The sequence below is a fragment of the Spirosoma gilvum genome (genome assembly GCF_054776815.1).
Genome location: NZ_BAAHBH010000003.1, coordinates 346,029 through 403,699, shown reverse-complemented (window position 1 = coordinate 403,699; position 57,671 = coordinate 346,029). Strand labels below are relative to the sequence as shown.

General features: G+C 47.9%; 50 protein-coding genes (2 of these 50 cut by a window edge). 25 read left to right on the top strand and 25 right to left on the bottom strand.

What is annotated here, in order from left to right; translation table 11 throughout:
- Together ACYVFD_RS09950 and ACYVFD_RS09945 are read right to left on the bottom strand one after the other, a co-directional pair.
- Positions 1 to 412 carry the 5' portion of a GNAT family N-acetyltransferase gene (locus ACYVFD_RS09950; protein ID WP_461089792.1) on the bottom strand. It extends 155 nt beyond the left edge of the window, so 412 of the gene's 567 nt are visible here — the first part of the coding sequence; its start codon is at positions 410 to 412; its stop codon lies beyond the left edge, outside the window.
- Positions 413 to 447: 35 nt separating this feature from the next.
- The gene (locus tag ACYVFD_RS09945; RefSeq protein ID WP_461089791.1) at positions 448 to 978 is read right to left on the bottom strand and encodes a hypothetical protein; all 531 of its coding nucleotides are present in this window, start codon (positions 976 to 978) and stop codon (positions 448 to 450) included.
- Between the two features lie 200 nt (positions 979 to 1,178).
- Between ACYVFD_RS09945 and uvrB the strand changes: the two genes are divergently transcribed.
- Positions 1,179 to 3,200 carry an excinuclease ABC subunit UvrB gene (uvrB, locus tag ACYVFD_RS09940; protein WP_461089790.1) on the top strand — a complete coding sequence of 674 codons (2,022 nt, stop codon included), beginning with the start codon at positions 1,179 to 1,181 and terminating at the stop codon, positions 3,198 to 3,200.
- 183 nt (positions 3,201 to 3,383) lie between these two features.
- Positions 3,384 to 3,914: a DUF2911 domain-containing protein gene (locus ACYVFD_RS09935; RefSeq protein ID WP_461089789.1), complete on the top strand. Its 531-nt coding sequence runs from the start codon at positions 3,384 to 3,386 to the stop codon at positions 3,912 to 3,914.
- Between the two features lie 118 nt (positions 3,915 to 4,032).
- Here ACYVFD_RS09935 and ACYVFD_RS09930 read toward each other — a convergent pair whose 3' ends face one another.
- Positions 4,033 to 4,980 (bottom strand): alpha/beta hydrolase, encoded by a 948-nt coding sequence (locus tag ACYVFD_RS09930; RefSeq protein WP_461089787.1) that lies wholly within the window; start codon positions 4,978 to 4,980, stop codon positions 4,033 to 4,035.
- Between the two features lie 140 nt (positions 4,981 to 5,120).
- On the opposite strand from ACYVFD_RS09930, the gene lacZ reads away from it, so the two are divergent.
- Together lacZ and ACYVFD_RS09920 are read left to right on the top strand one after the other, a co-directional pair.
- Entirely contained in the window at positions 5,121 to 8,393 is a 3,273-nt protein-coding gene (gene lacZ, locus ACYVFD_RS09925; protein ID WP_461089786.1) for a beta-galactosidase, LacZ type, read from the top strand.
- A gap of 149 nt (positions 8,394 to 8,542) precedes the next feature.
- Positions 8,543 to 9,694 (top strand): sigma-54-dependent transcriptional regulator, encoded by a 1,152-nt coding sequence (locus tag ACYVFD_RS09920; protein ID WP_461089784.1) that lies wholly within the window; start codon positions 8,543 to 8,545, stop codon positions 9,692 to 9,694.
- Positions 9,695 to 9,773: 79 nt separating this feature from the next.
- On the opposite strand, the gene ACYVFD_RS09915 is transcribed toward ACYVFD_RS09920, so the two are convergent.
- A complete protein-coding gene (locus tag ACYVFD_RS09915; RefSeq protein WP_461089783.1) occupies positions 9,774 to 10,895 on the bottom strand; it encodes a LuxE/PaaK family acyltransferase in 1,122 nt (373 codons plus the stop codon).
- A 38-nt stretch (positions 10,896 to 10,933) separates the two neighbouring features.
- On the opposite strand from ACYVFD_RS09915, the gene ACYVFD_RS09910 reads away from it, so the two are divergent.
- Positions 10,934 to 11,479 carry a hypothetical protein gene (locus ACYVFD_RS09910; RefSeq protein ID WP_461089782.1) on the top strand — a complete coding sequence of 182 codons (546 nt, stop codon included), beginning with the start codon at positions 10,934 to 10,936 and terminating at the stop codon, positions 11,477 to 11,479.
- 59 nt (positions 11,480 to 11,538) lie between these two features.
- Here ACYVFD_RS09910 and ACYVFD_RS09905 read toward each other — a convergent pair whose 3' ends face one another.
- A complete protein-coding gene (locus tag ACYVFD_RS09905; RefSeq protein WP_461089781.1) occupies positions 11,539 to 12,747 on the bottom strand; it encodes a sensor histidine kinase in 1,209 nt (402 codons plus the stop codon).
- 240 nt (positions 12,748 to 12,987) lie between these two features.
- Here ACYVFD_RS09905 and hemA point away from each other — a divergent pair, with 240 nt between their 5' ends.
- Complete coding sequence (hemA, locus tag ACYVFD_RS09900) at positions 12,988 to 14,274, top strand: glutamyl-tRNA reductase (RefSeq protein WP_461089780.1); 1,287 nt, start codon at positions 12,988 to 12,990, stop codon at positions 14,272 to 14,274.
- Between the two features lie 84 nt (positions 14,275 to 14,358).
- A complete protein-coding gene (locus ACYVFD_RS09895; RefSeq protein ID WP_461089779.1) occupies positions 14,359 to 14,952 on the top strand; it encodes a DUF4230 domain-containing protein in 594 nt (197 codons plus the stop codon).
- A 102-nt stretch (positions 14,953 to 15,054) separates the two neighbouring features.
- Here ACYVFD_RS09895 and ACYVFD_RS09890 read toward each other — a convergent pair whose 3' ends face one another.
- Together ACYVFD_RS09890 and ACYVFD_RS09885 are read right to left on the bottom strand one after the other, a co-directional pair.
- A complete protein-coding gene (locus ACYVFD_RS09890; RefSeq protein ID WP_461089778.1) occupies positions 15,055 to 15,471 on the bottom strand; it encodes a hypothetical protein in 417 nt (138 codons plus the stop codon).
- On the bottom strand, positions 15,472 to 16,710 hold the full coding sequence (locus ACYVFD_RS09885) for a sulfite oxidase (RefSeq protein ID WP_461090148.1): 1,239 nt from the start codon (positions 16,708 to 16,710) through the stop codon (positions 15,472 to 15,474).
- Between the two features lie 273 nt (positions 16,711 to 16,983).
- Here ACYVFD_RS09885 and ACYVFD_RS09880 point away from each other — a divergent pair, with 273 nt between their 5' ends.
- From ACYVFD_RS09880 to ACYVFD_RS09845, 8 genes are all read left to right on the top strand, one after another.
- Positions 16,984 to 17,544 (top strand): YqgE/AlgH family protein, encoded by a 561-nt coding sequence (locus tag ACYVFD_RS09880; protein WP_461089777.1) that lies wholly within the window; start codon positions 16,984 to 16,986, stop codon positions 17,542 to 17,544.
- A gap of 128 nt (positions 17,545 to 17,672) precedes the next feature.
- Positions 17,673 to 18,284, top strand: a complete 612-nt coding sequence (locus tag ACYVFD_RS09875; RefSeq protein ID WP_461089776.1) for a porin family protein — start codon at positions 17,673 to 17,675, stop codon at positions 18,282 to 18,284.
- Between the two features lie 114 nt (positions 18,285 to 18,398).
- Entirely contained in the window at positions 18,399 to 18,863 is a 465-nt protein-coding gene (locus tag ACYVFD_RS09870; protein WP_461089774.1) for an NADH-quinone oxidoreductase subunit A, read from the top strand.
- Between the two features lie 47 nt (positions 18,864 to 18,910).
- Positions 18,911 to 19,429, top strand: a complete 519-nt coding sequence (locus ACYVFD_RS09865) for a hypothetical protein (protein ID WP_461089773.1) — start codon at positions 18,911 to 18,913, stop codon at positions 19,427 to 19,429.
- A 46-nt stretch (positions 19,430 to 19,475) separates the two neighbouring features.
- Positions 19,476 to 19,952: a hypothetical protein gene (locus ACYVFD_RS09860; protein ID WP_461089772.1), complete on the top strand. Its 477-nt coding sequence runs from the start codon at positions 19,476 to 19,478 to the stop codon at positions 19,950 to 19,952.
- Positions 19,953 to 20,078: 126 nt separating this feature from the next.
- Entirely contained in the window at positions 20,079 to 20,735 is a 657-nt protein-coding gene (locus tag ACYVFD_RS09855; RefSeq protein WP_461089771.1) for a hypothetical protein, read from the top strand.
- Between the two features lie 2 nt (positions 20,736 to 20,737).
- Complete coding sequence (locus tag ACYVFD_RS09850; RefSeq protein WP_461089770.1) at positions 20,738 to 21,232, top strand: NADH-quinone oxidoreductase subunit B; 495 nt, start codon at positions 20,738 to 20,740, stop codon at positions 21,230 to 21,232.
- Between the two features lie 264 nt (positions 21,233 to 21,496).
- Positions 21,497 to 22,441: a hypothetical protein gene (locus ACYVFD_RS09845; RefSeq protein WP_461089769.1), complete on the top strand. Its 945-nt coding sequence runs from the start codon at positions 21,497 to 21,499 to the stop codon at positions 22,439 to 22,441.
- Between the two features lie 10 nt (positions 22,442 to 22,451).
- Here ACYVFD_RS09845 and ACYVFD_RS09840 read toward each other — a convergent pair whose 3' ends face one another.
- Positions 22,452 to 23,699, bottom strand: coding sequence for a hypothetical protein (locus ACYVFD_RS09840; protein WP_461089768.1), 1,248 nt, complete (start codon positions 23,697 to 23,699; stop codon positions 22,452 to 22,454).
- Between the two features lie 386 nt (positions 23,700 to 24,085).
- On the opposite strand from ACYVFD_RS09840, the gene ACYVFD_RS09835 reads away from it, so the two are divergent.
- The 7 genes from ACYVFD_RS09835 to ACYVFD_RS09805 all read left to right on the top strand — a co-directional run bounded on the left by ACYVFD_RS09835 (position 24,086) and on the right by ACYVFD_RS09805 (position 32,967).
- Entirely contained in the window at positions 24,086 to 24,874 is a 789-nt protein-coding gene (locus tag ACYVFD_RS09835; protein ID WP_461089766.1) for a sialate O-acetylesterase, read from the top strand.
- 71 nt (positions 24,875 to 24,945) lie between these two features.
- Positions 24,946 to 26,214, top strand: a complete 1,269-nt coding sequence (locus tag ACYVFD_RS09830) for an MFS transporter (protein ID WP_461089765.1) — start codon at positions 24,946 to 24,948, stop codon at positions 26,212 to 26,214.
- Between the two features lie 98 nt (positions 26,215 to 26,312).
- Positions 26,313 to 27,560, top strand: a complete 1,248-nt coding sequence (locus ACYVFD_RS09825; protein WP_461089764.1) for an MFS transporter — start codon at positions 26,313 to 26,315, stop codon at positions 27,558 to 27,560.
- A 114-nt stretch (positions 27,561 to 27,674) separates the two neighbouring features.
- A complete protein-coding gene (locus tag ACYVFD_RS09820; RefSeq protein ID WP_461089763.1) occupies positions 27,675 to 28,085 on the top strand; it encodes a hypothetical protein in 411 nt (136 codons plus the stop codon).
- Positions 28,086 to 28,428: 343 nt separating this feature from the next.
- Positions 28,429 to 30,435 (top strand): hypothetical protein, encoded by a 2,007-nt coding sequence (locus ACYVFD_RS09815; RefSeq protein WP_461089762.1) that lies wholly within the window; start codon positions 28,429 to 28,431, stop codon positions 30,433 to 30,435.
- Positions 30,436 to 30,613: 178 nt separating this feature from the next.
- Positions 30,614 to 31,729, top strand: a complete 1,116-nt coding sequence (locus ACYVFD_RS09810; protein WP_461089761.1) for a family 20 glycosylhydrolase — start codon at positions 30,614 to 30,616, stop codon at positions 31,727 to 31,729.
- 11 nt (positions 31,730 to 31,740) lie between these two features.
- Complete coding sequence (locus ACYVFD_RS09805; RefSeq protein ID WP_461089759.1) at positions 31,741 to 32,967, top strand: DUF5009 domain-containing protein; 1,227 nt, start codon at positions 31,741 to 31,743, stop codon at positions 32,965 to 32,967.
- A gap of 78 nt (positions 32,968 to 33,045) precedes the next feature.
- On the opposite strand, the gene ACYVFD_RS09800 is transcribed toward ACYVFD_RS09805, so the two are convergent.
- From ACYVFD_RS09800 to ACYVFD_RS09785, 4 genes are all read right to left on the bottom strand, one after another.
- Complete coding sequence (locus ACYVFD_RS09800) at positions 33,046 to 33,390, bottom strand: YciI family protein (protein WP_461089758.1); 345 nt, start codon at positions 33,388 to 33,390, stop codon at positions 33,046 to 33,048.
- A gap of 3 nt (positions 33,391 to 33,393) precedes the next feature.
- On the bottom strand, positions 33,394 to 33,807 hold the full coding sequence (locus ACYVFD_RS09795) for an ester cyclase (RefSeq protein ID WP_461089757.1): 414 nt from the start codon (positions 33,805 to 33,807) through the stop codon (positions 33,394 to 33,396).
- A 69-nt stretch (positions 33,808 to 33,876) separates the two neighbouring features.
- Positions 33,877 to 34,770, bottom strand: coding sequence for a helix-turn-helix domain-containing protein (locus tag ACYVFD_RS09790; protein ID WP_461089755.1), 894 nt, complete (start codon positions 34,768 to 34,770; stop codon positions 33,877 to 33,879).
- Between the two features lie 223 nt (positions 34,771 to 34,993).
- Positions 34,994 to 35,932, bottom strand: coding sequence for a serine hydrolase (locus tag ACYVFD_RS09785; RefSeq protein ID WP_461089754.1), 939 nt, complete (start codon positions 35,930 to 35,932; stop codon positions 34,994 to 34,996).
- A 219-nt stretch (positions 35,933 to 36,151) separates the two neighbouring features.
- Here ACYVFD_RS09785 and ACYVFD_RS09780 point away from each other — a divergent pair, with 219 nt between their 5' ends.
- Positions 36,152 to 37,333 carry a cystathionine gamma-synthase family protein gene (locus tag ACYVFD_RS09780; protein WP_461089753.1) on the top strand — a complete coding sequence of 394 codons (1,182 nt, stop codon included), beginning with the start codon at positions 36,152 to 36,154 and terminating at the stop codon, positions 37,331 to 37,333.
- Positions 37,334 to 37,370: 37 nt separating this feature from the next.
- Positions 37,371 to 38,426: a class A beta-lactamase gene (bla, locus tag ACYVFD_RS09775; RefSeq protein WP_461089752.1), complete on the top strand. Its 1,056-nt coding sequence runs from the start codon at positions 37,371 to 37,373 to the stop codon at positions 38,424 to 38,426.
- 115 nt (positions 38,427 to 38,541) lie between these two features.
- On the opposite strand, the gene ACYVFD_RS09770 is transcribed toward bla, so the two are convergent.
- On the bottom strand, positions 38,542 to 39,192 hold the full coding sequence (locus ACYVFD_RS09770) for a GDSL-type esterase/lipase family protein (RefSeq protein WP_461089751.1): 651 nt from the start codon (positions 39,190 to 39,192) through the stop codon (positions 38,542 to 38,544).
- A gap of 3 nt (positions 39,193 to 39,195) precedes the next feature.
- Positions 39,196 to 39,801, bottom strand: a complete 606-nt coding sequence (locus ACYVFD_RS09765; protein WP_461089750.1) for a hypothetical protein — start codon at positions 39,799 to 39,801, stop codon at positions 39,196 to 39,198.
- 924 nt (positions 39,802 to 40,725) lie between these two features.
- On the opposite strand from ACYVFD_RS09765, the gene ACYVFD_RS09760 reads away from it, so the two are divergent.
- Positions 40,726 to 41,514, top strand: coding sequence for a LytR/AlgR family response regulator transcription factor (locus tag ACYVFD_RS09760; RefSeq protein ID WP_461089749.1), 789 nt, complete (start codon positions 40,726 to 40,728; stop codon positions 41,512 to 41,514).
- Positions 41,515 to 41,561: 47 nt separating this feature from the next.
- Here ACYVFD_RS09760 and ACYVFD_RS09755 read toward each other — a convergent pair whose 3' ends face one another.
- The 11 genes from ACYVFD_RS09755 to ACYVFD_RS09705 form a co-directional block, all read right to left on the bottom strand.
- Positions 41,562 to 41,903 (bottom strand): hypothetical protein, encoded by a 342-nt coding sequence (locus tag ACYVFD_RS09755; protein ID WP_461089748.1) that lies wholly within the window; start codon positions 41,901 to 41,903, stop codon positions 41,562 to 41,564.
- Positions 41,904 to 42,074: 171 nt separating this feature from the next.
- Entirely contained in the window at positions 42,075 to 42,836 is a 762-nt protein-coding gene (locus tag ACYVFD_RS09750; protein WP_461089747.1) for an IS630 family transposase, read from the bottom strand.
- Entirely contained in the window at positions 42,743 to 43,204 is a 462-nt protein-coding gene (locus ACYVFD_RS09745; RefSeq protein ID WP_461089746.1) for a helix-turn-helix domain-containing protein, read from the bottom strand. The genes ACYVFD_RS09750 and ACYVFD_RS09745 overlap by 94 nt, the downstream gene beginning before the upstream one ends.
- Before the next feature lie 90 nt (positions 43,205 to 43,294).
- Positions 43,295 to 45,382: a tetratricopeptide repeat-containing sensor histidine kinase gene (locus tag ACYVFD_RS09740; RefSeq protein WP_461089745.1), complete on the bottom strand. Its 2,088-nt coding sequence runs from the start codon at positions 45,380 to 45,382 to the stop codon at positions 43,295 to 43,297.
- Between the two features lie 24 nt (positions 45,383 to 45,406).
- Entirely contained in the window at positions 45,407 to 46,420 is a 1,014-nt protein-coding gene (locus ACYVFD_RS09735) for a bestrophin family protein (protein ID WP_461089744.1), read from the bottom strand.
- 89 nt (positions 46,421 to 46,509) lie between these two features.
- Entirely contained in the window at positions 46,510 to 47,685 is a 1,176-nt protein-coding gene (locus ACYVFD_RS09730) for a PP2C family protein-serine/threonine phosphatase (RefSeq protein WP_461089743.1), read from the bottom strand.
- 30 nt (positions 47,686 to 47,715) lie between these two features.
- Positions 47,716 to 48,582: a sensor histidine kinase gene (locus ACYVFD_RS09725; protein WP_461089742.1), complete on the bottom strand. Its 867-nt coding sequence runs from the start codon at positions 48,580 to 48,582 to the stop codon at positions 47,716 to 47,718.
- 60 nt (positions 48,583 to 48,642) lie between these two features.
- Positions 48,643 to 52,386 carry a sensor histidine kinase gene (locus ACYVFD_RS09720; RefSeq protein ID WP_461089741.1) on the bottom strand — a complete coding sequence of 1,248 codons (3,744 nt, stop codon included), beginning with the start codon at positions 52,384 to 52,386 and terminating at the stop codon, positions 48,643 to 48,645.
- 44 nt (positions 52,387 to 52,430) lie between these two features.
- Entirely contained in the window at positions 52,431 to 54,977 is a 2,547-nt protein-coding gene (locus ACYVFD_RS09715; RefSeq protein ID WP_461089739.1) for a HEAT repeat domain-containing protein, read from the bottom strand.
- A gap of 37 nt (positions 54,978 to 55,014) precedes the next feature.
- Positions 55,015 to 55,587 carry a GNAT family N-acetyltransferase gene (locus tag ACYVFD_RS09710; protein WP_461089738.1) on the bottom strand — a complete coding sequence of 191 codons (573 nt, stop codon included), beginning with the start codon at positions 55,585 to 55,587 and terminating at the stop codon, positions 55,015 to 55,017.
- A 161-nt stretch (positions 55,588 to 55,748) separates the two neighbouring features.
- Positions 55,749 to 57,671, bottom strand: the 3' portion of a protein-coding gene (locus tag ACYVFD_RS09705) for a TonB-dependent receptor plug domain-containing protein (RefSeq protein ID WP_461089736.1). 714 nt of this gene lie beyond the right edge of the window; only the last 1,923 of its 2,637 coding nucleotides appear in the window; its start codon lies beyond the right edge, outside the window; the stop codon is at positions 55,749 to 55,751.

Genomic DNA, 57,671 nt, shown 5'->3' with positions numbered 1-57,671 from the left:
TTGCCAGGGCCTTTTTCATCAGATGATTCCCCAAGCCCCGGCTCTGGTACGCATCGGCAATGGAGGGCGCTATCGAATAATCCGTTTCAGCACTAATTGGCATTCCTAATGTCTGAAAACGAGCAGCATCCGACGGTGTTGCTCCCGACAACAGCAGCACATAGGCAATAATGGTCTGGTGATCGTCGGCCGAGGTCGCAACGAACCGGACAATTTCGGCCGGATTCAGATTCATACAGATGTGTTGTACCGTTTCTGCAACGAATGAATGGGGCGCAAAATAGCTTTGGGTCTGGTCCGATAAGCCTTTAAAATAGGCGGTTAGTTTAGGAGCATCGCTTGAATCCAACAGTCGAATAATTACTGCTTCGTCAGATGAAAGGTGAATGGTTTCGGGAGAAAGCGCTTCCATAAATACAGTTATCGTGTTCTTATAAGCTTCCAGAGTTACAATTGATCTCCCATCAAAAGACCAGTAATGGCTAATGACATGATTATTCCTCCCAGGATCAGAATTATAAATTCACCAGGACCCAATGCAGGCCGATGGTCATTCGGATAGGCCTTTTCATAGATATAATTCAGTTGTTTTACGGTCGGGATCAAAAAAAGGAAAGGCGGAATACATAACGCTGTCAGCGCCAGCGCATCAGGCAAAACTCTGTCCACGAATCGTTGTACGATAGCCAGCACGACAAAACCACTTGCATACCCATTGCTGCTAATACCTGGATGCCCCTTTTCAACAGCCAGATCATTGATGTGCTCTAATAAACTATGAACGAAGAAAATACTGAATATAGCCCGCCAGAACGGATAAATATCCCACTCGTATACATCCCTGAAAAAGGCCCAGTTTTTATAAAACCAATAAATAGTATAGATGCCAAACGAAAAGAAGGATAATAGGCAGAATACCCAAACTGGCTGACTTCTTATATATGGTATCGATTCGGCATCATCGTAATTGCTTCCCATCAATTAATCGTACTAAGTTTGGTGGCAATATAGCTCTTCAATGAACAATTGACCAAGCCGAAAATTTTTAACAACTAATTACCCCGGCTTGGGTTGACTGTAGACTGACGTATCAGCCTTCCAAAACCGAGTTTGTTTTCAAACTCTCCTTGGAAAAAGAACCAGATCTTCGTAAATTAGCCAGATTCTAAACGACGCTGATGAGCTTTAAATTAACCTCAGAATTTCAGCCTACCGGCGATCAGCCAAAGGCGATTCATCAACTTATCAAGGGCATCAACGAGGGTGAACCCTCTCAGGTATTGCTTGGGGTCACGGGGTCAGGTAAGACTTTTAGTATCGCCAATGTCATTGCCCAAACCAATCGCCCAACCCTCGTCCTAAGCCATAATAAGACGCTGGCGGCTCAGCTTTACGGCGAATTCAAGCAGTTTTTCCCTGAAAATGCGGTCGAATACTTTATCTCCTATTACGACTATTATCAGCCCGAAGCGTACATAGCCACGACCAACACATACATCGAGAAAGACTTAGCCATCAATGAGGAGATCGATAAGCTTCGCCTGGCGGCTACGTCGGCCCTGATGAGCGGTCGGCGCGATGTGATTGTGGTGGCATCGGTATCCTGCATTTACGGCATGGGAAACCCCGAGGAATTCAAAAACAACGTAGTTCGGATTGGGGTTGGTGAGCGGATGAGTCGCAATCAATTTTTACATCAGTTGGTTAGTATTCTGTACAGCCGAACTGAAGCCGAATTTCAACGGGGTAATTTCCGCGTCAAAGGTGACACGGTCGACCTCTATGTAGCCTACGCCGACTTTGCCTATCGGGTTATTTTCTTCGGTGATGAGATCGAAACAATTCAGCGAATTGATCCATCGACGGGAAAAAAACTTTCTTCGGAAAGCATGGTGACCATTTTTCCGGCAAATCTGTTTGTAACCAGTGGCGATACGCTGAAAGGGGCTATTCATGAAATACAGGACGATCTGGTTGCACAGATTCGCTATTTTGAATCGGAGTTTCGCGAGCAGGAAGCCACCCGAATTCGGGAACGAACCGAATTCGATCTGGAAATGATGCGCGAACTCGGTTACTGCTCCGGTATTGAAAACTACTCGCGCTACTTCGACCACCGCAAGCCTGGCCAGCGCCCGTTCTGTCTGCTCGATTATTTCCCGGACGATTATCTGCTCGTGATCGACGAAAGCCACGTGACCATTCCACAAATTCGGGCCATGTGGGGGGGCGACCGTTCCCGCAAAACTGCCTTGGTCGATTACGGTTTCCGGCTTCCGTCGGCCATGGATAACCGTCCGTTGACGTTTCAGGAGTTCGAGGACCTATCGGGGCAAACCATTTTCGTATCCGCCACGCCATCCGACTACGAACTTCGTCGGAGCGAAGGCGTAGTGGTCGAACAACTTATCCGCCCAACCGGCCTGCTCGATCCCGAAATTGAAGTTCGCCCAAGTCTGAATCAGATCGACGATCTGCTCGAATCCATCGACAGCCGAATCAAACAAGGCGAGCGTGTTCTGGTAACGACCCTCACGAAACGGATGGCCGAAGAACTGACAAAGTATCTGGACCGCGTCGGTATTAAAACCCGCTATATCCACTCCGAAGTAAAGACCCTGGACAGGGTTGAAATCCTACGCGATTTACGACTGGGCAACTTCGATGTGCTGGTTGGGGTTAACCTCCTCCGCGAAGGGCTCGACTTACCCGAAGTGTCGCTGGTAGCTATTATGGATGCCGATAAAGAAGGGTTCCTGCGCGACATCCGATCCCTTATCCAAACTATTGGCCGTGCTGCCCGGAATGCGAATGGAAAGGTAATTATGTATGCCGATACCATTACCGGCTCCATGCAGAAAGCTATCGACGAAACTAATCGTCGGCGAGCTATTCAGATGGAGTACAATACCGATAATAACATTACCCCAACCACGGTGTTGAAATCTCGAGAAGCAATTATGGGTCAAACTAAAGTAGCTGACTCAAAAGTGAAGCATTTCTACGTAGAGCCGGAAGAAATTCGGATTGCTGCCGACCCAATTGTGCAGTACATGGGCAAGGGCGATCTGGAGAAAATGATTATCGAAACGCAATCGAAAATGGAGCGTGCCGCCAAAGACCTCGACTTCCTCGAAGCCGCCCGACTACGCGACGAACTGTTTCAATTACGCGATAAACTAAAGCAGCAAACTGCCTAACAGAGCCGCCAAAAGCTTCTACTTTTGTAGTAATTTACGGCAATAGTGAAAGCTTTCAATTATCTTTGTAGCGGTTGGGGAGAGATCCTCGGCCATTCCTTGAGGTAATGCGACCGGCCGGATAGCATTACCTCATTGTATTTTACGGCTAATGGTTCCATCAAAAATTACCTAAAACTCCTCATGAAGCGTATCCTGATCATTCTCGGCATTATCGCAGCTGTAGTCCTTATTGGCCTTTTCTCGTTACGAAGCTGGACAAAATCGGCTAGTCCTGAAGCCATTGCAGAGGTTAACCAGGGCGGTTTGAAAATCAAGGTAGATTATTGCCAGCCATATAAAAAAGGCCGCAAAATCTTCGGAGGGCTAGTACCTTATGGAAAAGTCTGGCGCACCGGGGCTAATGAAGCGACCAAAATTGAGTTCGACCAGAACGTCATTGTAGCCGGACAACCCCTCGACAAAGGCGAATACTCGCTCTGGACAATCCCGTCATCAGATGGCTGGATTGCGATCTTCAATAGTGAAACTGGCCAGTGGGGTACGAATTACGACCAGACCAAAGACATTCTACGCGTACCAATTATTTCTCGGAAACACAGCCCAGCCGCCGAACAATTCTACATCAGCTTTTCGCCATCAGCCAATGGCACCGACATGATTCTGGCGTGGGACCAAACTGAAGCCGTTGTCCCGATTCAGAAGAGACAATAACTGTCAGAACCGGGATTTTTGTGATTTGATTGATTGACTTTGATTGTACTATTGATTCGCTTTTAAAGAAAGGCATAATCAAAGTCAGTCAATCAAATCATAAAAATCCCGGTTCTGACTACCTATGAAAGCTCAATCCGATAAATTTCAGGGCATCGGGTAAGCCGGTGCGCCAGTACGACCAGGTGTGTGCTCCATCACGGGCGCGGTATTCGTGCGGAATTTTTCGTTCAAGCAAGGCCAGGTGCAGCATGGCATTCCCAACGGTAAGGGCATCGTCATCACCACAATCGATATACCAGCGCACCTTGTTAAGATCAGTTTCCGGAGCTGAACGGGCCAGTGTAATGGGGCTGTTTCGTTTCCAGGTTAGGGTCAGTCGCTCCTCCCCTTTTACAGGCCCACTGAATACAGGAGCAAAAACGGTATTATATCGTTCGTCGGGAATACTGGCAAACGCTTCATCGGTGCGCACACCTGCGCTTAAGGCAGCACAGGCAACAAAAAGCTCAGGATGATGCATTGCCAACGTCAACGACCCAAACCCACCCATCGACAAACCCGCAATTGCCCGGAATTCCTGCTGGGTTCGTGTTCGAAACATCGAGTCAATGTGCGGAATGAGTTCCTGTATAAACATATCTTCGTAGCGGACCTTATTTTGGTAATCGTTCACATAAAAGGTGGCTCCCGCGTTCGGCATGACAATAATCATTGACGGAAAATCACCGGCCTTAATACCTTCATCGGCAATTCGGTCGGCTTCGCCAAACTGAATCCAGCCGGTTTCATCGTCGCCATAGCCATGTAGCAGATAGAGTACCGGGTAGCGTCGGTTAGATATGTAATAGTCGGGAGGCAGGTAGATAGAAAATTTGACAGCCTGATTTAATATCGAGCTATTAAATCGCATACTTTCTAACAACCTCGCCTGGGGCGCGGACACCACAGGCACTGGCCCGGTAGTTTGTTCAGTAGTTAATTGCGCCCGTCGACGCGATTGAGCTAGGGATGTAAATGACAGAACAGCGAGAACAGCGCAGAAGATTAAATTACGGAATGGCATTAGCGTAAAAGGCGATGAAAGGAGGTTAAATTTAGGCGAATTTTTCCAGTAGTCGCCTTAGAGCTGCAAATTGACGGTTTCTTTGTCAATTATCTCCTGGCCGACCTCTTCGCTTGTGTCATCCATAAAACGTGCTCACGATGCCCAAACGCTTACTCTTCTCCCTCTTTTTAACAATCTTATTTTTATATACTGTCCAGGCCCAAACCTTACCCGATTGGGAAGATCCGCAGGTAATTAGCCAGCAAACCGAGAAACCCCACGCAACGCTGATCCCCTTTGCAACGGAACAGCAAGCCCTCAACGCAGCCAACTGGCGAGGATCACCCAACATTACGCTACTAAACGGTACCTGGAAATTTCGGTGGGTAAAGCATCCCAGCCAAATACCGACCAATTTTTACCAACCTACCACCCCTGATCAAAACTGGGATAACCTGTTTGTCCCCTCCAACTGGCAGGTGGTTGGCGCTCGGGAAGGCCGCCCCTACGACCGGCCGATCTTCACCAATATCAAACACCCTTTTCCGGCTACTCCTCCGCGCATCACGGCCGATACCAACGCCGTTGGATTGTACCGACTCCGGTTTACAGCACCGGCCAATTTTCAGGACCGAGCCATATTTCTGCATTTTGCGGGTGTTCAATCGACTTGTCGAGTGTACCTAAACGGGCAACCAGTTGGCTATCATGAAGATAGTATGACGCCCGCTGAATTTCTGATAAGCGACAAGCTAAAAGCCGGTGAGAACTTACTGGCGGTTGAAGTCATCAACTGGTCGGATGGGAGCTATCTGGAAGATCAGGACTTCTGGCGGCTTTCAGGCATTTTCCGGGATGTATTTCTGGTATCCACGCCCAAAACGTACCTGCGTGATCTGGCTGTTGTGACCGATCTGGATGACCAGTATCATGACGCGGTGCTGAAAATAAATGCGTCAGTTCGCAATCTGTCGGGTGTAGCTACGCAAGCGCCTTACCGTGTGCGCGTTACGCTCTATGACCCAAAGAAAACGGCTCTTTTTACCGAAACGATCAACTCCGAAAATGCAACCGATACGGGTCAGGAAAGCCTGTTCAGGCTTCGCAAAGATGTAAAAGCGCCTGCTCTATGGAGTGCCGAATCACCCTCGCTTTACACCCTAACCGTTCAACTGATCGGAGCTGATGGACAACCAACCGAAGTCGTCAGCCAGCGGGTTGGCTTCCGGGAAATGACCCTGACCGACGGGCAATTATTGCTCAACGGCAAACCTGTCACGTGCAAAGGTGTCAATCGTCATGAATTTGACCCCAACACAGGCCGGGTAATCAGTCGGGAGTCGATGATTCGGGATATTACACTGATGAAGCAGTTGAACATCAACGCCGTACGAACGTCGCATTACCCCAACATGACTGACTGGTACGACCTGTGCGACGAATACGGGCTGTATGTGATTGACGAAGCGAATATTGAAAGTCATGACTTATGGGGCAAAGGCCAAACGCCGGCAGCCAAACCCGAATGGCGGGATGCATTCGTGGCCCGAGGTCGGGCTATGGTTGAGCGCGACAAGAACCATCCCTGCATTGTGATCTGGTCGTTGGGCAACGAAACAGGCATGGGGCAGAACTTCAGGGATATGGCCGACATCATGAAGTTGATCGACCCAACACGACCAATTCATTACGAAGGCCGCCAGCCGTACACCAACACATCATTAACCAGTTTCGACATTATTTCGACCATGTATCCGTCCGTCGACGATATGCTGAAACTGATGGAGAAAGACCCGTCCCGGCCGGTCATCGTCTGCGAATACGCCCATGCAATGGGTAACAGCGTCGGGAACCTGAAAGACTACTGGGCTGCCATCGACAAATACCCACGCTTGCAGGGCGCTTTTATCTGGGATTGGGTGGATCAGGGACTTCGGATCAAAAACAAGGCAGGCAAAGAATTTACCGATCATATCAACTACATCGATGGTGCCAATGCCTGCGATGGTCTGGTAAACCCCGATCGAACCCCACAACCGGAAACGGCTGAGGTAAAATTAATTTATCAGTACGTTAAATTAACAACACCCGCCCCCTTATCAGCCGGGCAACCTGTTAAAGTTAACGTTCGGAATACCTACAATTTTCAGTCACTCGAACCGTTTCGGCTGGAATGGGAGCTCATCCGCAACGGCGATGTGGTGCAGCGTGGAGCCGAAACGAATCTGGTTGCTAAACCGGGGCAGACGCAGGTCGTAACCCTACCCGTACGATTAGATGCCTTTGTTGATACCAGATCAATCGATGGCAATGCCCGGCCTTCAGCGGCTTCCCTGGCCGACCAGGCTGCACAGGCTGGTGAATACTTTCTGAATGTAAGCATTCGGTTGAAGCAGGCTACTCCTTGGGCATCGGCCGGACACGAAGTTGCATCGGGTCAGTTCCCGGTAAAAATGGACTCGCCCACAACGCCCGTAATGGGCATGAATCGCATACCCGTGCTAAAAGTTGTGCCAACAACCACAAGCGTAACCATTCGAGGTAAAGATTTCGCTGTCGTGTTCGACAAAACCAGTGGAACTTTAACTCAATGGTTTTATAAAGGCAAAAACATGCTCGAACAGGGCCTCAAACCAAGCTTCTGGCGAGTACCAACCGACAACGACGAAGGAGGAGGCAATCGTTCGTTTGCCACCCAATGGCGCAAAGCAGGATTGGATACCACTCTATTCCACCCGGTCGATTTCAAAATAGAGTCTCGTCCGCAACTCGTTCGCGTAAGTTGCACCAACGAATGGGCTGGCAATGGTGGTAGTCTACTTCAACAAACCGAGTATGTCGTTTATGGTACGGGCGATGTACAAATCACAACCACCTATACCCCTTCGGGCACGCTGCCTCCACTCGCTCGGGTAGGTATGCAATTTCAGTTGCCAGCTACCTTCAATAGCTTAAGTTGGTATGGTCGTGGCCCATTCGAAAGCTATGCCGACCGGAAAGATGCAGCTAAAGTGGGGCATTATGAAGGCAAAGTATCCGACCAGTTTTTCCCTTATACGATGGCACAGGAAAATGGTAATAAAACCGATGTCCGCTGGGCGAAACTGACCAACGAAATGAATGTAGGCTTACTTATTATGAGCGATCTAACAACAGGACCCTTGCTTAATATCAATGTACGCGATTATACTGATAATGCGCTGCTAAAAGCCAAACAACCCGGTACGCAGGAAGTAGAACGCGGCAATGTAACCGTCGTGAATGTCGATATGGCACAGATGGGACTGGGTGGTGATGATAGCTGGTCTCCCCGAGTCCATTCCGAATACTTGCTTCCAGCTACAAAGTCCTACACCTACTCATTTCGGATGCGCCCAATCGATATGCGTGTGAATGTAGCTGAAGTCGTTAATCTGGCGCTGCCCCGATAAAAGTCGATAGAAGACATCTGAAATCATCCTCGGTTTATGAAAAAAGAAAGGGATTTTATCAAATTTAGTCGTCGGTATAACGAATGCCGATATAAAATCACCTATTTTCGGGCCTATACTAATCCATCGTTTAAACTTACCCTAGTTGTATGGCCAAACTGATTATCGTGGACGACGAAAAACCGATTCGGGCAGCGCTACGCGATATCTTAGAGTATGAAGGCTACGAGGTAGACGAAGCAAAAGACGGAGAAGAAGGACTGGACATGATTCTGAATGGCAGTTACGATGTGGCCCTATGCGATATCAAAATGCCTAAACTGAATGGTCTGGAAGTGCTGGCCAAAGTAAGCGAAGCTGAGAAAAGCACCCAGGTCGTCATGGTTTCGGCCTTCGGCAATGTTGAAAACGCCGTTGAAGCCACTAAGCGCGGAGCCTATGATTTCGTCACCAAACCACCCGATCTGAACCGTCTGCTTATTACTGTTCGCAACGCCATTGAACGGGCCAAGCTGGTTCAGGAAACCAAGACTCTTAAGAAGCGAATTTATAAACTCAACGAAATCGTTGGGGAGTCGGACCCGATCAAAAAGGTAAAGGATACCATCAATCGGGTAGCCGCCACCGAAGCGCGGGTTCTGGTAACGGGCGCCAATGGCTCCGGTAAGGAGATGGTAGCCAAGCAAATTCACGAAAAAGGGAGTCGGGCCAACCAACCCCTGGTCGAAGTGAACTGCGCAGCCATCCCAAGCGAACTCATTGAAAGTGAGCTCTTTGGACACGAAAAGGGCGCCTTCACAGGCGCATCGGCCCGACGTGTTGGCAAGTTTGAGCAGGCCGATGGAGGCACGTTGTTTCTGGATGAGATCGGCGATATGAGCCTATCGGCACAGGCAAAAGTACTCCGGGCACTACAGGAAAATAAAATCACCCGAGTGGGTGGCGACAAAGAAATTAAAGTCAACGTGCGGGTGATTGCTGCTACGAATAAAGACTTGCGTCAGGAAATTATCAACGGTAACTTCCGCGAAGACTTATTCCACCGCCTGAGTGTCATCATGATCCATGTGCCACCTCTGGCAGAGCGTAAGGTTGACATTCCGTTGCTGGCCGATAAGTTCCTGCACGACATCGCCAATGAGTACGGGTCACCGGCGAAGGAACTGACAGCCGATGCGATGACCTATTTGCAATCGCTACCCTGGACCGGTAACGTTCGGGAGCTACGCAACGTCATCGAACGGCTCGTCATCATGTGTGGTGATACCATTACACTGGAGGACGTGAAGCTGTATGCGTAGTAATTTCAGTACTAGGAGCGAGGAGTGAGTATTAGGAGTTGCTGACGCATCCTTCTCTCCTAATACTCACTCCTCGCTCCTAGTACTGAATCATTAAATTACACCCCCTTACGTCGGAGTTATCGAAGCGCCCGATGACCTTGAAGGCTCCATCTGCTCCGATGTATTGCCCCAAATCCTGGGTTTCGATAAACGAGCACGAGTCCAGATTGGCCAGGTCTACCACATTAATACCCCCAGTTCGCGTATAATCGTCAGGGTATAAACAAAATGGGTCGTTGATGTCCCGGAGCAGTATTCGCATGGTCGAACCGGAGCGAAAAACACCATTGCCCGTCGAATACGCCTGCGACAGCAGCTCGGTCATCCCGTACTCCGAATGTACGGTTTGCACACCCAGTTGCTGAGTTAGTAGTTCATGAACCTCTTCCCGAAGTAGCTCCCGCCGACGACCTTTCATACCGCCCGTTTCCATCACGATCAGCCTGGACGGTTGCCCTAATGATGACAGGTCCATAACCGACTCAGCCCAATCCAACAGGCCGAACGTAACGCCGATAAGCAAAATCGTTTTGCCGTCGTTCTGTCGGGTAAGTTGACTCAATCGTTCGCTAAGTTCAGCATGGTTATGCAGATAAAAACCAGAGCCTGTCGATTCAGTTTGTATAGCCTCACGTTGCAAGTGTGCACTCCGGGCCATAAATTGCTGAACCATATACACTAGGGAGGAGTTATTTCGTTCAAGATACGACGGTAGTAACGCCAGAATATGGAAGTTGCTTAGTGGCCCATAAACCTGCTCGAAAATATGGGTACTGATCGACTGATAAAGTGCTGAATCAGGCACCAGATGGCGACTGGTCTGTTCTCCGGTAGTACCGCTGCTGGCAAAGGTGAGCGTCGTTTCAACGTTAGCAGGAGTGCTCGTATCAATGCCGGTTAAAATGGTGTGCGTTTTGAAAAAACCAATTGGCATAAACGGCACCTGACGTAAGCTATGGACTCGTTCAGGATGGCAGTTCAGATGGCTCAGATAGGCTCGATAAACTGGGTTATGAACGGCCTGATACCGAAAAACAGCCAGCGCCAGCGACTCGAACGTAGCCTGGCTCGGGTCTGCCGAACTGATTGCCAGTATTTGCTGCTTCAGCGACTCCCGAATGGGGGCTGCTGCGGCTGAAAGCGTTAATGAAAAAGACAAAATAAAATAAGCGTTTATTGCACAACGAATACAACAGTATGCGACGGCAACAAATTCACACATACCTCCTCGTTTTCGGGTTAGCCCTTACATTATCGGCCTGCTTCACCGAACCAAACTATTCGACTACCCCCGCAATAGAATTTAAAAGCTTGTTCAAATATCAACTTGAAGCAGGGAAAGGCGTAGGTCAATCGAAGCGAGATTCTGTGGTGATTACCATCGGTTTTAAAGATGGTGATGGAAATTTGGGCAATGATATTCCATTACCGAAAGCTGACTCCACTCGTTATTATTCCAACGGTGCCTGGGGGAATTATGAAATTAAGACCTTCCGCTTAATAAACAAGCAATATGTGGAATACAAACTAGGAGTCCTTAATTTCTTAGTTTTTCCAGATCTGGCTAAAAATAAGCCTAAAGGTGCAATTGAGGGGTCACTGGACTTCAATCAAACCTTTCAGTACGGCACCCAGATCTATCGTTATCCGACCAAATTCCAGATTCGGATACGCGACCGGGATTTAAATACCAGTAATGTCATCGAAACCGACACAATTACATTACCCTTCATACAGCCATAATTTCAGTTTACGGTGGCTTACGAATCCCTACTCATCGTGTTAGCTACCGTAAACCAATATCAATCCGTATTCAGCACGATTCGGAAGGTGGTTCCCTTACCTACTTCGGAGTGTTTAACAAACAATTGCCCGTTGTGGTATTCCTCCACGATCCGTTTGGCCAACGTAAGGCCCAGTCCCCAACCCCGTTTCTTAGTACTAAAACCGGGCGAAAATACTTTTTGCATATTGGCTTTCGAGATTCCCTTGCCCGTATCAGTAATGTCGATAGCGATTTCCTGATGGGGTAAAGGCACAATGTTGAGCCGCAGTTCGCCAACGCCTTTCATGGCGTCGACGGCATTTTTGCAAATATTCTCGATGACCCATTCAAACAGGAGCTTGTTGATTTTCACCTGCTGATCTGCGGGTATCTGACTGGCAAAGCTCATCTTTACTTTGGTCGAAATCCGGCGCGCCAGATAGTCGGTAAATTGCTTCACTACCTCGTTCAGGTTCTCTTCTTTCAGCGTTGGGATGGAGCCAATACTCGAAAAGCGGGATGTAATCGTTTCGAGTCGTTGCACGTCCTTTTCGATCTCGTCGGTTATGGACGCATCATACTGGTCCGGGTCCGATCGCATATACTCCACCCACGCCATCAACGACGACATAGGCGTACCCAACTGGTGAGCCGTTTCTTTGGCCAACCCAACCCAAACCCGGTTCTGTTCTGCCCGTCGCGACGAGCTAAACGACAGATAAGCCAGCACGCCCAAAGCCGTTAAAATGGCAATCAGCGCGTAAGGTATGTAATTGATTTGCCGTAATACTTTTGAGTTTTCATAATAGACCAAGCCGTGCTGCCCCTCAGCCATTACGACGGGTATCGGCTCATGGTATTTACGCATTTCAGCAATTCGATTTCGAAAAAAAGCCTCCTGTTCGGCAGTAGGCAACTTATCGAATCGTTCAGGCAAGTCTATGTTTAATTTATAGGATATCTGGCCATTATAGTCGAGCGTGATAACAGGAATCGTCTCATTAGCCTGTAGAATTTCGCTCGTTACAAAATTTATGTCGCCGTTATCGGCATTAGGTCGACTCGTACTATACAGGTATTCAATGGCTTTCACATAAAGCTGTACGTACTGCTCCTCCCGGGCTTCCAGCTTCAGAATCAATCGGCGAGTATAGAGTAATGATCCCGTTCCGACCAGAAGCAGGTTCAGGGCGACAATAATCTTCAGAATATTATTCTGACTATAAATATCAAATGATTTCAGCATGTGGTCTTGCTGGCAGTTCGTTCAGCTTAATTTTCTAACGACAAAAGTGCATTAAACGTGCAAAGGTTGAACGTCTGACAAGGTACGAATGTTACAAACCTGAATAGGATTGATCAAAGAAGGCCAAAGACTATTTGGATAAATTCTAAATAGTTAATAGACTAGATTGGGTGCATTCATATCCCATAATAATGCCGTAATTTTGTAGAGGCTCTAAGCCAGTAAAGGTGCTTTTTTACCATGTTAGATACCTTCAAAGCAATTAGTTTGTCGTATAAAATGGCTCCGTTGCGAGTCCGTGAACTAATTGCACTTAACGAAGACGAAGCCAAGCGATTGATGCTTCGGTTGCGGGACTTTTTCGGGCTGAGTGACTTGCTGGTTATCTCTACCTGCAATCGAACCGAAGTGTACTATGCCTTTGAGCAAGACCTCAATACCGAAATTGCCCGTCTGTTGCTGATCGAAAAAGGGCTGACCGATACGGATAACTATTTGCCTTATTTTCAGTTTTTCGACGCCAATGATCAGGCGGTTCAGCATCTGTTTGAGGTATGTGTAGGCTTACACTCCCAGGTAGTAGGCGACATGCAGATACCCAATCAGGTTAAGCAGTCGTACCAGTGGTCGGCCGATCTGGAAATGGCGGGGCCGTTCCTGCACCGGCTGATGCATACCATTTTCTTCACCAACAAACGGGTTGCTCAGGAAACGCCTTTCCGCGACGGGGCCGCTTCATCTTCTTATGCCGCCGTTGAACTGATCGACGAGTTGGTGGGTGAACACAGCCAGCCAAACATTCTGGTGATTGGTCTGGGTGAAATTGGCACCGACGTTTGTAAAAACCTCGAAGCCCGTGGAGGAAACACTAACATAACGCTCTGCAACCGCACCAAAGCCAAAGCCGAAGCCCTGGCTGCACAATGCGGTTTCCGCGTGGCCGACTTCGAGAATCTGACCGATGAAATTCGCCGTGCCGATGTGATCATCTCATCCGTCATGCGTGATGAACCACTAATTACTCCTGAATTGCTGAAGAATGTGGAGGTATTAACCTTCAAATACTTCATCGACTTATCGGTTCCCCGCAGCGTTGACGCGACCGTTGAGCAGATTCCGGGCGTGCTGGTCTACAACATCGATCATATTCGCAACCGGGCCGACGAAGCCCTGCAACAACGTCTGGCGGCTATCCCCCAGGTAGAAGCGATTATTGCCCAGGCCGTGGCCGAATTTGGCGACTGGTCGAAAGAAATGGTGGTATCGCCGACGATCAACAAGCTTAAAAATGCGCTGGAGCAAATTCGTCGCGACGAGATTGCCCGGTACCTGAAACACCTTACCCCCGACGAATCGGAGAAAGTTGATAAGATCACGAAGGGGATTATGCAGAAAATCATCAAGTTGCCGGTTCTCCAGCTAAAAGCAGCCTGCAAACGCGGTGAAGCCGAAACCCTGATCGATGTATTGAACGATCTGTTCGATCTGGAAAAGCAGCCGGTTGCCGAAGAGAAACATAGCTACTAATTCAGCATTTCTTTTTTGACGTTACGTCTCTTAACTTCCCGAAAGTTCACAACTTTCGGGAAGTTTTAGTTTACGCCCAGTCCCATGACCCGACTTATTAATGCTCTTTTCCGACTTTTTCTGATAGCCATACTGGTAGCAGGGCTCATTGCCATCTGGGAACAGATTCGGGGCAATAGTCTGCTGAGTCGTTTTCGGAAGGGCGATCAGACAACCCAAAGCATTGTGCTGAAAGAAGTAATCTCGCTTGGCAAGCTGGAACTGGTGAAGTACACTTTTAAAGACATTGTGGAGCATGAGCAGGTCAACACTTTTCTGCCGAATGCGAATGCCATTCTGATTGTGGAAGGCGAAGCGACGGGCTGTATAGACCTGACAAAAATTTCGGCTGCTGACGTGACAGCGGATGGCGATTCGGTAACCGTCCGACTCCCCGAACCGGAACTCTGCACCTGGAAAATCAATCACGACCGGTCGCGGGTGTACGATACACGGTTCTCCTTTCTGGATCAATCGCAGTTGGTAAGCGATGCGTACCGAAAAGCCGAACATCAGGTCAGACAGTCGGCCCTCAATAGTGGCATTCTGGAACAAACCCGCCAAAATGCCAATCAGATGCTACGCCCTGTACTCGAACGAATTTCAGGGAAGAAAGTAGGGTTAGTATTTCGGAAATAAGTTGTTCATAGTTTGATGCTGTTGTAACGCGGGTGGAAACCCGCACTATCGGTTCAAAATCACGGGTTTCCACCCGCGTTACAACAGCATCAAACTGTGAACCTAATCATTCAACTTGTACCACTGTACCTCTTTCAAGGGGGCCCGTCGAAACGTTGCTTTGGATTCGATAGTTGAGGGGCCGTAGTACTTTTCGAGATAGTCCAGCACCACTTTTTCAGATTCGCCCAGATCCCACAGTTTGTGGTACTTCTGCATCCAGCGGATACGATCCAGCCACCCCGCCCGAGTAAACCGATGCTGTAAAATAAGCTTCGACGAATGGCAGGCTGTACATTGCGATTTCACCATCATCAGATTGGCATCCGCCACCAGACCACTTTCAGCATCAATTTTTAAGGTATCAGTCACCGGATTTCCGGTCGAAGAGGCCTTAATTTCCGGCTTCTGGACCCGAAAACTCGATGCGCCGATCAGAACGACTCCAATAAAAAAAACCAGTTTAATTGCGTTCATCATCTATACAACGGCTTTAACTGCAATACGATGGCAGGCATTGTTCAGGTAACCACCCGGATTCCATTGTGGAATTACCATGGGTTGCGTAACGCCACTGCTATCCGTTGCCCGAACCCATACTTCATAATACCCTGCCTGTGGGAATGTAATCTCCGTTGACCAGTGCTGCCAGGCCAGTCGGTTTTTAGGTTGCTGTAGCTTTGCCTTTTGCCAGGTAGCACCGTAGTCGATTGATGTATGCACGTCGGCTACCATCCGATCGCCCGCCCAGGCATGCCCACGCAAAGCAAGCGGCTTTTTCAGATCGAGCATAGCGCCTGTTTTTGGATATGTAATCAGCGATTTTACCGGCATCGATTCGATGATGCGGAAGTTCTCGGGGGTTTCGGCGATCTTCTCACCTGGCTGTACCGGCCGAATGGGCATCCGATAGCTGTGTCCTTCCATTTTAGCGCCATCGTGTTCTTTGTTGCGGACGGAAATGGTGTTTAACCACTTCCCCGATACTGATGCAGGCCATCCACCTACCACCAGCCGAAGCGGATAGCCGTGCGCTAACGGAATATCTTTCCCATTGACCGCCCAGGCAATCAGGGTTTCGGCTTCCAACGCTTTCTTAATGGGCACCCCGCGCGAAATAGCCACTTTGGCAGGGTCCTGACTCAGATGCGGATCTTTGCCATAATAACCGATATAAACGGCGTCGTCTTTTAAGCCTGCATCGGCCAGAATATCCTTGAGTCGAACGCCCGTCCATTCGGCACAACTAACAGCGCCCTGGTCCCAGGGATTGCCCGTTGTTTGAGGATCGAATCCAGAGCGGCCATTCCCCCCGCATTCCAGCACGAGCTGATACGTATGCGTCGGAAAGCGCTTTTTGAGGTCGTTGATCGTGTACGTTTTACTGGATTTTACTGACTCGCCTTTAATGGTTAGCGTCCAGGTATCGGGATTGATGGGTTCTGAAGGGATTAGGCCATTATTCCGAATAAACATCTTTTCGACGGGTGTAACGGCGTCGTCCAGTTGATGAATGGGCGCTTCAACATTCCAGGGCTTATCGCCCAGTACCTTCATATCTGAAACTTTTCCTTTTAGCGGATCATAATCAAACCCTAGTGGTGTATAATGCGGAGGAATTTGATCGGCGAAAACAATATCAGTACCGACCAATGCGGTTAGGGTTGCCAGTGCACTTTTCTGGAGGAATCCCCGTCGATCATGAATCTGCTTTTTCATGGCATCAGTTTTGTTCATGTAAAAGTAACGCTCCGGTTGGCTATACCGTAATAAGCACCCGAACTCTATTTTTTCATCACAAGAGCCTAAAAACGTCATAGACTCTCTGTCAGTAGGTTGTAATCCTGACAACTTTGCACCCTTGCGGTGAAAAGTTTAAGACAGTGACCATATACAAAGTATTCGGGGACAAATAGCGTATTTAACAGTTTTTAAAGAATATAGTATCTGAGAAAATCGTTTTGCCATAAATCTATAATTGCTCAATGGGCTATGAATACGATTCCTACCTCCGTCAAGAATGGCGATCTGCTGATCGCCGAGCCATTCATGGGTGACAATAACTTTGAACGCAGTGTGGTGCTGGTTTGTGAACACAATCAGGCGGGTACATTTGGGCTGGTATTAAACCAACAAACCGACATCCACCTAAGTGATGTGATTGAAGAGATACACGTCGATCTTCCCCTATTTGTTGGAGGACCCGTTCAACAAAATACGCTGCATTTCATCCACCGTCGCCCCGATCTGATCGACGGATCGATCCGGGTTCTGGACGGACTCTATTGGAGTGGCGATTTTGAGCAGATTAAGCAAGCCGTCAACCTGGGGACGCTTACCGACCATGACGCCCGCTTTTTTATCGGTTATTCGGGCTGGAGCGAAGGCCAGTTAGAGGCAGAATTAAGCCAGAAAGCCTGGATTGTGAGTCGCACCAATGCGAGTTTCCTATTCGATACGCCAACGAAAGAGTTCTGGCGTGGAGTACTCAAGCGAATGGGTGGTGAATACAAATCCATTGCGCACTACCCGGTCGATCCCCGACTGAATTAACATTTTTTGACAGTTTACCGACCACGCAAACAGGGGCATCTTAACTTTTTTTCACCAATTTTGTACCGGTCCGACGTTTCGGATAGAAAAACGTTATTGAAAGGGTCACTCCCTTTCCATCGCCCCGTATGCAAATTTATCGATTAGTCCTTTTTTTTCTTTTAGTAACCTCATCTGCGTTAACCCAGGCGCAAAGCAATAAACCAACTGGTGGTCATTTTGGCTTGAAACTGGGGGCTTCGTTTACGCAAATTGCCATTTCGGGAGCTACTGTCAATATTCCTCACCGCACGCTACAGCCACACCTGGGTGTCATGTATCGGTATCGGTATAACCATTGGGTAGCTCAACCCGAAGTCCTGCTGTCGATTCGGGGAGGTAATTTTCAACAGGAGCAATCCAACGGTAGTCGTACCACCACGGCGGTTTCATACTACTACGCCAGCTTGCCCTTGATGCTGGGGTACATACCGACCGAGGGACTTACGATACAAGCCGGTCCTGAATTTAGTTATGCCCTCAATGCCGGACAAACCGGCGGTCCGGGTGTTAACAACGATCTGGGAATTGCGGCCGGTGTGCATTACGATTTCCTGGACATGCTGCACAATTTCAGCCTGCACGCCCGATTTATTTACGGCCTCACCAACGTATCGCCTGAAGCCACGGCCTCGTATTACAACCGGAATCTCCAGATTTCGATGGTGTACAATCTGTTCCCGAAAAAGAAGAAGAAATAAATAAAGTATTAGGAGTTAGGAGCGAGGAGTGAGAATGGCTGACGCATCAACAGATTTCGTGCGTCAGCCATTCTCACTCCTCGCTCCTAACTCCTAACTCCTAACACAAAAGACATGCTTTCCGACTTCGGCGTCATTCTGCTGTTCATTGTGGCTGCATTCGCGTTCATTGCGATCGTGCTGTTTGTGGCTCGTTTGCTACGGCCCAACCGGCCGAATGTGGAGAAAAACAGTACGTACGAGTCGGGTGAAGAACCGGTTGGTAATGCCAATGTGCAGTTCAATATTCGCTTCTACGTCGTAGCGTTAGTGTTTGTGCTGTTCGATGTAGAGTTGGTTTTTCTGTTTCCGTGGGCAACCGTATTTGGTCAGGAGCGGCTCATCCGCGAAACGGCTGGACTCTGGGGCTGGTTCGCCCTGATCGAAGTAACTATTTTTGTTATTATTTTATCTCTTGGACTTGCCTATGTGTGGGCAAAAGGTTACCTTGATTGGGTAAAACCTCAGCCCAAAGTACCATCAATACACACCAAAGTATCTCCGCAATTATATCAGCAAGTAAACGAGCGTTACAAGTAGTAGATCAGTTTCTATGCTTTTATAGGCTGGCTTGCTTAACGTTACTTGTGTTACTAGCCTACGCAACCCAGGCGCAGAAGCTTACGTTTGATACATACCAGGCACGGGTGATCACTGTGGCAGGTAAACACTACCGAGGATTACTCGAAGAAGTAAGCGATACTGATTTGCGCCTAACCAGCTTTCGTGGCAATGGCATTGATGAAGAGATTCCTCTGCGCCAGATCCGAAAGGTGGTGATTCGGCGTACCAGTAAAAAGAGAGCAATCATCACCGGGGCTATTATTGGTGGACTGGCGTCCGGATTTGCCTCCTACAAATCCCTTCAGCAAAACCAAACCAGCAATGCCTTTATCTACGGTATCACACTAACGTTTGCTTCGGCCGGTGGTGCAGCCGCTGGGCTGGTAGTAGGTTCCGTTGTCAATAATGTGACGGGGCGGGTCATTCGTCCACTGGATATGACAAACCCTGAGCTTAGTTTGTTTCGGCAACTGGAACCATTTACCTATCGTCACCAACAGAATCTAATGAAGCGTCTGCCTAAAACTCCTCAGGAACCATGACCTCTCAGTCGATACGTGTTCAATCAACAAAGCCAGCGTAATCCTGATGCGTTCCAGAGATTTACTAAACCGGTCGCGGGAAAAATTATTCAGGCTGCTGACATTAGGGGCGGTTTACTGCACCTTTGACCTGTTGCTTGCGTTACTGACCTATCCAGCCCTGGCTCAACAGCCTGTCGAAACGGTCTATCATATCAAGGTTATCACTAAAAAAGGGAATCGCTTTCGAGGTACACTCTGGGACGTAACAACCTCAAATCTTTATCTGGAACATGAGAAACGATCCCTAAGCGGTAGAATCCCATTTGCCAATATTCATAAGATTGTGTTCCGCCCAAAAAGTAAGAAAAATGCAATAATAACTGGAGATATTCTAGGTGGACTGGCAGTGGGATTTATCACAAACCAGTCGCTTCAAAGAACCCGACCAGTTCACCCGTGGCTTATGGACTTACCCTTAGGTTCGCAACGGCCAGTGGCGCAGCAGTTGGCTCACTGGCAGGCTCCCAGATTGGTAATCTAAAAAGGATCGTTATACGCCCATCAACGTTTACTGACCCAGAGCAAGGTCTTTACCGGCAGTTGGAACCGTTTTCGTTTCGTTATCAGCAGGATATTATTAACAGGATTCCTCCAACTCGCTAAATCGATGGTCTTTCGTTCTATACCCAATAAATCAGGCGAAGTTGGTGCGATACAGATATTTTTTGACGATGTGCTAAATTGGTCGCGGGAAAAATTGCGTTGGTCGGTGTCATTTGGTCTACTTTACTGCGCTATCGAAGTGCTGCTTGTGCTGCAATCCTATCCGGCTCAAGCTCAGCAACCTGCCCCAACGGTTTATCATATCAAAGTTGTTACAAAAAGTGGAGACCGTTATCAGGGTATCCTGTCCGACGTTACCGATGCAAACGTCTACGTAGCGTATGAAAAACGGCTGATTAGTGGACGAGTGCCCTTAAGCGATATTCGTAAGATCATACTCCGTCGGAATAGTAAAAAGAACGCAATAATTACAGGAGCCATTATTGGTGGGTTGGCCGCCGGATTTGCCTCCTACAAATCCCTTCAGCGTAATCAGACCAGCAATGCCATCAACTACGGTATTACATTAACCTTTGCTACGGCTGGCGGAGCTGCCGCCGGGCTGCTGGTAGGTTCTATGATCGGCAATCTAAAAAAGATCGTTATCCGCCCTGCCGTATTTACTGATCCGGAACGTAGTCTGTTTCGGCAACTAGAACCCTTTACCTGGCGTTATCAACAGGATATAATCAATCGTCTGCCTAAAACTCCTCAGAAATAAACATGACCCCTCAATCGATACCTGATAAATCAGGTGAAGCCAGTGTGATCCTGATGCATTCCGAAGATTTATTAAACTGGTCGCGCGAAAAATCGCTCTGGCCGCTAACGTTTGGTCTGGCCTGCTGCGCTATTGAAATGATGGGCGCTATGGCCTCCAACTACGACCTCGAACGATTCGGTATTTTTCCACGCCCTTCCCCCCGCCAGTCCGACATTATGATCGTATCGGGAACAGTAACCTATAAGATGGCCGACCGAATCCGCCGATTGTATGAGCAGATGGCTGAACCACGGTATGTGATCTCGATGGGCTCCTGCTCCAACTGTGGTGGTCCCTACTGGCAACATGGGTATCATGTCGTGAAGGGCGTTGACCGGATTATTCCGGTCGATGTGTACGTTCCGGGTTGCCCTCCGCGCCCCGAAGCCCTGATCGATGGCTTTTTAAAACTACAGGAGAAAATACGAACAGAGCATCCGCTACAGGATCATTAACGTTTCTGAATTCAGTACCTTGTAATTTTAGTATTTGAATAGTACAAACGAGAGCCTTCCCCGCGGTCTGTGTCCGCACAGACCGCTTGTGCGCCAGCCTGGTTTGCCTACCGGATGAATGTTCTGTGTCCTCACAGAACGTGGAGGGCAAATACAAGAAAGCGTTTATTACAGTGTATCCAGCCGGGTGGCCGGCGCGGTTTACGGATTTGCTTGCATCAGCCAACAGGAAACGTTAAACTTGAGACCTGAAACGTAAGTACCGTGACTCCCCTAAACCTTTCTTTCCGCCAAACGCTTGGATCTCTTCGACTTGTAGGAGTGATCTATGGCATCACGCTCGTTCTCGGCCTGGTTGTTGCCTTGCCGTTTTACAACACCTTACTTGCCGAAGATCAGGACTCATTAGCTTTTCTGAATATGCTGAACGGATTTGACTACACGGTCTATTCCGATTTTATGCACCGTAGTCGGAAAGCCATTCTACCCCTGGTCAGCGTTGGTCGATGGGTGGGCGCAGTTTACCTATTTTTAAGCATCGTCTTTGCTGGTGGTATTTTGCTTCGGTTTTCACAGCCAATGGGCCGGTTCGATACTGGTTTATTTTGGCAAGGTTGCACTCACTATCTGGGCCGCTTTCTGCGACTGTTCGGCGTTACCCTTCTGTTTTTAGTGGCTGGAGTTGGCGTTTGGCTGGTAGCGGGTACACTGGTAGCCGTATTAGCCAATGATGCCGTAACCGAGCGTGGTCAATTCTGGATTGGTGCCGTTTTCTTTGCTTTGGCGGCCCTTACCGGAACGCTTATCCTTTGCATCGGCGACTATGCCAAAGTACTGATGTTTCGGGAAGATAGTCATCAGGCGTTTAGAGCCTTTGGTCAGGCTGGCCGGTTAGTGCTTGGTAATTTACTGCGCACCTATGGATTATACGTGCTTTTCATCCTGATCGGAACAGGTATGTTCGGCATTTATTTTCTGATCGACGAAGCTGTTTTGATGAGCAACTGGACGACGATAGCACTCATGTTTGTTGTGCAGCAGACGTTGATTTTTGGGCGAATCGGGCTTAAAATCTGGACATTGGGCACGGCTTACAACACGTACACCAACCTACCAAAGCCCGTTCCAGCCATTCGTCAGTCACCTCCCGTAGTAACCCTTCCTCAGGCCGATAGCGAAGAGCCGACTGCAAACTCGGTTGAATTTTAGGAGAACAAAATTATCGGCCAACCGCCCATTGTTCATGCTCCGAAACCGGAGCAATGGTAGGTTCGCTATCAGGCTTGCTTAGTGGCCAGTGCCGATCAAAGAGGGTAAGCAGCCAGAGAGTACCGATGGTCGGTAGCAGGTATTTGTCCCAGCCAATGTGCGCTTTCCCCATCAGAACCAGGTTGAGCAAGACTACCCAGCCCGCCAGACCACTTTTCGAATTGGCAAAACGGAGAACGGTCAGCAACATCAATGCCCCAAAAATGAGTTGTTTCCCGATGCCTTTGATTCCTACCATTTCGAGGTGGCGATCGAGAAAGCCCAGATTTTTTACGACAAAGAAACCATCATACATCTGTTCGGCAGGGAAAAAAGTAATCAGCAGAACGATCAGGGCTACTCCTCCAATAAGCCAGGGCCTTTGTTTAGATTCTAATGCGTAAAACTGAAGTCTACGCGTCAAAATCAGTTCGGGAATGACGTAATAAAGACCCAGACAGGCTGATGCATACAACACAAAACCGGGCTTATAGATTAATTTTTCGACGGTATCGTCGTATTTCTGACGGGCTATTTCGGGCGCAGGTCCTGGTCCACCCCAGAATATGACCCAGGCAAGTAATGAAAGCCCGGCAACTACATAATAAGCCAGGTAAGGTCTATCCAACACCCAGCGCACGGATGCCTGCCAACCGGGGAAACGGAACACCAAGTGATTGAGTTCGTAGCAAAGGACAATTGCCGGAAATACGACGGCATACTGACGCGAGCTAATGGCAGCTATAAAAAACAGGCAGCTCGCCCAATGAATTTTCTTCAGATAACACACCCAACCCAGCAGAATAAAGGTCAGGGCGATGATGTCGGTGTAGAAGATCGTACTGCAAAAATAATAGTACGGAAACAGCACCAGCCCCAGCGCGGCCAGCCAGAAACGGCCCGGATTAGGACTGAGCCGGAGAAAAAGTGCCAGAATGGCAAAGCTCAGCCCAAAGTTCAGAATACGCAGGTACTGAATGGATTCGCCAAACAAATTGAGCACCCATCCGGCAACCATGAACGGCAGGGGCGCAATCACTTCGGGATAATTATTGAGTAGATGCGCCGAAGGAATTGGCTCTTTACTAAATAATAAAACCGTTGGCCAGAAATGCACTTCATCGCCAAACAACGTGAAATTCAGGTGTTCCCGGAAAAAGAAGATAAAAACGTATAGTGCTCCGAAAGCTAAAAGCGCTATAATCGAATATAACCGCATACTAACCGATAGAATGAATAAGAGGAATACCCATGCAGATAAAAGATGAGCCCGTTTAAACTTTTCCTTTCGTAGAAAATGTAAGAATCTTTTTGTCATTCCGACGCAGGAGGAATCTCAAGTTTGATTAATATGAAACTTGAGATTCCTCCTGCGACTACGCGTCCCGGTCGGAATGATAAAAAACCGATCCAGTTATACAGAAAGTTACAAAGTTTAAACAGGTTCGATGTGTAAAGATACTTGAAAATGTTAAGTGATAGCGTTTATTCAGGCAGGTGCCCTGCGTTACAAACGGTGAACAGGGTACATTCTACAGAATAATCACTTGTATAGCATGAGTAAATCAACTTCCTGAACTTACTTTGCAAAAACCTGATTTACAGATGCAAACCAATTCAATCGTACTATTCAGCAGCTTCCTTCTGACTCTGTTTGCCTTCAAACAGGATGCACCTCCCAGGCTTCAGTTATTTCTACTTATCGGACAATCAAATATGGCAGGTCGTGGGGATGTCGACGCGGAGTCGAAACAAACCAATCCGCGAATCTGGATGCTCGACAAAGCGCTGGCCTGGGTACCTGCCCAGGATCCGATGCATTTCGACAAACCCGATATTGTGGGAGTAGGGCCTGGTTTGAACTTTGCCAAACGACTAGCCGACACCTATCCCGACCTGAATATTGGCCTGGTTCCCTGCGCCGTGGGTGGCTCGGGAATTAATGTCTGGAAACCAGGAGCTTACTATGCGCCAACCAAATCGCATCCGTACGATGATATGCTGCTCCGAGCAAAAAAAGCCCTTGAAAACGGTGAACTAGCCGGTTTCATCTGGCATCAAGGCGAATCGGACTCTGATCCGGAGAAAGCGCTGGAGTATGAAGAAAAGCTTACTGAACTAATTCAGCGGTTGAGGAAAGATCTCAATGCACCCGATGTACCTTTCGTCGCCGGGACCCTTGGTGATTTCGTAGTGAATCGAAATCCTGATGCCAAAACCGTCAACGAAGCCATCATGGAAGCGACCAAACAAATCCCGAATGCGTACTGCGTACTTTCTACAGGCTTAGTTGACAAAGGCGATTCTACTCATTTTGATACAGAATCAGCTAAAATTCTGGGGCAGCGCTATGCCGAAGTATTTATTCAGAAGAAATTATTGAAGACCAAATAAAGCCTAATCTTCTTTGGCCATTTTGTATTATTGCAGAATTGTTTCGCCCTCTTAACCTTTAATACTGCCGCATGGCCGTTCCCACTGTTTCCTCCAAACCGCATTCATCCACGGTTGGGCTGTTCAGCCTGCCTGTTATTGTCGCTGCCTTAGGCTACTTCGTCGATATTTATGACCTGCTGTTATTCGGTATCGTTCGCATACCTAGCCTAAAAGATCTTGGTCTTACCGCTGATCAAATATCGAGTGTTGGTGCCACTATTCTGAACTGGCAGATGGGCGGGCTACTGCTCGGTGGTATCCTGTGGGGAGTTCTGGGCGATAAGCGTGGTCGTTTGTCGGTTTTATTCGGTTCCATCATCACGTATTCGATTGCTAACATTGCCTGTGGGTTTATCAAACATGTTACGTTTATGGACCCCATCACCTACTATTCTCTCATGCGCTTTGTGGCCGGTATCGGCCTGGCGGGGGAGTTGGGAGCCGGTATCACCCTGGTCAGCGAAGTCTTGCCGAAAGAGAAACGAGCCATTGGCACATCGCTGGTGGCCGGTATTGGGCTTTTTGGCGCTGTAGTAGCCTATTTTACTGTCAAACTCTTCGATTGGCAAATGGCTTTTTTTGTAGGTGGGGGTTTAGGCGTTGGTCTGCTTCTGTTGCGGGTAGGGGTTGTTGAATCGGGTATGTTCAAAGATGTCTCAGATCAAAAACACGTAACAAAGGGTGATTTTCTCTCCTTTTTTACCAACTGGGACCGACTAAAACGCTACCTCAAATGCATCGGTATTGGCTTACCTACTTGGTTTGTCATCGGCATTCTGGCCACGTTTAGCAACGAGTTTGGCAAGGCATTGGGAATCAGCGAAGAAATTCAACCGGGGCTGGCCATTATGTGGTGTTATGTCGGCCTGGCATTCGGTGATCTGGCCAGTGGATTTATCAGTCAGGCATTTGCTTCACGTAAGAAGGCGGTTGCACTGCTGATGAGCGTATCGCTGGTTTTTGGACTAATCTATCTGTTCGTAGGTATTAAAAGTGCCACCGCTTTGTATGGGTTATGCGTGGCAATGGGATTTGGCATTGGCTACTGGGCCATGTTTGTGACCATTGGCGCTGAGCAATTCGGTACCAATCTCCGGGCTACGGCCGCCACTACCGTACCCAACATGGTCCGGGGCATGGTGATCCTAATGACGAGTTTATACGGCGATCTCAAACCATCACTTGGCGTAATCGACGCTGGAGCTGTCGTCGGCCTAATTTCGTTTGTCCTTGGATTTTACTCCATCCTGACCATCCCCGAAACTCACGGCAAGGATTTAAATTATCTGGAAGAATAACAAAAAGGAGGAGAAGGCAGAAGGAGGAAAGGGAGAAGGTGGGTTTACCCCTTCCCCTCTCTTCTCCTTCCTCCCTATCCTACCTTTCCTCCCATTTTATGCATACCCTCTCCCCTGCGCCCTCACGCACGTCGTTACGACCGCTGTTTACATTGCCCGTTATTGTATCGGCATTAGGATTCTTTGTGGATGTATATGACCTGCTCATTTTTAGTATTGTCCGCGTTCCTAGTCTTCAATCGCTGGGGCTGTCGGAAGCAGAGGTATCAAAAGCGGGAACGTTCATCATCAATTTCCAGCAGGCCGGGCTCCTGATTGGAGGATTTCTTTGGGGCGTTTGGGGTGATAAACGCGGCCGGATGTCGGTGCTGTTTGGGAGTATTCTCACCTATTCGTTGACTAACATTGCCTGCGGATTCGTACAGGATGTCAATACGTATGCCTTCCTGCGGTTTCTGGCGGGTGTAGGTTTATCGGGCGAAATTGGCGCGGCTATGGTGCTGATTTCTGAAATCCTGCCCAAAGAAATTCGTAGTTATGGATCGGCGATGGTAGCCGGTATTGGCTATCTGGGGGCAGGACTTGCTTATCTGACCGTCGAGTATTTCAGTTGGCGAACGGCTTACTGGGTTGGGGGTGGCATGGGCCTGACACTGCTGCTGCTTCGGGTAAGTGTGTTTGAGTCGGGACTTTTCAGCCGCATGAAAGAAGAGCACAAAAGCGTAAGCCGGGGTAATTTTCTGCAATTTTTCAGAAGCCGAAAACAGGCCATCAAGTATTTCCGCTGCGTTACGGTGGGCATGCCTACCTGGTTTATTGTGGGCGTTCTGGCCACCTTCGCCAATGAGTTCGGGCAGGCACTGGGCATTGACGAGGTTGTAAAACCCGGCCGTTGCGTAATGCTGGTGTATGTCGGGCTAGCCGGGGGTGATCTACTGAGCGGCCCACTGAGTCAATGGTTACGATCGCGCATAAAAGCCATAACGGGCCTGCTTATTTTCAGTGCTTTACTGAGTGGCATTTACCTGTTCGGAGGTATTCATACCGCCAACGGACTTTACCTGATCTGCCTGTTGGCGGGTTTCTGCACAGGATATATAGCCATGTATCTGACCATGGTCGCGGAGTCGTATGGCACCAATCTCCGCAATACAGCCACTACATCAGTACCCAGTGTGGTACGTGGCACGTTGATCCTGATGACGCTGTCGTTTCAGGCCTTAAAGCCATCGACAGGGGCTTTGGTAGCTGCCGGGCTACTAGGAGTTATTGTATATGGTCTGGCATTTTGGTCGCTCAGCCGGTTAGAAGAAACTTTCGGCAAAGACCTGGATTTTGTCGATTAATTCCCGCCGTTCATCATCCATTTGGACCGTTTTTCCAGAACGACAGCGGTTCTTTTTGACGTAACCATCATTGGGTTGACAGCTAAAGGTTCTCTAACAATCCTGATCAACTCAATGAAAACGTCCATTAAACTCCTTTCCAGCGCCTTACTTCTGGCCCTTACGGTATCAGTTGCCACACCTGCTTTGGCAATCGACGATCACTCCAATGCGAAAACTTTTTCGGCAGCTATGTTTCCGGCCGCCGATGCCTCGAAACTCTGGTTATGCCTTGAGAAATATCAATCAGCCAATAAAGTTCGCCTTGAACTCGTCAACGAACGGGGCAATGTTGTGTTCGATGAAATTGTAGCGGGTAAGAACAGCAAACGCAAAACGCTCCGCCAGCAATTCGACATGAGTCAGCTGGCCGATGGAACCTACACATTCCGCCTTTCGGCCGGTGCTCAAACGGAAGAATTCGCGTTTAAACTGGCTACACCTGATGTATCAGCTTCGCCCAGCCGATTGGTTGCTATCAAATAAACGTATATCCCGTATTAAAACTGGAGCCTGTTTAAACTTTCCCTAAAGGTCCCTCAGCGGTTCGGCATGACATTGTCGTGGTAGAGTTCCTTTAGAATAGAAAGTTAAAACAGGTTCCTGATTTCCATCTATACCCCTGACTTAGGTAGGGGTATTTTTGTATAGTAGCGAATCAGTCAGAATCTCCTTAAGAGTACAAGATTCACAATTCGTCTTGGATTCGCAATCGGCGTGGGCTATTCAATAAAATAATTACCGTTTACACATAGCTAAGGAACTCAATACCAAGAATTAAGTAGTATTAGGAAATACCACAAGCTTCATAAACTTAAACACTCCTGATATGTCTACACGTACTACTACTCGGGCACTCGGTTGGTTAATCGGATTGTTACTGCTTGTCTGCTGGAATTTGCAGGCGGAGGGTAAACTTACTGAGAACGAACCAAACACGGCTGTCGATCCCACCCCCATCAGCCTGACGGCCACCGCTGGGGTGCCGTTTAAATACCAGTTGCCGGCCCTACTGCCCTATATTAGCACGATTTACTCCTCACCCCAGTTACCCGGCAATGGATTGGACGTGTCTTACGAAACATTACCCCCATCCATTGTCGGTACACCAAACGCCACCGGTGTAATGAACCTGACCATCAACGCCAACCTTACGGTAAACGGTCAGCCAGAATCGGCCTGGGTGGCTATCACCCTCACGGTCCTTCCGCCCGCCCCCATCAGCCTAACGGCCACCGCTGGGGTGCCGTTTAAATACCAGTTGCCGGCCCTACTGCCTTCTCAAAGCGCGATTTACTCCTCATCACAGCTACCAGGCAATGGCTTGGAATTGTCTTACCAAACGGTACCTGCCTCGATCGTTGGCGCACCGAATGCCACAGGTGTTATGAATCTAACCGTCAGCGCGAATACGAATGTGAATGGTGAGGACCAGGCCGCTTGGGTGCCCATCACCATCACGGTTAATGCCCCCACACCCATTAGCCTAACAGCCACGGTTGGGATGCCGTTTACCTACCACATACCCGTCCTTTTGGCTCCTAACAACACGGGCTACACCTCACCTCAGCTACCGACTAATGGGTTTAGTCTATCGTATTCGACATACCCACCTTCCATCGTCGGTACGCCCCTAGCCAGTGGGGTAACGAACCTGACCATCAACGCGTCGAACACGGTGAATGGGCAGTCGAATGCGGCCTGGGTGCCCATCACCATCACAGTTAATCCATCACCCACTACTTTCGCCATTTCCACTGTCAACCTGATCAGTTGTCAGCCGACTGATAACGGCCAGCGGTTAATCAAATTCAATCCGGTCTATACCGGTCTGACGGGTGAGAAGATCGTTTTGGCCATTGCCTACGATAACTTCATCACCGATCAGCCGGGGCCCTATACCCTCCAGGTACCCACCAGTCAATCCATTCTAACCTTTATCGCCCAGCAAGGAAGTAAGACGGCCGTTTACAACTACCGCTGGCTGGATGCCTGTACGGTGGGACCATCCAATCAGCAGCCAACCACGAGTGGCATCCCCAACCAGGCGACAAAGGCAGGGCAACCGTTCCAGCTTAGCCTGGCGAATTACTTTGCTGATCCGGATGGAAATCCGTTAACGTTTATCGTATCTGGTCTCCCCTCGCCCCTGAACGTAACCGGAGCCATTATTAGTGGTACCCCCTCCAGTACGGGCAGTTTTCCGATCAGTGTAACGGCGGTCGATCCTGGCGGGTTGTTTGTCTCTACGACTTTCCAGCTCAGTGTGAATGAGACCACCCCACCAGCTCAGCCTTTTGCGTTGATCAGCGTGAACATGACCGGCTGTCAAAATCTGGGAGGTAATCAGCGGCAGGTGACGTTCACTCCTCAGTATACTGGCCTGACGGGAGAGACGATCGTTCTGGCCATGACTAATGGCTATATCACCACCCAACCGGGGCCCTATACCCAGACGTTATCGACCGATCAACCGCTACTGACCTTGATCGCTCAACAGGGCGGTACTACCTCATCATATAACTACAACTGGCTGTCGGCTTGTGGTGGAGCTCGTCGGGCGGCTGAGGAACCATCTCAATCCTTGCAGGTGAAGGTACTGGGTAATCCGGTACAAGGCCAGCAGGTGGAACTGGAGATCCGGGGTGTGGTAGGGAGTTGGGTAGAGGTATCGGTGATGGATGCTCAAGGGCGCTCTGATCACGCGCAGCGATTGATTTGGTCAACCGATGGGGGGCGAGTCAGCGTGCCTTTAGCGGCAGGTTTAGGTATGCAACTGGTCAAGGTACAGACTGAGCGTCAATCCCAAACGCTGAAGGTAATCAAGGGTCACTAAGCAAGAAATTGTATGTTTACCCCAAACCCGCAGGATGATTCCTGCGGGTTTGGTTTATGAGCGTATTTTTAAGTTTCCCGGATGGCTACTAGATGCGAGTACTATACCGCCTAATCGGTATTTTCAGAGACGAACTCGCTTTACACAAGTAGTCATCCCTATTTGAAAGCTCATGCCGATGGCCCGAATTTACCGTCTGCTTTGTCTGTTTACGATTGCCTTTGCCGCAACCCCAGTTGTCGCGCAAACAAAGCTTGATAGCCTACTGCCCGTTCGCGGGTTTTGCATTGCGGCTCCCCTGCCCAAACAACTCGATACATTCATTCAGTTTATCAATGAAGAACTGGCTACCCGACAGGTCAACACCCTGATTCTTCGGGTCGATTATAATTACCAGTTCGATAGCCACCCTGAACTTCGCGACAGCATTGCCCTGTCGAAACGGGAGGTAAAAAAGCTGGTAAAAGCTTGTCAGAAACACAACATCCGACTCATACCACAAATCAACCTGCTGGGACATCAGTCCTGGGCCAGCAAAACGGGCAACCTACTCCGAGTCTACCCAGATTTTGACGAAACGCCCGGCGTTAAAATGCCTGAGAAATATGTCTGGCCCAACGAGGATGGATTATACTGCAAAAGCTATTGCCCGCTGCATCCGGGTGTTCATGCGGTCGTATTCGATTTAGTCGACGAAATCTGCGATGTGTTCGAAGCCGATGCGTTCCATGCTGGGCTGGACGAGGTATTTTACATCGGCCATGACAAATGTCCGCGCTGTTCGGGTCGTGATAAAGCCGAATTGTTGGCTGGCGAAGTAACCGAAATCCGGAATCATCTGGCCCTGAAAAATCGAAAACTCTGGATGTGGGGCGACCGACTGATCGATGGAAAAACGACTGGCATTGGTATGTGGGAAGCCAGTTTTAACAATACCCACCGCGCTATTGACCTGATTCCCAAAGATGTCATAATCTGCGACTGGCATTACGAACGGCCCGATCAGACGGCTGTTTATTTTGCCACCAAAGGGCTGAGTGTGATCACCTGCCCCTGGCGGAAACCCGGTTTTGCCGTTACACAAACACAGGATATGGTCCGGTTCCGAAAATCCGTTACGCCGGTCATGAAAGAACGATTCCAGGGCATGATGCAAACCGTATGGTCGGGAGCCGGGCCGTTTCTGGATGAATTTTATGGCAAAAAAGTATCGGCCGAAGCGGGCGAAAATACGCCCTCAAACTGCTTCAAAGCCATGTACAATGAGATACAAAAACAAGGCGAAGCCAACTAAACTTACCAGACATGGTCTCTGTTCAAACCACGATAAACCGAACCAACCCAAGGACAAAACGCATATTTTCGATTGATGTGTTCCGGGCATTGACGATGCTGACCATGATTTTCGTCAATGACTTATGGACCTTATCGGGCATACCGGTCTGGCTCGAACACGCCCACCGCGATCAGGATTTTCTGGGGTTTGCCGATACCGTTTTCCCCTGCTTTCTGGTCATTGTCGGCATGTCGATCCCATTCGCCATTCAGCATCGGCTCGACAAAGGCGATTCGTATGTTCAGATCATCACACACATTGTGCTACGGTCAGTGGCCTTGCTGGTCATGGGTGTGTTTATCGTCAACCTACCCGATCTCAACGAACAGGCTACGGGCATGCGTTCGGCCTGGTTTCAGATTCTGATGGTTGCTGGTTTCTTTCTGATCTGGAACCAGTATCCGAAACGGGATGGGTCGCCAAACGCCTTGTTTATCGGATTGCAAGCCCTGGGAATTGGCATTCTGAGTTATCTGGCACTCCGATTCAAAGGGGGAGATGCCACTCACCTGGCTGGTATGACGCCCCAATGGTGGGGCATTTTAGGGCTTATTGGCTGGACGTACCTTACCTGCGCTATTCTTTACCTGTTGCTTCACAAGCAACCCATTTTACTGGTAGTCTGTGGGTTATTTTTTGCTCTGCTAAATGTAGCTGGTCACGCGGGTTGGCTACATACGTTATGGCCGGATGGGCCACGCAACTGGATTCCCGACAATGGCGCTTACAACCTATTTGCCTTTGCAGGTATTCTGGCGACGCTCCTGCTAACACGCTGGCAGCAATCCGGTCGTGAGAAGCAACTACCCCTGCTGTTTATCGGTTTGGGTATTGGCTTGATCATAGCAGGACTTCTGTTCCGCAATGCGTTCATCATCTCAAAAATTCAGGCCACCCCTACCTGGATTTTCCTTTGCTGCGGCATTGCTTATGTTGTCTACGCAGGTGTTTACTGGTTGGTCGATCTGAATCAGAAAGCTCATTGGTTCGACCTGATCAAACCGGCTGGAACCAGTACGTTAACCTGTTACCTGATTCCTTATGTGTATTACAGCCTGGCCGAACTATCGGGTATCTCGCTTCCGGCTTTTCTCACGACTGGACTTATTGGCTTAGTTAAATCACTGCTATTCGCCCTGTTGATTATCGGCATTACGGCCATTCTGGGCAGGGTCGCCATCAAGCTTAAATTGTAGTTTCGTAACGCGGGTGGAAACCCGCGATTCCTGGCTAAAAGCTGCGGGTTTCCACCCGCGTTACGAAAGCCTGACAGATTACCTGGTTTCCCGAATCTCAACGAAGCCGTCGGTATCCAGAACAGGACAGGTTCGCATGAGCGACGTAACTTCTTCCAGGCTATTGGCGTTGAGCAACATATACCCACCCACAATCTCCTGCCCATCGACCCGGTAAGGCCCATCGGTTACCTGCGCTCCATCGGCCGTTGGACGAACAACCTGCCCCGACAGCGTAAGCGCCTGACCACCCTGCCAATGACCCTTTTCTACCAGATTGTCAATCCAGGATTTCATGGCAAGCTGATGCTGCTGAATTTCTTCAGCGGGTGGAATAACCGCACGACCATCGGGCTCGCGAACTAAAACGAGGTATGTTTTCATTACTTAATCTTGTGTGAGTTGCCGTAAAACCGTATGCGTATCGCGAATGCCCCAGTGTTCGATGTATTGACCGTCGCGCAGACGTACGATGTCGATGATGGGAAAAACAATGGATTTTCCGGTAGCCGGAATCCCCATAAACGGACCGGCATGTGTAGCGTGAAAAGCTTTGCGGGTTACGACCTTATCACCCTCGGCAATCTGGTCGTAAATTTCGACGCGCAAGTCAGGAAAGGCGGGTCGGATCACATTGAGGATGAATTGAACCATACCCTCCCGACCTTTGGGCATTCCGGCGGGCGCTGTATGGTTGATAAAATCAGGAGCTATTAATTCTTCGAAAGCTTCGAGCCTCCCCTGTTCAATGGCCTCTTTGTTGAAGCGTGTAACGATCTGTTTATTGAGTTCGGTGTCCATAACGTCTGTGTTTTTGATAATGCAAAACTACAGGTTCAGCAAACGGCTGTTGTTGACCGTTTGGCGGTTTCAGGTGTACATTTCGCGGATTTCTGTCCGAAACGCGGTGGGAGTATCGCCCGTTAGCCGCTTGAAGAACCGATGGAAGTAAGCCGCATCTTCAAAACCCAGTTGCCAGGCAATTTCTTTGGCCGATAGGTCGGTGTGCAGCAACAACCGTTTGGCTTCCAGCACCAGCCGTTCGTGAATATGTTCGATAGCCGTTTTGCCACTTTGCTGCTTGATTCGGTCGTTCAAATGCCCCGGTGTCAGATGGAGTAATTCGGCATAGTCGGCCACCTGATGAAGCGAATGATACTGCTCGTCGATGTACGTCCGAAATTGTTTCAGCAAACCGCGATCGGCTAAACTACCCGTTGCCTGAACCTGTTCGACGTATAACCGGCTCACGTAAATCAACAGTATGCTCACGTACGATTGCAGCATCTTGTTTCGCCAGTTTCGGTCGGTGTTAAACTCAATCAGAATTTTTGTTAGAAGGTCTTCCAGAAACTGCACATGCTCAGGGGTCAGTGCCAGTTCGTGTGCATTATCGGGGTTTTGAATAATGGGCAAGTGCCGTAAAGACCGATTTTCGTCCAACTGGAGGTATTCTTCGGTAAACGAAAGCATAATTCCTTCCAGCGGTTCGGTTTTTTCCTTGACCTGAATCTGCTGAGGCACCGAAAAATAGAAGGTATTGGGCCGTAGCGTGTAAGGGGCAAAATCAACCCAATGCCGACTACTGCCCTTGCGCACGAAGCACAGGAAATAATAGTCTTTCCGGTGCGGAATCAGGAAATTGGACCGATGCCGCCGGAATCCACCGTTCGATTCGACTACTTCGAATATCGTACTGCCCAAACTACTGCTTTGCTGAAGCGAATAAATCGGAATGGCACTGTCTTTCTCCTGAGCAATCATCGTGTGAGTGGCTAATTCATTCCAGCAGTATAATTTCTCTACGGAATGGCATTGTCTGGTAATTCCCAAACTTACTTTTAGTTGGAACAGTTTCGGATGGAATTATCCCTATTAGATTGTACGACCCCGATGGGGTCGAATGTCTATAGCTAAGATTTCTCTATAAACATGCGACCCCATCGGAGTCGTACACTTCCATAAGGTACAATAGCATTAATTTCCATTATCTCCCACCCTGCAACACATAACGGTACAGCCATTCCGAAACGGTTGCCATTGCGTTCTGCGTCTCAATATCCTCTTTAATCTGCTTCGATAAAATAACCAACACGTACTTCCGCCCATCGGGCAGATACACAATTCCAGAGTCATGTCGAACGCCCGTAATCGATCCGGTTTTATGCGCTACTTTTACTTCTTTGGGCAGTTTGGCCGGGATCGATTCGTTAAATTTCTGTTCAAGCAAGATTCCAATCATGGCTTTTGAGGCTTCAGGACTCACGACTTTTCCCTGGGCCAGTTTCTCATAAATCACCATGAGGTCGTAAGCGGTTGTGGCATTGTTCAGTCCTTTCGCAAATGCTTTGGAATCCTCCACACCCCGCCAAACCTGAATATCGTTGGCACCCAAATCGCGCATGGTTTGCGTAACATTCTTAGCATCGACTTTTTCAATAATCAGGTTTGTCGCCAGATTGCTGCTGACCGTAATCATGTCGTAGACCAGCGATGCCAACGTTCGTTTGGTACCCAGTTGTTTATACGTAACCGTATCATCATCAACACTGATCGGCAGGCTGAACGGGCTGCCATCGACGATGCTTTTGAATTCATTCTTAACCAGTACCGAATCTAACAAGGAGAGTTTATGCTGTGCCTGCTGCTTATAGACCTCAATCATCACGGGCGTTTTCATGGTACTGGCGGCATGAAACAGTTCATGCTCCCGGATCAGCAGTTCCTGGCCCGTAGCCAGGTCTTTAAACGCTACGGCAAACACGCCCGGATGCCGGGCCAATTCCTGTTCGATTTGCTGGCGTAAGTCGGTCAATGTTGGTCGGGATTGAGCAGAAACCAACTGCCCGTAGAGGAGAAAACAGCCAAACAGGAAGGCTAGCCAACTAGCATTGCGGGTAACGTACATGTGTTTATGAGGTTGCATCGATGAAGGGCCAAAAGTTAGTAAATTCAGCGCACTCCATCCTGATAGAACATGGATTCTTACGATTCCGGGACGAAGCATCGGCAATGATTAGCACCGATCTTAAAAAATCATACAGATCACACAAATCTGCGTTCTATATGCCAGGCCACATCAGGAAGATTCTCTTTTTTATGTATCATTACCAATTAAACATCAACTGATTACAACCTGACTACTATGGATTTTTCGAACTATCAAAAAAGTACCGCATCGGTATGGGCGGGCGAAACCGACCTGTTTACCGAAGGAGCCGTCACAACGCCTATCATTAAGAGTGTCGCCTTCGGGTATGATGATCTGGACGAATGGCATCGGGTAGCAACGGGGAAGTCGGATGGCTACATCTACAGCCGTAACACCAATCCGACGGTTCATGTACTCGAAGAAAAAATCCGAATTCTGGAAGGAGCCGAAGCGGCTACATCCTTTGCGACGGGAATGGGAGCCATCAGCAACACCTTGTTTTCCTTATTGGAACCCGGCAAACGAGTTGTTTCCATTAAAGACACCTACGGAGGAGCCAGTCGACTGTTTCTCGATTTTTTACCACGTTATCAGGTAGCCGTTACCCTCTGCGACACGACCGATTTTGAGGCACTGGAAACCGAAATTGCCAAAGGTTGCGACCTGCTTTATCTGGAAACACCCACCAACCCTACCCTGAAAATCGTTGACATTGCCCGATTGGCAGCGGCTGCCAAAAAAGTGGGAGCAGTCACGGTAGTGGATAATACCTTTGCGACACCCATCAATCAAAACCCACTGGCTTTGGGAGCCGATCTGGTTTTGCATAGCGCGACCAAGTTTCTGGGAGGGCATTCCGATGCCATGGGAGGTGTACTATGCGGTAAAAAAGAGCTGGTGCAAAAGGTGTTTCAGTTTCGCGAAATCAACGGTGCCAGCTTACAAGCTGATCCTGCTTACCTGATTGCACGGGGCATGAAAACGCTGGAACTACGCATCGAACGGCAAAATGCATCGGCCCTAACCATTGCTCAGTATTTAAAAGCTCATCCGAAAGTTAGTGACGTATTTTATCCAGGGCTCGACACGCATCCGGGCCATGCCATCGCCAAAGCGCAAATGACAGGTTTCGGAGGCATCCTGAGCTTCTCGTTGACTGGCGGCTATGAACAGGTAAAGCAGTTTCTCCCAAGGCTACAGTTTGTCCATCTGGCGGCTAGCCTGGGCTCCGTCAGCACACTGGCCGGGCCTCCCCGAACCACCAGTCATGTTGAGCTTACTGAAGAGCAACGGAGCCTGTTAGGCATCCCCGAAAGTCTGATTCGGTACTCCGTTGGTATTGAGAATGTGAGTGATCTGCTAGCCGATTTAGAACGTGCGCTGGCTTCGATATAACGTACCTCTGGCCTTACTTCCTAAAACGAGTCAATCCATGAAGCTACCTCTCCTAAAATTCACGTTCATTCTGGCCATCGCCTGGTTGTTGGGCAGCGTTCCAGTAGCGGCTCAAACTAGTGCGCCCATCCGGAAACCGTCAGATATATCCACGCAACGGCTGGAACACGAACTGGCACGTATCTCCACATTAGCGAAAGCCAACGTTGGTATTTGTGCCCTTCATCTTGAATCGGGCAAGCAGGTCAGCCTGAATCTGCAGGAACGGTTTGCAATGGCCAGCACGGTCAAAGTAGCCATTGCCGTACAACTGTTTACCCTTATCGAACAGGGCAAACTATCCCTGATGACCATGGTCGATCTGCAACCGTCCGATCTGCATCCGGGAAGTGGTACGCTGGATGTTCTATTTGCCAAGCCGGGCGTTCAGCTATCGGTTCAAAACCTGCTGGAGTTGATGATGGTCATCAGTGACAATTCCGCTACTGACATTCTGCTTCGCCTGGTTGGCGGAACCGAAGCTGTCCAGAAACGGGTCAACACACTGGGTATTCAGGGCATGTCGGTTGACCGGACCATTATTCAACTGCTGGCCGATCTGGATGGCATTACCTTGCCGCCTGTTGATCAATGGACACTGGGCTTTTACGCTCGACTAGACAGTGCGACCACGCCCGACATGAAACAGAAGGCATCCATCAAGCTAGCCGCCGACCCACGCGATACCTCAACGCCCGAAGCGATGGTCAATTTACTGGCGCAAATCTACCGGGGTACGGCTCTTAAACCCGAAAGTCGGGCGCTGTTGCTGGGCGTTATGGAGCGTTGTCGAGGTGGAGCGGCACGGCTTAAAGGCTACCTGCCACCCAATACGATTATTGCTCATAAAACAGGTTCCTTGAACGGCATCGCCACCGACGATGTGGGCATCATTACCTTACCCGACGATGCTGGTCATATCGCCATTGCCGTTTTCGTGGGCAATTCACCTATGCCACTGGCTGAGCGTGAACAGGTTATTGCCCAGTCGGCCCGCGCTGTCTATGATTACTTTTTGTATCAGCCACCCGTCACATCCAGTTCCGTCCGCTGACTTTCAGATAAGCTAACAGGCATTTCCCATGAAGAAATCGATTTACATAGACACCTTGCTACTTTACGAAAGCAAGATAAATCCATCCACATTCTCTCCTGAACAAGATTAAGTTCTATTTCAAATACGGTCTAAGCACTTTTTGCCACCGTTCGTAACCCGCCGGAAGCATATGCAGGCTATCGGACTTAAACAGTTCGGGAACCGGCTGCCCATTTTTCAGCAACATAACCGGCCGTATATCGACGAACTGCGTATTTCGCTGCTTTTCCAAATACCCTTTGATTAGTCGATTCGCATTGTCCATTTCCGGAAAGTACTTTCGACGCGATGGACTAGGCTTCAGCGAGATAAACGTAAATGTTGCATTGGGTAATTTCTTCCGAACGTGTTCGAACAGAGTGACCAGTCGCTCATATACTTCCTGCCCTGTTTTACCGGCAGCTACATCGTTTTCGCCCGCATACAACACAATCTGTTTCGGATTATAAGGGACAATGACCCGATCAGCATAATAGATCACATCACTCAACTGCGAACCGCCAAAACCGCGTTGCAATACAGGTTTATTCGGAAAGTAATTGGTAAGATTTTCCCATAAACGAATTGACGAACTACCTGTAAATACAATCGGATTTCGGGGCGGAGCAGCAGTTTTATCGGCTTGTTCAAACGCACGAATTTCCGATTCAAAAGCATGTTCCTGCGCAAACAGGCTGAACGGTACAAGAATAAAAAAAAGAAGTTGGGCTAGTTGGTTAGTCATTGGTTAAGCAATCCAAAATCTGAATGTATCAATAAGTCGCCAGGTGTTTTTCCCTTTTTCAAGCATTAATAATTCTCCTCGGCCGCATTTTCCGCCACAAACAAAACTTCCGAAAAATAGCGCTTTTGTTTTATCGGCATTGTAGGAAATTTTTGAGAGCCTAAACGTATAGTAAGCCCTTTTATCGTTCCGTTGTTCAAAAGATGGCATTTTATCAAGTTGAGAAAGCAATTGAATAGGGTATCGAACGTTAAATTTTGCCGGAACCAAAAACTCCTGCTTACCTAAACTTGAATGCTTAAACTCCTCAAAGACAGAGCCCCATTCTCCGTCTTTGGCCATCTGACAACTAACGGTATCCTTCAGATATTGACAGCGGTCTCCTCGACCAGCTATTGCAGCCCATATCAGTTTAGGATGAATTTCACGCGGGTTCATTGTGGTTGAATCCTCAAGAATAATCGATTCAGCAGAGGGTACATTTTTATAAAACGTAAAGCTGTTAAGATAAACTGAATAAAGAGCATAATCGTCATTAGTAAGGAAAGTATTTGGCCTTTCCAGATGACATCCACAAGCAATCAGCATAACAAACAACAGGACACGCATATGAGTAACCACTATTTTCAGGTCAAAATCTCCTATCGATAGATGCTGGTTGGCAGTTTTTCCATAATACGCTAGACGAAAACCGATACTTTCTCCAACCTTATGTCTAGTTCAGAAAGAAATGCCTGCTTCCAAATCCACTATTGAAGTTTTATTAACCAACTTGTTTCAATAGCCTGACTCCTTATTATCTGATTACTTATTGAGTGCATGACCTTATTAGAATATCACGCTAAAAGATAGCCTATTGAAAAATATAAAGTGTACCAATCTTCAACATCACCTAAAGTCTCACTTATCAGGAAAAGTATACATACAAAAGTAAAGCGCACTTTAATTAAACAAAACTGTAAATTTTGTCTTCTATTATGATACAGAATCTGTTTGTACGCTATACTTTTGGTAAGCATTAAATTATTTTTATAGCTAACGTTATAAATAGTGTAATCAAATAAGCTGTAATATTCATAATAGATTTCTGAGAAATGGATAGCATGGGCGTCCTGTATCAGGACAACTTTCTCGCATGATGGATCACACTTTTAGCAGGAAGCTGATTACTAAAACTGATAAAGAGGCACACGAACCCAATGACTAATTACTCGCTAAAGATTTACGGAATACAGAGGCAAAAGAGCTAATTAAGCGTATGGAAGTCACCTCCGCATAAAATAAGCTGTTAATTCCTGGGGAGTTGGGGTAAACTGCTCAGAACAATGATCACTGATAAATTCTCAAAGAAGGTAGCAGGACTACAGCATGTGTACTAGTTCGCGCTTACTTCCAAGGGTCAAAAAGAATAGCCACAGCTTAAATGCTACTATTTACATGTATTTACCAGACTAGTTGTTAAATTTAACAAAAACTACCCCATAAGCTTTACTTCATTAAAAGAATGGCAAAATAGTTTACACAAAAAGTAACATGATTACGTTTTCAGGACAGACCCCTTTGATTCTGATCATAGAAGATGAAGTTATTTTATCCCTGGATTTATGCCTTCAACTTGAAACTCAGGGCTATGCAATTGCCGGAACGGCTGCTACAGGTCGGCAAGCGCTTGCTCTCTACCAACAGCAACAAGTAGATCTTATTATTTGTGACATAAATCTGCGGGGCGACTGGACGGGGATAGAAACGGTCCGGCACTTAGCTGCTCTTAAGCCTGTACCTGTAATCTATCTATCTGCGATTAGTGATCGCTCGGTGTTGGAGCAGGCCAAAACTACACAACCTGCGGCCTATTTAGTGAAACCCGTTACGGGCGATAACCTGCGGGTAGCTATCGAAATCGCTCTAAGCAACTTCGCGTATTCGGCCGTTTCAGACAAAGCAAAACTTTCACCTGAAATAAGTCCTACGGCTTTTACGGGTCGAGATGGTGAAACGATCTTACAGATTGGCGAACATATTTTTATAAAGCAGAACCATCAGTTTATACGTCTCCGCCAGAAAGACGTACTCTATATCGAAGCCGAGGATAAGTACACCACCGTTGTAACACCTACCCGTAAGTTTGTATTGCGCCTTTCGTTGGCTATCTTATTACAGCGGCTGGGAGATATGCCGCTTGTACGGGTACACAGATCATATGCCATAAATATGGATAACGTAGAATCATTCAATGATTATGAAATCCACATCAGTGGACAAACTATTCCACTGGGCAGAGTTTATAAAGAAGAATTTTTGAAGAATTTCAGCACCAGATAATCCGTAAATGGTTGGTCATTCGAATTACGAGCGCCTGGCCAAACGTGTTACCATAGAACCGAAACCAGGATAATGGCAATAGCTAATACCAATTGAACGAACACTTTTGCTGTAAATGCCTGCCCATAATGAATCGGGTATAAAATGGCTCCCGCGAAAACACCCGTCACAAAGAAAAGAAACCGATTCGACCACATTGACCCATTAAAACCTTCAACGCCATATTTGGAAGCCTTTATCCAGAGCCAGGCACAGACTACAGCCAGAATATATGGGATAGGCGACTGAATCCATTTACTATTCTTAAACTGCCAGTACATAATATACCAGTGGCCGACTGAGCCGATCAGGAATAAAATAGCAGATATCAATATCTTATAATATTGCATCGTTAAAAAGCTCTTTAGTACACTGTCATCTAAATTTTCTGTCATTCCGACGAAGGAGGAATCTTAAATTGTCCCTATTTGAGAGTAAGGAAATCTTAAGATTCCTCCTCCGTCGGAATGACAGAAAAAATACAGAAAACTTTTATTACACTGTATTTAATACATTGTAAACTAAGTTTTCTGATATTGCTTGTTAGCTCGATTAACCTTTACGTATTGGCTGTTTAGGATCTCACGAGCTTGGCCTACTGTAAACTGCCAAGTAATTTTGACTGCTCGCTGGTTGCGTTCAGCCGTCCAGGCTAGCACTTGACGCTCCAACTCGTCTTGAGTGGGAATGCGTCGATTGAGACATTGACGGGCCAAAGCCGAGAACTCCAGCTCGATCATATTGAGCCACGAACCACACTTAGGTGTATAATAAAATTCGAACCGGGCGGCTAAAGTAGCTGCTTCCTCAGCGGCTAGCTGTTCGTAGAACGCATTTATGTGGTGGGTGTTGAGGTTATCCTGAACCACTCTGATTTTCAGTGCATGGGGATAGCTCGCCGACAGCGTTTGCATGAATTGGGTGTACTCGTTCTTGGTTCGCTGGTTAAAAACCCTTAGCACCCGCTGGCCAGCTAAGGGCTCCACTGCGCCTAACACTACACACGATCCGTGCTTAGAGTAGGCATAGTGCTCTTTGGCCATCTTACCGGGTTGCGGGACAAGCCCCTGTACCACATTGCCGATGAGAAAGCACGGACGTTCATCGAAGCAGATCAAGGGATAGCGGGCATCATAGGGCCGTGCATAGAGAGCCAGTAAAGTTTCCATCCGGGCTATATACTCGCTGTTCATCTGACCGATGCACCATTGACGCTTGAGGTGGGGTTTGAGCTCGTTTTTTTGAGAATATCGCCCATATGGGTATGGGAAAGGTGGTCGCAATAGCCTAACTCGACCGCTTTGTTGGCCAATAAGCGTAACGACCACTGACTGTGTCCAACAGGGGCCTGCTGGCAAGCCAGAGCCGTTAGTTTGGCCCGTTGAGGGGCCTCAATGACTATTGGACGGCCACTCCGGGGTTTATCGGCCAGGAAACCCAATTGCTGAGTTTGATATTTAGCCGCCCAGTTCGAGAGTGTGTTGTAGTTCACATCCAGTGTTTGAGCCACCATCTGGTAGGTTTTGCCCTGATGGAGTTCGAGCAAGGCGGTGGCCCGCTTAAAGGTTTTAGCAGGTAAAGTACCTTTGGCCAGCAGTTCTCGCAAATAAGTCTGATGGTCCTCTGACAAAGTGAGATGTTGCTTTTTCATAAAGCTAATATACAAACTAACTTAGTTTACAGTGTATTTAATATCCCTTAAAATCGAAGCAATGTATGTTTGTAAAAAATTAAGTCTTTTCTATGCCTTTTGCGTAACGATCCGGCTACTTGGAATGTATAGCCTGAACAGTAAACCATCCTCGTTAAATAACTCCAGGTGCCCGTCCAACTGTTCGCTGAGCGAGGTGATCAGTAACTTACCAAACGACGTTAATTTGCTTAACTGCTTCCACTTTTGCATATCAATACCAGGTCCATTGTCCTGAACCTCCAGAATAATCCCGGAATGGTTGACCGATTCATCCGAGTTTAGCCCGATACGCAACAGCGGATCTCTATGATCCTGATAGGCATATTTAAAAGCATTCGTAATCAACTCATTGACAATCAAACCTATAGGAATAGCGATATCGACATCGAGTTCCTGTTGGTCAATATCAATCTGTAGTGTAAACGTATCTGACCGATAGCCATACGCCCGTACCAACCCCTCTGCCAGGTTACGAAGATACTCCTGCATGTTGATGACCGTCAGGCTTTCGGTTCGGTACAACTGCTGATGAATAAGCGACATAGCCTCAACACGCTGTTGGCCCATCCGAATGGCCTGAATGGCTTTCTCGTCCCGTAAACCGCTTACCTGTAAATTCAGTAAACTTGATACAATAGCCAGGTTATTTTTGACCCGATGGTGCAGTTCTTTCATTAGCGTACGCAATTGATTAGACTGGCTAACAAGCTGTTGGCTGTTTTTAGTAATAATGTCGTTTTGTACGGATAAACGACGATTGGCCCGACGAATCACGAAATACTGCCCGATCAGAATACTTAGCAGAATCAGTAAAACGATAAATCCAACAACTAACTGCTGAATCTGGCGGGAGTGCTGTACATTCTGCTCATTAAGAATAGCAATCTGATGTATCCGCTTCTGGGAGCTATATTTTGCCTGAATCTCCGTTACGGCTCGGGCTTTCTCAAAATCAGCTTTTGTTTTAATAGCCACCGTCTGCCGCTTCTCTTCTGCCTGAATCCTGGCTCTTTCTTTAGCTTGTTCGGCAGCAATGATAGCCATCTGGCGACTTTGTTCTAAACTCATGTCGGCCTTGAGTTTCTCTAATTCGTAGGCTTTCTTGGTTTGGTACTGTGCTTCCAGTTGCGCAATAGTCCGCGTTTTTTCGAGATTCATCAGCGAATCTTCGATCCGCTTTTGCTGAACCAGCGCGGTATAGGCTTTATCATATTGACCCGTTGCCGCATACGTTTTGGATAGTACATTGTATACAGTACTTGCCAGCGGAATATCTTTCGTTTTCCTGACCATCTCGGTTGCTTTCTCAGCATTTGAAACCGCTTTATCAAGCTGCTTTAAGCCAAGGTACGATGTAGCCAGATTACGATAGTTATGGGCCAGGCTGGTATATTTTTTGGACTCGGAATTGATGGCTATGGCTTTATGGAGATAATAAATAGCCTGTTCATACTGTCCCTCTACGTTATAATTTTTACCCAGGTTGTTAAATAAAATCCGGTTCTGATCTTGCTTGGCAGGCGATTGCTCACTCATCGCCAATCCCTTTAAGAAGTACTCTCTACCTAGTTTATAGTCCCCCAGATCTTCATAAATGATACCGATATTGATGTAATTATCAACGAGTAGAGAGGAGGCATTCAGGCGTTGGTTGATCGCAATGGCCTGTTGCATATAGGCCAATCCTTGCCGGGCATAGCTCGTCACGTGCTGGCTCTGCCCCATCAATTTATACAACAAGCCCAAATTGCTGTACGTTTGCCCAAGTGACCTAAGTTTATTCCCGGCTTTCTGATAGTATTCACTAGATGCCTGATGAAAGCGCAATGCCTCCTCAAACAGTCCTTCATTCATGCGGATTACCCCGGAAAGTCGATTGTAATCGCCGAGCCCGGCCCAATACTTAGACCGAAGAGAAATTGGTTTTGCCAACCGCAGATAATAAATAGCGGAGTCTGACTTATTCTGTTTATAAAACGCATTAGCAATGTCGTAATACGTATTTGCCCGCGTAGTATCCGGCAGTTTTTGCCGAAGTGTTGTCTTAAGGCTGTCAATAAATCGGCTCTGGGCAATTGTAGAATGCCCCACCAGAACCAACACGATTACAACATAAATCCGACAGCATGTTTTCATTGACAAAAGAGGAACCCATCTAACCTACATTAGGATGTTATCTACGGGCTGTAATCGTTGCGGCAAATCCGTTTCGCCCAGCATTTCGCGTAGATCAATTTCGATGTTTCGGCAAATCGCCGTCATCGGTGTATCGTTAATACTATTTTCGAATGGATTTTCGCTGGTATCACCCACCACTTCCATGGTATAAAAAACCCAGGCAATAACGGTATAGAAAGGGACGGTTAGCCACAAACTCCATTCGCTGAAACGAGCCATTTCGGTAATCATACCAAAGGGCAGGATGAGTGCAAAAATCCATACAAATACATAGCTAAAGTAAGCATATTGTCGTGGAAATGGAAATGACTTGATCCGCTCGGCTGCTCCCTGCTGATTATAAAACTCAATCAACATTCGTTCCATATCGCTATGATAAAATTCGGATATTAATCCAGCCTTGCGTAACTCATGCAAATGCTTCGATTGATGGCGGATAATCTGCGTAGCCGGGTTCTGTCGACTTATAAAAAACTCCACTTCGTCGTCGTCCAGAAACATGCTCAGTTCTTTATCGAGTTTACCCTGGTCAAATTCCTGTTTATTTTCCACAATATTGACCCCAACATTTTTGTCTTCGCTCCATACGGGTCGGCTACGCAACTGCAACCGCAACGCGTTCAGGTAAGCAATATGCCGATAAATTAGCTGCTGCTGAATCTGATACAATTCCGAAGCGGGCAGGCAAATAGGCGCGTTCAGGTTGCTCACGTAATCCATAACCAAAATTCCCCATGAGCGACTGGCATTTACGATGGCGCCCCAAATCCGGCGGGCTTCCCAAAGCCGCTCGTAGGATGAGTTGTTCTTAAACCCAACATAAAAGGCTACTGCTGTACCAATCGTGGCGATCGGTACGAGAGGCATAGCCAGAAATTTCCAATCCAGCCAATCATATAAGGCACAAATTGTGATTGAATACAGCACAAAGAACAGAACTGTTTTCCAGGCAAACTGAATGATTATACGAAAAGGAATTCGTTTAGCGGTATACATAAGATTTACCAGAGATAGTACACAAAATACAGTTGAGCACCTAATCGTCTTTAGTCATCACATACACAGGACTATTGATGCTTCTTAGCTTATTGCCCTGCAAAGTGTAATGTAAGAGCGGTTATATCATCGAACTGAGGAGTTGAACCAATGAACTCCTGGATCTGCTCTAATACAACATCGTTGATTTGCTGCGGACTGGCCGCACTGGTTTGCGTTATGAGCAGATCAATAAGCCGCTGTAAGCCAAAACGCTCTTTCACATGATTATGTCCATCGGTAGCGCCATCCGTATAGATGAAGAGCGTATCGCCAGGTTCGAGTTTAAACGTAGCCGATGAATAGGGAAAATCCGGGTCAATACACAGCGCCAGTCCACCTTTCTTTTTGAGCACCTCTACCTGATTGTTCTTCCGTAAGATCAGCGGCAACTCATGGCCGGCATCAACGTATTCGATAACCCCAGTTTTTAGGTCCAGAATCCCCACAAAAGCCGTCACAAACATCATGGTCTGGTTATCGGCACTCAGAAAACGATTAATCTGGCTAACTTCTTCCGAAATACTCTCACAGGCTTTATTCGAAAAATGGCTTTTGAATATAGCCTTGGTGATAGCCATAAACAAGGAGGCCGGAATTCCTTTGTCCGATACGTCGCCAATCAGAAAGAAAAGGCGGTTCTCATCCATCAGGAAATAATCGAACAGGTCGCCCCCAACCAGCTTTGCGGCCTTTAAGAAAGCATGCAGATCGAAATCGGTCCGATCGGGGAAAGGCGGAAATATTTTGGGCAACATGGCCTGCTGAATCTCCTGGGCGATGTTGATGTCGTTCTGAATAGCGATCAATTGATCGTGCTCACGCTGCGAGTTTACGAGCTGATCAATGTGTCGTAGGGTTTTGTTGATCGTAATTTCCAGATCGTCCAGATTGATCGGCTTTGTGACAAAATCGAAGGCGCCCCGGTTCATGGCCGTTCGGATGTTGTCCATGTCATTAAAGGCCGATACCATCACGGTTTTCAGATTCGGATACGAGCTTTCATTGACCTTGCTCAGAAACGTCAGCCCGTCCATTTCGGGCATATTGATATCCGACAGCACTAAACAGATATCTTCATTCTGTTCTAGTTTTTCAAGCGCTTCAGCACCGTTGTTGGCGAAAACAAATTCAAAGCTTTTATCTCGAATTTGTCGACGAAAATGCTGTGTAATAAGCATTTCCATGTCCATCTCATCGTCCACACTCAATATTTTAATGGGCATAGCTGTACTATTTTTCAGATTATTAATTTTTTAGTTATTCGGCAGGTTAATTTGAAATTCCGTGAAACGTCCCGGCTCCGATTCAACACTCATCGATCCTTTGTGGAGCTTACTGACAATTTCGCGACTTAACGATAAGCCCAGGCCAGTGCCTTTGCCAGCCGGTTTGGTCGTAAAAAACGGGGTAAAAAGTTTGCGTTTCACCTCTTCGGGAATACCATCGCCATTATCACAGATTTTAATTTCGATCTGATCTGCCAATTTTTTTGAGGTTACCGTAATGGTCGGTTTGTACTGGTCTCCTTCTCGTTTTCGGCGCTCATTTACGGCATAACAGGCATTCAGCACCAGGTTCAGAATAACCCGGTTGAACTCATACGGGGCAATGGATATTTTGCCAATGGCAGCGTCGAGATGAAACAACAAGGATACCACAAACTCCTTATCAGCAGCCCGAACCCCCTGGTAAGCCAACTTGGTAAATTCTTCCAGCAGTGCATTCAGGTCGGTTGGTTCAAAACCCTGAGCATCGGAACGAGTTTGTGCCAGCGACCCCAGAATGATTCGTTCGGCCCGCGCACCATTTTCACGTATGCGTGTGATATTGTTTCGGATCATCTGAAGCAAACTCGTTACTTCTTCTATATCCAGGGGATTATCTGGCTTGGCCATGAGTTCTTCCAGCTCAACACTCAGCTCGTTGGTGAGCCGGGCATAGTTGTTGACGAAGCTCAGAGGGTTCTTAATTTCATGCAGTATACCGGCCGTTAATTGCCCGACTAAGGCCAGCCTTTCCAGCTCAACGACCCGCTCCTGTAGCATGGCTCGTTCCTGGTCTGGGCTGGGCAACGAACTTGCCGGAGCGGCATCGGCAGCGTCATGTTTTAATGGTTCCATACTGCATTGTTTATATATGGTGGTATATTAGTTGAGTGGCGTTTCTGAGTAATCTATTCGTCAGGTCAGTCTCGATAACGTCATCAGAATTTCGGTGTATTCGCCCTCTTTGGAGTGGATTTCAATTTTACCTCGGTGCGTTTCTACAACATCTTTGATCATGTACAGTCCTAGCCCAGTTCCATCGGCAGTTGGCTTAGTGGTAAAAAATGGACTAAATAGCTTCTCCGTTTCCCGCTGAGGTATGCCTTTGCCATTGTCCCGAAACCGAATCACTACCTGCCCATCCTCAGTTGCTTCTGTAGCTATCTGAATTTCGGGTTTGAATCCACTTACTGCCTTACTTTTATCATAAAGGGTATAAAAAGAATTGTTCATCAAATCCAGTATGACCTGTCCGAACTCGGAAGGCAATAGCTTGACCCGAACGGGCTGTTCTTCCAGTTTCAGGACCAGATCAACCCTGAAATCCTTATACCGGGCGTTCATTTCCTGAAGCCCTGCCCGGGCTTTGGTGTCAAGGAATGAATTGAGGTCTGTCTCCAGAAAATTCCTCGACTTCTCCTTGAGCAATCGCTGCATATCTTTCAGAATCCGCGTCGTGCTGTTGCTATGGGCCCGAATCTTGCTCAGATTCGTTTGTAGTACACTGGCTTCATCCAGTAAATCCTCCATTGTATCGGTAGGCAGAATGTCTTTCTGCTTATCGAGTTGGCCAATCAGGCTATTGACAAGGCCGTCGGAGAGCTGCGAGAAATTAGTTACATAATTAAGGGGGTTCAAAATTCGGTCAACGATCCCTTTTGTTAGCTGACCTATGGATGCCAGCCGCTCCTGCCGGATCAATTCGACCTGGGTGTTTTTCAGGTCATTCAGGGTATTCTCCAGGTCCTCCAGCAAACGGGTTTTAATGAATGCCGCAATCAGGTGTTCTTTCAGGTTACGAATCATGTTCATATCCCGCTGATCAAAGGCTTGTGCCCGTTTCTGATTTTCGAGGGTGATAAACCCTTCAATCCGACCTTCGTTCTTGATGACAATGGTTACCAGCGACCGGGGAGCGATCAGGTCGTCAATAGGACTATTGAGCGGCTCAAAATGCACATCATCTTTGCGATAGATATCATCGTACACTTCAATAGCGTGCGTCAGCAGCCGATTTTCCACCTGCTCCTGTGTCAACTGTACCGACTCGACATGGGCCAGATCCAGATTACTTTTCAGCGCCTTGAACCGGAACGAGTTCGTTTGTTTCTCATACACCAGAAAACTGGCGCTATCCATATTTCGGATTACCGAAAACTTGGTCAGAATGGTTTGAAACAGGTTAGCAAAGTCGATTTCGGTGTTGATCGACTGTACAATCAGGTCGATTTTTTCTAGTTGATCGTTTTTATCGGCTAATTCCTCCGACTGTTTTTCCAGCTCTTCTTTCTGAAAAACAACTTCTTCGGTCCGTTCGCGAATCAGGTTTTCGAGTTCCTCTTTTTCTTTCACCAACAACGTCAGCCGCCAGCGAACCAGCCAGTAAACCAACGCCACGGCCGCAATCAGAAACAGAGCGATGACCCACCAGCGTCCATACCAGGGGGGTAATACCCGGAATGCATACACAGCTTCGTGCCCAGGCAAGCCATAGATATTGCGGGCCAGTACCCGGAAGCGGTACTTGCCGGGAGGTAGATTCGTATATTCTTTTTTGTTCTGTGTTGATCGGGCATCCGACCAAGTATCGTCGTAATTCTCTAATTTATAAGTAAATGTCAGTAGATTATTGACTGGATACGTAGCTGCGGCAAATTCAAATTGAATGTCGTTATTCACATAAGGCAGCGTTACTTGTTCGGCCTCGCTCTGACCCGAAAGCGCGCTATATCCGCTAAACAGCGGTTTATCGCCCGTAGTCTGAATATCACGAATTAGCGTCTGGTAGGGCTTGTTATACGGTCGAACCACTTCAGCATTGTAGCGAATGACCCCATCCCGGCCCCCAAACCAGATAAGGCCGTTCTGATCCGGGTAAATAATATTGATGGGAGTCGTTGACAGGGGAAGAAAGGGAGCACTAACTTCGCGAAAGCCAGCACCTCGTTTTTGGTAAAGTACAATCCGGCTTTTAGCGCCTTCTACCGTCCAGATATTTCCCTTACCATCTTCAATGAGGGAGTTTTTCCAATAGGTACTGGCCGGCCTTGAGGAATGAAATGGATTATAGGAGTCGAACCGATCCTGTTGAGCATTGTACCGGAAAATTCCCTTTTCGTTATACGCAAGTACCCCCTGCGAGGTATTGGCAACCCGGTTATAGAGCGATGTAGCCAATCCCTTCTGCAAGGTGTAATGAACCAGACGATTCGCAGCTACCTGATATTGATACAATCCTGCCCGGAGCGTTTCCAGCCATAAATTTCCTGAGGCATCTTCCGTAATGCCGAAGATTTGCTCGTTTAGCCCCGGAATGAGTCGATAGGGCGTCTGCCTTCCTGACAGCGAGAGGACGCCTAAGCCGGTTTCGGTACCCACATACACCTGATCGGGATGTAGACTGGACGCTTGCAGACAAAGCGAATAGGCATTTGTAAGACGCTGAATTTGTCCATCAATTACGCGGTAAACACCCCCACTGGTAGCAACAAGCAGCGACCCGTTGACTTCTTCCAGCGCAAAACAGCCGATATTTAATCCCGGCACAGGGACAATTCCCTGATCATTTACTTTAAAAAGGCCATTGAGGGCACCCAGGTACACGGTATTGCGTATACGTCGAATGGCAACAACTTCACCTGTCTGTCGGGCCGACTCGGAAAACAGGGTAATCGGTGAAGGTACTTCCAGTTGAGCAATGCCATTGTTCAGGGCTAGCCACAGGTTCCCCTCCCGGTCGTCGAACAGGGCATTGATCCGCTGGTCAGTTAACCCACCGATTTCCCGAATAACCTGACGATTGCCCCCTGTAGGCGACAGCACAATTAATTCACCGTTTGTCGTGCTGATAGCCACCCGGCGATCGCTCAGAATGGCCCCACTGGTAGCTTGTATGCTTGTTAGAAACGCGTTGTGGGGGCAATTGAAGGAATCTACCACTCCATTCGCTAGTTGAAAAATACCCTGATTTCGGGTGACCAAAAGCCATTTACCTGCTTGGAAAGGTAGGCTGGCCACCACATTATCGAGCAGAATCGGATGGTTGCCACGGTCCATCACGGGGGTAAATTGGCCATTCCGAAACTGCCAGAGTCCGCCTTTTTCCAACGTAACAAAAAGCTCCTGGTTTGCGCCAAATGCCGACACAACCGGCCTGGGTGCTTTCCACTGGAGCAGTTGGGTGCCCGTCCACCGAAAGATGGCCTGCTGGGCAATGAAATAAATACCGTCCCTGGCTTCCAGTACCGCCAGGATCTCATTGAAACGAAACGTGGCTTTCTGGCTTAAACTGGCAAATTGGAGCAAGCCGGTACTATCGGGCCGGAGATAACCAAATTCACTATTTCCACCTACATAGACAATCCCGTTTTTTGCCGTCAGCAGGGCCGATACTTTCGTAATATTCTGGGTAGGAATGGTTCGCCAGTTGAGCCCATCATATTCCAGCACGCCCGCAAAATTGCCCACATACATTACTCCCCGATGGTCTTGTGTAAGGGCAAAATTCTGGCTGTGCGCATTGTACTGGCTAGGCAAATACAATCGGGTTGGCGGCATACCATGCCCTACTTCCGTATCGATCATCTGGGCATGCGTTAGCAGGCTACCCGTAAGGTTAGCAACCATACACCAGATCCATATCGATAGTAGTCGGGTCATCAGCAACGAATTATTAGGTTATTAAGTCAGTCTTACGGTTTGGGTTAGGCATAAACCATGTCTTCCTGAGAAATGCGTAATTCCTTTTCTGTCAGCCCATTCAGCACGGATAGCAATACACGATGCTGAATCGAATCGGGATGTAAGCTTAGGGTTTGCTGTAATTCGTCAAATCGATCAGGGTTCAGTTTTTTTAGCACAAAAAACGAGGTCTCCGCAATTAGCTCATTGGACGAAGCCGCATTGGCAACCAGAATCGCGGTAGGGTCAGTCTGATGCCAGTTCAGTAATTCGCGAATAGCGATTGCTTTGAGGGTTGGCGTTATTTTACTAAAATCTTTATTGATAATATCGTGCAACCGATCCTCAACCGACAGCCGTTGCTGGGGGTAATTGGCCGCCGACTGGAGCAGCTTCGATTCCAGGGGGATGTCGGCAAAGAGTGGCGTAACCCTGCTTTTGATTTCACTCGGCAACGCATTATCGAGTAGTTCGAGTAAATACCCTTTGATGTCATCATTTTTCCGGGTGATCAACTCCCCTACCACATCGAATCGATTATCGCCACTGAGGGTCGCCAGCAGATTAAATACTTTGGGAACGATGAGTTCTTTTTCATGCCGCAAAGCCCGGATCAGGCTCGATTCTTTGGCATATGAATTCAGGTCCAGACGAGCAGCGGCCAGCCATACCAGTAGCGCAATCTGTTCATCGAGTTGCATGAGTATTTGCGGGCGCTCTGTTACCGTAGCTTTATGCCCCAGACAGCGTAATCCGGCAAAAACCTTATCTCGAATCAGTTGTACCGGATGGTTCATGTGCGTACGCAGAAAACGAAGAGCTATAGGGCCTCCAATATCACTGATGATGCCGATCATATACACTTGAACCGGTATAGAATGGCTTAGCTGGTTAAAACGCCGGATCAATGACGGTAAAATGGGTTCACCTATCGACAAAACAGCGGAGGTAGCTTCTGCCCAATAATCTGCCATAGCCAGATTCGCAAACAAACTCGGCCAGAGTTCAGGTTTTCGGGTAGCCCCAGCCGCCAGAATAGCAGCCCGTCGAACAGCCGGATCTTCATCTTCCAGTAAGGGCTGCAAATACACATAAGCATAATAACGTCCCGAACTCCCCAACTCCGTAGCTGCCTGAATGCGGTCGGCGGGCAGGGGCGAAACAGCCAGCTGCTGCATCATCTGAAATGAACTGTTGCTACTGAACTCAGCCTCCCGCGAGACGGGCTCGACGGAAGTCTGGTTCTGGGATTGATTGCTGCGAACCAGTTCGTATGATCGATTGACTACATTCGAAATAATATTTTTGTAAGAGGACTGTAACCGAAACGCGATGTATATCCAGAAACCAATGATCGGAAGGAACAGGTAGCTTAAGTACACCATCGATAAAATAGACAGACTCGCTAATCCCCAAAGGAGTAAGCCGGCCCATACATTACCCAGGGCCTTGGGGCCACCTTCGATCCGCCCCTGCAAGCGCGTTCGCTCAACTGCCGGTATAGGCTGAAACAAGACCTGAAACGAAGGTTCGCTGATAGACCGTCGGATCGAGCTCATAAAGAATCGACTCAGGGCAATAAATGCCAGCAGCAGGGGAGTAACACCATAAAATGACCCGTAAATGGCGGTGATCAAAAAACTGGCCAACAATGCCAGTGGAAGCATAACAACCCCCAGCCGAACAGAGTAAGCGCTAATCAGTCGATTGTATAAAAACACCCGAATCACTAACTCAATAACCGCACAGAGGCCAAAAAATATACCCAGAAAACTGGCCATAATCTCCTTATTAGGAAATACATGTTTAACCTGATTTGTAAACATGTACTCCACGTAAACCAGCCCAAATACCAGCAGTAAGGACAGTATGTACAATAGCCTTGAATATTCCTGATTCACCTGATCGACGGGCTCTGAAGAGGACGTTACCGACTGATTTGCCGACGATTTTGTAACCAGCAACTGGCGGTAGCGCCGGGTTATAATGACCATCAGCACGGTACAGACCAACACCGAAGCCAGCGACACCATCAGCAACTGTTCGGTAGAAAAAAAGCTCAGTAATACAGGTACCGAGAAATAGCTTAATATTGATGAAATCCCGTCGCCCAGGCTTATAAAACTGAACAGCCGTTTCGCCTGTTGAAAATTAAAGACGCGGGAAGCCGTTGCCCAGAAGGTGATCCCATTGACGAACACAAAAACCCGGTTCCATAAAAACAGGATGAAATAGATCCACTTACTCATAAGTGGGCTAGGAATCAGCAGGAGTATGGCTACCGACACGAGCAGAAAACCTAACAGGTATCCGTTCATACGGGCAAACGTAACTACCTCCTGAAGCTTTCGGGTTGCTATCCCTAATCCATATACCAGTAACCCTCCCGCTATAAAGGCCAGTGGGAGTTCGGCCTGGTTAAAATTAGCGAGAAATAATGCCGTTGAACAGGTATAAAAAACAGCTACCGCCAACCCCATAAACGACGAATAAACCACAAACAGCAGCACGACTTGCCCCTCGCCTGGCTGCATGTTAAAAAGTTTATATAGGGTTTCGCGCTGTTTCATTGTGGGAATGTAGTTTACTCTGACGGCTACCGGGTGCTCATTTTGTCAGGTCTAACTCCATAAAAAATAAAGGGCGTCCGGGTAATTCGGGCGTAGGTGGCAACTCACACAAATACGAAAAGCCCAGCTTATCGAGCGCTGCCAATCGGGAGAGTTGAGGTTGTGCCAGAATCACATCGACCCCTTTGTCGATGGCCATCGTCAACCGGACATTATCCAGTACTTTAGCCAGACCGCGCCCCCGAAACTGTGGATCAACTACTAATCGATTGATCGACACCAGCGATCTATTTTCGTAACGGGAACAGTACTCCGCAGGCAGTAACGACGCGTAGGGAACATTGTCCAGCGAATTGTGAAAGCTCATCCGGGCCGAGGCTACTATTTTGTTATTCAGCGTAACAATCCAGTGGTGGGCTTCATGATCCAGCGCATCAATCCAGATACGCTGAGAAAAAAATATAGGATCGATACCGGGTTCACTAGACCATGCCCGAATTCGAAGTGCACCGATTTCAGCTATCCGATTCGGAAAGGCAACTTCGGTAAGAATATATGACTCATCCAGCATTATTTTTTTCTGGGGGGGACTGAAGACGGATATATTCATGGTTGGGTTTTTCGGTTATTGAGGTTAGCTAGCGGAATAATGGACAATGGATAATGATAAATGGATAATGAATAATTCCAACGCATCAACCTCACTATCATATAGTTAACATAGCACATTCTTCATTCTTCATTATGCATTATCCATTATGCATTATTCATTTACTTCGTATTTAGTGTATAGTACAACCCGATTGACAGTAATCGACGCTCTTGTGGGAACCTCGACACATAGGTCGTATTATCAGCTTCACGGATACCCGGTACGAAATATTCTTTATTGAGTGCGTTGTTGGCCGACAGTTGAATCGACAGGCCATTGATTACGTTTTGGTAGGTCAGATTGGCGTTTACCAGCAGATAAGGATCGAAGCGATCAATGGGGTTATTGCTTCCTGCGGTACCAACTCCCGACTTGCGGGCACTTACGTAATTGCCTGACACATAAAGGGCCAGCTTCTTGGTTATCTCATAATTCCCCCCGGCGTTGACCATGTAGTCAGCAATGTCGCTAAGCCGTTCGTTGTCGCTCAGGTCGATTGGGTTCGTATAGGTGAAGTTCCACCACGCATTGAATCGGCTGGCCTTATAGCTACCCTCGCCCTGAATACCCCAAATCTGGCGACTGCCTACCCCCTGAAACTGTTGCGTATTGCCACCTGTTTCGAGCGATACCACGACTGTACCCACGGCATTGCTGTAGCGGGCCATGTAACCTACTACCGACATGGCCAGGGCTTTATTGAATTGATAGTGTGCGCTGAACTCCAGATTCTTTACCCGTTCGGGCTGAAGCGTAGGATTGGATAAGCTACGGGTAACCGTCGTTGCGTATTTCTGCAGGAACGAAGCATCTTTGAACGCAGTAGCATAGATACCTTTAAAAATCCATTTCCCCTCATTATAAATAGCCGCCAAGCGAGGATTTGCTACGGTACCATACCCCCCATACGTTCGAATCTTATCATTGTCGATCCGCCCCCCGGCCACAATCCGCAGATTGGTATAGGGCCGATACGTAGCTTGTGAATAAATGCTGAAATCGAACGTCTGAAAGTTGTTCCCACCCAGTACCGAGCCAGAGGCTGTACTGATCACCCCTGTCTCATCGGCCTGGGGTTTCGACGATGTGATGTAATTGCCCTGAATCAAACCACTCCGGAACTCAATTCCGCTGTTCACCTCCAGATTCGGTGCAGGCGTCCAGAAAAGCCGCAATTCGTTTCGTAACTGATTCGAGATTCGATAATTATACGTTGTGGTTGCCCTCGACATCGAATCTTTGGCTAATTCAAGTAGCCCAAGTTTATTATTATAGTACCCATTGTAGGTTACGAGGTTTGTGTTCCCATCTATTTTATGGAGCAGAAACGACGTAATGTTCATCAACTGAAACTTATCGCTGATGTACTTATTATAGGTAATCGAAAAAGCCATGTCGTTGGTAATCCAGCGCGGCCCGTTGCCCGAAGCAATCGATGACTTATTACCATACCAGGGCACTGCTCCTTCGTTGGTTTTCCAGTTGAGCAGCGAAATAGTCAGGTCTTTAAATTCCAGTTTAGCCCGAACCAGCCAATTCACCGATCCATCGCTAAACCCAACCGGCGATCCATTAAGCTTATTGCCAAACAGGTTATTATCCAGCGTAGCGGCTCGTTGGGCGCCTGCCGGTGTTAACTGAAGTGCTGAAGCGGCTCCACTGGGTGCGTAACTGACATTGTACAGGCTGCTATTGGGGAACAGCGTTGTCAGTCTTGTTTTGTTGATGTACTGCTGTGCCAGGTAATTTCCGGATGCATCCGTTCCGCTTATATTGAGCTGATTGGTGTAATCGGCCGCCGTGCGAGCGTCAAAATTCCACTCAGGATATGTGCTCAAATTTAGTTCATCAGACCGAAAATACCGGGCCGTCAACGACACGGCCACATCGGGTGTTTTTGCGGTCAGTACCCCATCGAAATATTGGGTATTTAGCGAACCGGCTCGGGCCTGTCCAGTAAATCGGAGTTGCCGGGCTGGTCCCGTCAGGTTTCGAAAACTCTTGGTGATGATGTTAATAACCCCCATAAAAGCGTTTGCTCC

Coding starts and splice junctions, on each gene's coding strand:
- ACYVFD_RS09920 (WP_461089784.1), top strand. CDS start 8,543: ATGGCCAAACTGATTATCGTGGACGACGAAAAACCGATTCGGGCAGCG.
- ACYVFD_RS09785 (WP_461089754.1), bottom strand. CDS start 35,932: ATGCAACCTCATAAACACATGTACGTTACCCGCAATGCTAGTTGGCTA.
- ACYVFD_RS09870 (WP_461089774.1), top strand. CDS start 18,399: ATGCTTTCCGACTTCGGCGTCATTCTGCTGTTCATTGTGGCTGCATTC.
- ACYVFD_RS09740 (WP_461089745.1), bottom strand. CDS start 45,382: ATGAAAACATGCTGTCGGATTTATGTTGTAATCGTGTTGGTTCTGGTG.
- ACYVFD_RS09820 (WP_461089763.1), top strand. CDS start 27,675: ATGAAAACGTCCATTAAACTCCTTTCCAGCGCCTTACTTCTGGCCCTT.
- ACYVFD_RS09800 (WP_461089758.1), bottom strand. CDS start 33,390: ATGAAAACATACCTCGTTTTAGTTCGCGAGCCCGATGGTCGTGCGGTT.
- ACYVFD_RS09930 (WP_461089787.1), bottom strand. CDS start 4,980: ATGCCATTCCGTAATTTAATCTTCTGCGCTGTTCTCGCTGTTCTGTCA.
- ACYVFD_RS09945 (WP_461089791.1), bottom strand. CDS start 978: ATGGGAAGCAATTACGATGATGCCGAATCGATACCATATATAAGAAGT.
- ACYVFD_RS09725 (WP_461089742.1), bottom strand. CDS start 48,582: ATGGAACCATTAAAACATGACGCTGCCGATGCCGCTCCGGCAAGTTCG.
- ACYVFD_RS09850 (WP_461089770.1), top strand. CDS start 20,738: ATGACCCCTCAATCGATACCTGATAAATCAGGTGAAGCCAGTGTGATC.
- ACYVFD_RS09755 (WP_461089748.1), bottom strand. CDS start 41,903: ATGCAATATTATAAGATATTGATATCTGCTATTTTATTCCTGATCGGC.
- ACYVFD_RS09910 (WP_461089782.1), top strand. CDS start 10,934: ATGCGACGGCAACAAATTCACACATACCTCCTCGTTTTCGGGTTAGCC.
- ACYVFD_RS09720 (WP_461089741.1), bottom strand. CDS start 52,386: ATGACCCGACTACTATCGATATGGATCTGGTGTATGGTTGCTAACCTT.
- bla (WP_461089752.1), top strand. CDS start 37,371: ATGAAGCTACCTCTCCTAAAATTCACGTTCATTCTGGCCATCGCCTGG.
- ACYVFD_RS09830 (WP_461089765.1), top strand. CDS start 24,946: ATGGCCGTTCCCACTGTTTCCTCCAAACCGCATTCATCCACGGTTGGG.
- ACYVFD_RS09860 (WP_461089772.1), top strand. CDS start 19,476: ATGCGTTCCAGAGATTTACTAAACCGGTCGCGGGAAAAATTATTCAGG.
- ACYVFD_RS09825 (WP_461089764.1), top strand. CDS start 26,313: ATGCATACCCTCTCCCCTGCGCCCTCACGCACGTCGTTACGACCGCTG.
- ACYVFD_RS09790 (WP_461089755.1), bottom strand. CDS start 34,770: ATGATTGCTCAGGAGAAAGACAGTGCCATTCCGATTTATTCGCTTCAG.
- ACYVFD_RS09760 (WP_461089749.1), top strand. CDS start 40,726: ATGATTACGTTTTCAGGACAGACCCCTTTGATTCTGATCATAGAAGAT.
- ACYVFD_RS09735 (WP_461089744.1), bottom strand. CDS start 46,420: ATGTATACCGCTAAACGAATTCCTTTTCGTATAATCATTCAGTTTGCC.
- ACYVFD_RS09890 (WP_461089778.1), bottom strand. CDS start 15,471: ATGATGAACGCAATTAAACTGGTTTTTTTTATTGGAGTCGTTCTGATC.
- ACYVFD_RS09730 (WP_461089743.1), bottom strand. CDS start 47,685: ATGCCCATTAAAATATTGAGTGTGGACGATGAGATGGACATGGAAATG.
- hemA (WP_461089780.1), top strand. CDS start 12,988: ATGTTAGATACCTTCAAAGCAATTAGTTTGTCGTATAAAATGGCTCCG.
- ACYVFD_RS09935 (WP_461089789.1), top strand. CDS start 3,384: ATGAAGCGTATCCTGATCATTCTCGGCATTATCGCAGCTGTAGTCCTT.
- uvrB (WP_461089790.1), top strand. CDS start 1,179: ATGAGCTTTAAATTAACCTCAGAATTTCAGCCTACCGGCGATCAGCCA.
- ACYVFD_RS09815 (WP_461089762.1), top strand. CDS start 28,429: ATGTCTACACGTACTACTACTCGGGCACTCGGTTGGTTAATCGGATTG.
- ACYVFD_RS09880 (WP_461089777.1), top strand. CDS start 16,984: ATGAATACGATTCCTACCTCCGTCAAGAATGGCGATCTGCTGATCGCC.
- lacZ (WP_461089786.1), top strand. CDS start 5,121: ATGCCCAAACGCTTACTCTTCTCCCTCTTTTTAACAATCTTATTTTTA.
- ACYVFD_RS09745 (WP_461089746.1), bottom strand. CDS start 43,204: ATGAAAAAGCAACATCTCACTTTGTCAGAGGACCATCAGACTTATTTG.
- ACYVFD_RS09875 (WP_461089776.1), top strand. CDS start 17,673: ATGCAAATTTATCGATTAGTCCTTTTTTTTCTTTTAGTAACCTCATCT.
- ACYVFD_RS09780 (WP_461089753.1), top strand. CDS start 36,152: ATGGATTTTTCGAACTATCAAAAAAGTACCGCATCGGTATGGGCGGGC.
- ACYVFD_RS09770 (WP_461089751.1), bottom strand. CDS start 39,192: ATGACTAACCAACTAGCCCAACTTCTTTTTTTTATTCTTGTACCGTTC.
- ACYVFD_RS09905 (WP_461089781.1), bottom strand. CDS start 12,747: ATGCTGAAATCATTTGATATTTATAGTCAGAATAATATTCTGAAGATT.
- ACYVFD_RS09855 (WP_461089771.1), top strand. CDS start 20,079: ATGGTCTTTCGTTCTATACCCAATAAATCAGGCGAAGTTGGTGCGATA.
- ACYVFD_RS09765 (WP_461089750.1), bottom strand. CDS start 39,801: ATGCGTGTCCTGTTGTTTGTTATGCTGATTGCTTGTGGATGTCATCTG.
- ACYVFD_RS09715 (WP_461089739.1), bottom strand. CDS start 54,977: ATGAAACAGCGCGAAACCCTATATAAACTTTTTAACATGCAGCCAGGC.
- ACYVFD_RS09810 (WP_461089761.1), top strand. CDS start 30,614: ATGGCCCGAATTTACCGTCTGCTTTGTCTGTTTACGATTGCCTTTGCC.
- ACYVFD_RS09840 (WP_461089768.1), bottom strand. CDS start 23,699: ATGCGGTTATATTCGATTATAGCGCTTTTAGCTTTCGGAGCACTATAC.
- ACYVFD_RS09795 (WP_461089757.1), bottom strand. CDS start 33,807: ATGGACACCGAACTCAATAAACAGATCGTTACACGCTTCAACAAAGAG.
- ACYVFD_RS09805 (WP_461089759.1), top strand. CDS start 31,741: ATGGTCTCTGTTCAAACCACGATAAACCGAACCAACCCAAGGACAAAA.
- ACYVFD_RS09895 (WP_461089779.1), top strand. CDS start 14,359: ATGACCCGACTTATTAATGCTCTTTTCCGACTTTTTCTGATAGCCATA.
- ACYVFD_RS09885 (WP_461090148.1), bottom strand. CDS start 16,710: ATGAAAAAGCAGATTCATGATCGACGGGGATTCCTCCAGAAAAGTGCA.
- ACYVFD_RS09835 (WP_461089766.1), top strand. CDS start 24,086: ATGCAAACCAATTCAATCGTACTATTCAGCAGCTTCCTTCTGACTCTG.
- ACYVFD_RS09710 (WP_461089738.1), bottom strand. CDS start 55,587: ATGAATATATCCGTCTTCAGTCCCCCCCAGAAAAAAATAATGCTGGAT.